General features: G+C 70.4%; 50 protein-coding genes and 2 pseudogenes (1 of these 52 only partly in view). 19 read left to right on the plus strand and 33 right to left on the minus strand.

The genetic code is table 11. The features are described from left to right. Positions 1-246 precede the first annotated feature (246 nt). Positions 247-867, plus strand: a complete 621-nt coding sequence (locus ACZ5Y0_RS33280) for a TetR/AcrR family transcriptional regulator (protein ID WP_469132384.1) — start codon at positions 247-249, stop codon at positions 865-867. A gap of 129 nt (positions 868-996) precedes the next feature. Here ACZ5Y0_RS33280 and ACZ5Y0_RS33285 read toward each other — a convergent pair whose 3' ends face one another. Further along, the gene (locus ACZ5Y0_RS33285; protein ID WP_469132385.1) at positions 997-1,716 is read right to left on the minus strand and encodes a hypothetical protein; all 720 of its coding nucleotides are present in this window, start codon (positions 1,714-1,716) and stop codon (positions 997-999) included. 189 nt (positions 1,717-1,905) lie between these two features. On the opposite strand from ACZ5Y0_RS33285, the gene ACZ5Y0_RS33290 reads away from it, so the two are divergent. Next, positions 1,906-2,478, plus strand: a complete 573-nt coding sequence (locus ACZ5Y0_RS33290; RefSeq protein ID WP_469132386.1) for a TetR/AcrR family transcriptional regulator — start codon at positions 1,906-1,908, stop codon at positions 2,476-2,478. A gap of 397 nt (positions 2,479-2,875) precedes the next feature. Here ACZ5Y0_RS33290 and ACZ5Y0_RS33295 read toward each other — a convergent pair whose 3' ends face one another. Further along, complete coding sequence (locus ACZ5Y0_RS33295; RefSeq protein ID WP_469132387.1) at positions 2,876-3,496, minus strand: TetR/AcrR family transcriptional regulator; 621 nt, start codon at positions 3,494-3,496, stop codon at positions 2,876-2,878. A gap of 109 nt (positions 3,497-3,605) precedes the next feature. Here ACZ5Y0_RS33295 and ACZ5Y0_RS33300 point away from each other — a divergent pair, with 109 nt between their 5' ends. Next, positions 3,606-4,172, plus strand: coding sequence for an ester cyclase (locus tag ACZ5Y0_RS33300; RefSeq protein ID WP_469132388.1), 567 nt, complete (start codon positions 3,606-3,608; stop codon positions 4,170-4,172). A gap of 236 nt (positions 4,173-4,408) precedes the next feature. On the opposite strand, the pseudogene ACZ5Y0_RS33305 reads toward ACZ5Y0_RS33300, so the two are convergent. Beyond that, a pseudogene (locus tag ACZ5Y0_RS33305) lies at positions 4,409-4,759 on the minus strand (hypothetical protein); the annotation flags it as partial. Positions 4,760-4,810: 51 nt separating this feature from the next. Between ACZ5Y0_RS33305 and ACZ5Y0_RS33310 the strand changes: the two are divergent. Continuing rightward, the gene (locus tag ACZ5Y0_RS33310) at positions 4,811-4,987 is read left to right on the plus strand and encodes a hypothetical protein (protein ID WP_469132389.1); all 177 of its coding nucleotides are present in this window, start codon (positions 4,811-4,813) and stop codon (positions 4,985-4,987) included. 444 nt (positions 4,988-5,431) lie between these two features. On the opposite strand, the gene ACZ5Y0_RS33315 is transcribed toward ACZ5Y0_RS33310, so the two are convergent. From ACZ5Y0_RS33315 to ACZ5Y0_RS33325, 3 genes are all read right to left on the minus strand, one after another. Then, positions 5,432-7,669 (minus strand): SpoIIE family protein phosphatase, encoded by a 2,238-nt coding sequence (locus tag ACZ5Y0_RS33315; protein ID WP_469132390.1) that lies wholly within the window; start codon positions 7,667-7,669, stop codon positions 5,432-5,434. A 197-nt stretch (positions 7,670-7,866) separates the two neighbouring features. Further along, positions 7,867-8,862, minus strand: coding sequence for a D-cysteine desulfhydrase family protein (locus tag ACZ5Y0_RS33320; RefSeq protein WP_469132391.1), 996 nt, complete (start codon positions 8,860-8,862; stop codon positions 7,867-7,869). A gap of 482 nt (positions 8,863-9,344) precedes the next feature. Continuing rightward, positions 9,345-9,815: a MarR family winged helix-turn-helix transcriptional regulator gene (locus ACZ5Y0_RS33325; RefSeq protein WP_469132392.1), complete on the minus strand. Its 471-nt coding sequence runs from the start codon at positions 9,813-9,815 to the stop codon at positions 9,345-9,347. Positions 9,816-10,262: 447 nt separating this feature from the next. Here ACZ5Y0_RS33325 and ACZ5Y0_RS33330 point away from each other — a divergent pair, with 447 nt between their 5' ends. Continuing rightward, positions 10,263-10,736, plus strand: a complete 474-nt coding sequence (locus ACZ5Y0_RS33330) for an SsgA family sporulation/cell division regulator (protein ID WP_469132393.1) — start codon at positions 10,263-10,265, stop codon at positions 10,734-10,736. Positions 10,737-10,867: 131 nt separating this feature from the next. Here ACZ5Y0_RS33330 and ACZ5Y0_RS33335 read toward each other — a convergent pair whose 3' ends face one another. Continuing rightward, a complete protein-coding gene (locus ACZ5Y0_RS33335) occupies positions 10,868-11,047 on the minus strand; it encodes a hypothetical protein (RefSeq protein ID WP_469132394.1) in 180 nt (59 codons plus the stop codon). Positions 11,048-11,284: 237 nt separating this feature from the next. Here ACZ5Y0_RS33335 and ACZ5Y0_RS33340 point away from each other — a divergent pair, with 237 nt between their 5' ends. Beyond that, positions 11,285-11,836 (plus strand): CGNR zinc finger domain-containing protein, encoded by a 552-nt coding sequence (locus tag ACZ5Y0_RS33340; RefSeq protein WP_469132395.1) that lies wholly within the window; start codon positions 11,285-11,287, stop codon positions 11,834-11,836. A 518-nt stretch (positions 11,837-12,354) separates the two neighbouring features. On the opposite strand, the gene ACZ5Y0_RS33345 is transcribed toward ACZ5Y0_RS33340, so the two are convergent. From ACZ5Y0_RS33345 to ACZ5Y0_RS33360, 4 genes are all read right to left on the minus strand, one after another. Beyond that, on the minus strand, positions 12,355-13,383 hold the full coding sequence (locus ACZ5Y0_RS33345; RefSeq protein WP_469132396.1) for an alcohol dehydrogenase catalytic domain-containing protein: 1,029 nt from the start codon (positions 13,381-13,383) through the stop codon (positions 12,355-12,357). Then, positions 13,383-13,541, minus strand: a complete 159-nt coding sequence (locus tag ACZ5Y0_RS33350) for a hypothetical protein (protein WP_469132397.1) — start codon at positions 13,539-13,541, stop codon at positions 13,383-13,385. Before ACZ5Y0_RS33350 ends, ACZ5Y0_RS33345 begins: the two co-directional genes overlap by 1 nt. Positions 13,542-14,173: 632 nt before the next feature. Then, positions 14,174-14,338, minus strand: coding sequence for a hypothetical protein (locus ACZ5Y0_RS33355; RefSeq protein ID WP_469132398.1), 165 nt, complete (start codon positions 14,336-14,338; stop codon positions 14,174-14,176). Positions 14,339-14,544: 206 nt separating this feature from the next. Further along, positions 14,545-15,048, minus strand: coding sequence for a hypothetical protein (locus tag ACZ5Y0_RS33360; RefSeq protein ID WP_469132399.1), 504 nt, complete (start codon positions 15,046-15,048; stop codon positions 14,545-14,547). A 631-nt stretch (positions 15,049-15,679) separates the two neighbouring features. On the opposite strand from ACZ5Y0_RS33360, the gene ACZ5Y0_RS33365 reads away from it, so the two are divergent. After that, positions 15,680-16,171 (plus strand): sigma-70 family RNA polymerase sigma factor, encoded by a 492-nt coding sequence (locus ACZ5Y0_RS33365; RefSeq protein ID WP_469132400.1) that lies wholly within the window; start codon positions 15,680-15,682, stop codon positions 16,169-16,171. A gap of 23 nt (positions 16,172-16,194) precedes the next feature. Here the strand turns inward: ACZ5Y0_RS33365 and ACZ5Y0_RS33370 are convergent, their stop codons facing one another. Together ACZ5Y0_RS33370 and ACZ5Y0_RS33375 are read right to left on the minus strand one after the other, a co-directional pair. Then, positions 16,195-18,330 carry an AfsR/SARP family transcriptional regulator gene (locus ACZ5Y0_RS33370; RefSeq protein WP_469132401.1) on the minus strand — a complete coding sequence of 712 codons (2,136 nt, stop codon included), beginning with the start codon at positions 18,328-18,330 and terminating at the stop codon, positions 16,195-16,197. 166 nt (positions 18,331-18,496) lie between these two features. After that, positions 18,497-19,303: an MBL fold metallo-hydrolase gene (locus ACZ5Y0_RS33375; RefSeq protein WP_469132402.1), complete on the minus strand. Its 807-nt coding sequence runs from the start codon at positions 19,301-19,303 to the stop codon at positions 18,497-18,499. Between the two features lie 156 nt (positions 19,304-19,459). Here ACZ5Y0_RS33375 and ACZ5Y0_RS33380 point away from each other — a divergent pair, with 156 nt between their 5' ends. Next, a complete protein-coding gene (locus ACZ5Y0_RS33380) occupies positions 19,460-20,491 on the plus strand; it encodes an NAD(P)H-dependent flavin oxidoreductase (protein WP_469132403.1) in 1,032 nt (343 codons plus the stop codon). 628 nt (positions 20,492-21,119) lie between these two features. Here the strand turns inward: ACZ5Y0_RS33380 and ACZ5Y0_RS33385 are convergent. Next, positions 21,120-22,187: an alpha/beta fold hydrolase gene (locus ACZ5Y0_RS33385; RefSeq protein WP_469132404.1), complete on the minus strand. Its 1,068-nt coding sequence runs from the start codon at positions 22,185-22,187 to the stop codon at positions 21,120-21,122. Between the two features lie 254 nt (positions 22,188-22,441). Here ACZ5Y0_RS33385 and msrA point away from each other — a divergent pair, with 254 nt between their 5' ends. Then, positions 22,442-22,954, plus strand: a complete 513-nt coding sequence (gene msrA, locus ACZ5Y0_RS33390) for a peptide-methionine (S)-S-oxide reductase MsrA (RefSeq protein WP_469132405.1) — start codon at positions 22,442-22,444, stop codon at positions 22,952-22,954. Positions 22,955-23,251: 297 nt separating this feature from the next. On the opposite strand, the gene ACZ5Y0_RS33395 is transcribed toward msrA, so the two are convergent. From ACZ5Y0_RS33395 to ACZ5Y0_RS33405, 3 genes are all read right to left on the minus strand, one after another. Further along, positions 23,252-24,715, minus strand: a complete 1,464-nt coding sequence (locus tag ACZ5Y0_RS33395; RefSeq protein ID WP_469132406.1) for a dihydrolipoyl dehydrogenase family protein — start codon at positions 24,713-24,715, stop codon at positions 23,252-23,254. A gap of 741 nt (positions 24,716-25,456) precedes the next feature. Continuing rightward, complete coding sequence (locus ACZ5Y0_RS33400; protein ID WP_469132407.1) at positions 25,457-26,917, minus strand: dihydrolipoyl dehydrogenase family protein; 1,461 nt, start codon at positions 26,915-26,917, stop codon at positions 25,457-25,459. 75 nt (positions 26,918-26,992) lie between these two features. Further along, positions 26,993-27,436 carry a VOC family protein gene (locus ACZ5Y0_RS33405; protein WP_469132408.1) on the minus strand — a complete coding sequence of 148 codons (444 nt, stop codon included), beginning with the start codon at positions 27,434-27,436 and terminating at the stop codon, positions 26,993-26,995. Between the two features lie 241 nt (positions 27,437-27,677). Between ACZ5Y0_RS33405 and ACZ5Y0_RS33410 the strand changes: the two genes are divergently transcribed. Then, positions 27,678-28,298, plus strand: coding sequence for an ester cyclase (locus ACZ5Y0_RS33410; RefSeq protein WP_469132409.1), 621 nt, complete (start codon positions 27,678-27,680; stop codon positions 28,296-28,298). 111 nt (positions 28,299-28,409) lie between these two features. Beyond that, on the plus strand, positions 28,410-29,174 hold the full coding sequence (locus ACZ5Y0_RS33415; RefSeq protein ID WP_469132410.1) for an SDR family NAD(P)-dependent oxidoreductase: 765 nt from the start codon (positions 28,410-28,412) through the stop codon (positions 29,172-29,174). 405 nt (positions 29,175-29,579) lie between these two features. Here ACZ5Y0_RS33415 and ACZ5Y0_RS33420 read toward each other — a convergent pair whose 3' ends face one another. After that, a complete protein-coding gene (locus tag ACZ5Y0_RS33420; RefSeq protein ID WP_469132411.1) occupies positions 29,580-30,149 on the minus strand; it encodes a TetR/AcrR family transcriptional regulator in 570 nt (189 codons plus the stop codon). Positions 30,150-30,237: 88 nt separating this feature from the next. On the opposite strand from ACZ5Y0_RS33420, the gene ACZ5Y0_RS33425 reads away from it, so the two are divergent. Continuing rightward, positions 30,238-30,798: an SDR family oxidoreductase gene (locus ACZ5Y0_RS33425; RefSeq protein WP_469132412.1), complete on the plus strand. Its 561-nt coding sequence runs from the start codon at positions 30,238-30,240 to the stop codon at positions 30,796-30,798. A 306-nt stretch (positions 30,799-31,104) separates the two neighbouring features. On the opposite strand, the gene ACZ5Y0_RS33430 is transcribed toward ACZ5Y0_RS33425, so the two are convergent. After that, complete coding sequence (locus tag ACZ5Y0_RS33430) at positions 31,105-31,365, minus strand: hypothetical protein (RefSeq protein WP_469132413.1); 261 nt, start codon at positions 31,363-31,365, stop codon at positions 31,105-31,107. Continuing rightward, complete coding sequence (locus ACZ5Y0_RS33435) at positions 31,362-31,925, minus strand: hypothetical protein (protein WP_469132414.1); 564 nt, start codon at positions 31,923-31,925, stop codon at positions 31,362-31,364. The genes ACZ5Y0_RS33430 and ACZ5Y0_RS33435 overlap by 4 nt, the downstream gene beginning before the upstream one ends. Before the next feature lie 839 nt (positions 31,926-32,764). On the opposite strand from ACZ5Y0_RS33435, the gene ACZ5Y0_RS33440 reads away from it, so the two are divergent. Next, entirely contained in the window at positions 32,765-34,696 is a 1,932-nt protein-coding gene (locus ACZ5Y0_RS33440; RefSeq protein WP_469132415.1) for an N-acetylmuramoyl-L-alanine amidase, read from the plus strand. A 366-nt stretch (positions 34,697-35,062) separates the two neighbouring features. On the opposite strand, the pseudogene ACZ5Y0_RS33445 reads toward ACZ5Y0_RS33440, so the two are convergent. Together ACZ5Y0_RS33445 and ACZ5Y0_RS33450 are read right to left on the minus strand one after the other, a co-directional pair. Continuing rightward, positions 35,063-35,211 (minus strand): annotated as a pseudogene (locus ACZ5Y0_RS33445) (Bax inhibitor-1/YccA family membrane protein); the annotation flags it as partial. A 97-nt stretch (positions 35,212-35,308) separates the two neighbouring features. Continuing rightward, positions 35,309-35,926 (minus strand): TetR/AcrR family transcriptional regulator, encoded by a 618-nt coding sequence (locus ACZ5Y0_RS33450; protein ID WP_469132416.1) that lies wholly within the window; start codon positions 35,924-35,926, stop codon positions 35,309-35,311. A 332-nt stretch (positions 35,927-36,258) separates the two neighbouring features. Here ACZ5Y0_RS33450 and ACZ5Y0_RS33455 point away from each other — a divergent pair, with 332 nt between their 5' ends. Beyond that, a complete protein-coding gene (locus ACZ5Y0_RS33455; protein WP_469132417.1) occupies positions 36,259-36,954 on the plus strand; it encodes a type 1 glutamine amidotransferase domain-containing protein in 696 nt (231 codons plus the stop codon). 220 nt (positions 36,955-37,174) lie between these two features. After that, positions 37,175-37,714: a YbhB/YbcL family Raf kinase inhibitor-like protein gene (locus tag ACZ5Y0_RS33460; protein ID WP_469132418.1), complete on the plus strand. Its 540-nt coding sequence runs from the start codon at positions 37,175-37,177 to the stop codon at positions 37,712-37,714. A 174-nt stretch (positions 37,715-37,888) separates the two neighbouring features. Here the strand turns inward: ACZ5Y0_RS33460 and ACZ5Y0_RS33465 are convergent, their stop codons facing one another. From ACZ5Y0_RS33465 to ACZ5Y0_RS33505, 9 genes are all read right to left on the minus strand, one after another. Continuing rightward, positions 37,889-38,401, minus strand: coding sequence for a cupin domain-containing protein (locus ACZ5Y0_RS33465; RefSeq protein ID WP_469132419.1), 513 nt, complete (start codon positions 38,399-38,401; stop codon positions 37,889-37,891). 557 nt (positions 38,402-38,958) lie between these two features. Continuing rightward, the gene (locus tag ACZ5Y0_RS33470) at positions 38,959-40,125 is read right to left on the minus strand and encodes an enoyl-CoA hydratase/isomerase family protein (RefSeq protein WP_469132420.1); all 1,167 of its coding nucleotides are present in this window, start codon (positions 40,123-40,125) and stop codon (positions 38,959-38,961) included. An 85-nt stretch (positions 40,126-40,210) separates the two neighbouring features. Continuing rightward, the gene (locus tag ACZ5Y0_RS33475) at positions 40,211-40,804 is read right to left on the minus strand and encodes a TetR/AcrR family transcriptional regulator (RefSeq protein ID WP_469132421.1); all 594 of its coding nucleotides are present in this window, start codon (positions 40,802-40,804) and stop codon (positions 40,211-40,213) included. Between the two features lie 50 nt (positions 40,805-40,854). After that, positions 40,855-42,201 carry an MFS transporter gene (locus ACZ5Y0_RS33480; protein WP_469132422.1) on the minus strand — a complete coding sequence of 449 codons (1,347 nt, stop codon included), beginning with the start codon at positions 42,199-42,201 and terminating at the stop codon, positions 40,855-40,857. 141 nt (positions 42,202-42,342) lie between these two features. After that, complete coding sequence (locus ACZ5Y0_RS33485; protein WP_469132423.1) at positions 42,343-42,957, minus strand: FMN reductase; 615 nt, start codon at positions 42,955-42,957, stop codon at positions 42,343-42,345. After that, positions 42,954-44,054 (minus strand): CE1758 family FMN-dependent luciferase-like monooxygenase, encoded by a 1,101-nt coding sequence (locus ACZ5Y0_RS33490; protein WP_469132424.1) that lies wholly within the window; start codon positions 44,052-44,054, stop codon positions 42,954-42,956. Before ACZ5Y0_RS33490 ends, ACZ5Y0_RS33485 begins: the two co-directional genes overlap by 4 nt. A gap of 165 nt (positions 44,055-44,219) precedes the next feature. After that, positions 44,220-44,456: a hypothetical protein gene (locus ACZ5Y0_RS33495; RefSeq protein WP_469132425.1), complete on the minus strand. Its 237-nt coding sequence runs from the start codon at positions 44,454-44,456 to the stop codon at positions 44,220-44,222. Between the two features lie 618 nt (positions 44,457-45,074). Then, on the minus strand, positions 45,075-46,565 hold the full coding sequence (locus ACZ5Y0_RS33500) for a flavin-containing monooxygenase (protein WP_469132426.1): 1,491 nt from the start codon (positions 46,563-46,565) through the stop codon (positions 45,075-45,077). Beyond that, the gene (locus tag ACZ5Y0_RS33505; protein WP_469132427.1) at positions 46,549-48,138 is read right to left on the minus strand and encodes a class I adenylate-forming enzyme family protein; all 1,590 of its coding nucleotides are present in this window, start codon (positions 48,136-48,138) and stop codon (positions 46,549-46,551) included. The genes ACZ5Y0_RS33500 and ACZ5Y0_RS33505 overlap by 17 nt, the downstream gene beginning before the upstream one ends. A 432-nt stretch (positions 48,139-48,570) precedes the next feature. Here ACZ5Y0_RS33505 and ACZ5Y0_RS33510 point away from each other — a divergent pair, with 432 nt between their 5' ends. The 3 genes from ACZ5Y0_RS33510 to ACZ5Y0_RS33520 are packed head-to-tail and all read left to right on the plus strand — an operon-like array spanning position 48,571 to position 51,379. Continuing rightward, entirely contained in the window at positions 48,571-49,620 is a 1,050-nt protein-coding gene (locus tag ACZ5Y0_RS33510) for an LLM class flavin-dependent oxidoreductase (protein WP_469132428.1), read from the plus strand. After that, entirely contained in the window at positions 49,613-50,644 is a 1,032-nt protein-coding gene (locus tag ACZ5Y0_RS33515; protein WP_469132429.1) for an LLM class flavin-dependent oxidoreductase, read from the plus strand. Before ACZ5Y0_RS33510 ends, ACZ5Y0_RS33515 begins: the two co-directional genes overlap by 8 nt. A gap of 18 nt (positions 50,645-50,662) precedes the next feature. Further along, complete coding sequence (locus tag ACZ5Y0_RS33520; RefSeq protein WP_469132430.1) at positions 50,663-51,379, plus strand: NADPH-dependent F420 reductase; 717 nt, start codon at positions 50,663-50,665, stop codon at positions 51,377-51,379. Positions 51,380-51,677: 298 nt separating this feature from the next. Here the strand turns inward: ACZ5Y0_RS33520 and ACZ5Y0_RS33525 are convergent, their stop codons facing one another. Further along, positions 51,678-52,469 carry a TetR/AcrR family transcriptional regulator gene (locus tag ACZ5Y0_RS33525; protein ID WP_469132431.1) on the minus strand — a complete coding sequence of 264 codons (792 nt, stop codon included), beginning with the start codon at positions 52,467-52,469 and terminating at the stop codon, positions 51,678-51,680. Between the two features lie 90 nt (positions 52,470-52,559). Here ACZ5Y0_RS33525 and ACZ5Y0_RS33530 point away from each other — a divergent pair, with 90 nt between their 5' ends. After that, complete coding sequence (locus ACZ5Y0_RS33530; protein ID WP_469132432.1) at positions 52,560-54,074, plus strand: GMC family oxidoreductase; 1,515 nt, start codon at positions 52,560-52,562, stop codon at positions 54,072-54,074. Positions 54,075-54,364: 290 nt separating this feature from the next. On the opposite strand, the gene ACZ5Y0_RS33535 is transcribed toward ACZ5Y0_RS33530, so the two are convergent. After that, positions 54,365-55,551 carry the 3' portion of an AI-2E family transporter gene (locus ACZ5Y0_RS33535; RefSeq protein ID WP_469132433.1) on the minus strand. The gene runs 34 nt beyond the window's last position, so the window shows 1,187 of its 1,221 coding nt (coding positions 35-1,221); the start codon falls outside the window, past its right edge; its stop codon occupies positions 54,365-54,367.

Consider the following 55,551-nt stretch of genomic DNA (forward strand, 5'->3'; position numbering starts at 1 on the left):
CGGGGGGGGGGGGGGGGGGGTGGGGTTTTTGTTCCCCCTCCCCCCCCCCCCCCCCCCCTCCTCCCCCCCCCCCCCCCCTCCCCCCCCCCCCCCCCCCCCCCCTCCCCCTCCCCCCCCCCCACCCCCCCCCCCCCCACCCCCCCCCCCCCCCCCCCCCCCCCCCCCCCCCCGACCTGCTTCTTCTGTCTGCGCAAGCGCTGGATTCGGCTTCAGCCCGCACTAGTCGAATGGTCGTATACTGAAGTCATGGGACGGACGAGCGATGCCAGGAGCAAGATCCTCAATGCCGCGCGGTCTCTCATCGAACTGCGGGGCTACTCCGCGCTGGGTGTGGCGGAGATCTGTAAGACGGCCGGTGTGCCGAAGGGCAGCTTCTACTACTTCTTCGAGTCCAAGGAAGCCCTGGCGCTGACGGTCCTCGATGAGCAGTGGGCTGTTCAGCGACGCGACTGGGAGCGTGCTCTGCGAGGTGACCAGGTTCCTCTGCTGCGACTTCGGCAGCTTTTCGAGGAGGCCGCGGCCGCCCAGCGCGCCGGCCAGGCCACGTGCGGAACCGTGTCCGGGTGCATGTTCGGCAACCTCACCCTGGAGCTGAGCAACCAGACGGCGCCCATCCGCGAGCGTCTACAGGAGATCTTCGACGCCCAGGTCGGCATGGTCGAAGAGGTGATCTCCGCCGCCCACGAGCGCGGTGACGTGACGGTCACCGACACGCGTGACGCTGCCCGTTCGGTCGTCGCGCAGCTGGAGGGGCAGGTGTTGTTCGCGAAGCTCTACAACAGCACCGCCCAGCTCGATGCCCTCTGGCTGAACTGTCTCGCTCTGCTGGGAGCGCGCGCCCCCGAACTGGGTGTGGCCGCGGTCTGACCAGGGCGCTCGGCACCGGCTCGGCGACCCTTGGGGGAGGGGAAGCGCCGGGCCGGGGCACGACACTCACCCCTTGGCCTTCTCGGAGGCCAAGGGGTGAGTCTTTGAGTCGCTCGGGTCAGGACGGTGTCACGCGAACTTGACGTCCTCGATGTCGATGGTGACGAGTTCGATGTCGCGCACCACCACACCCCCTTCTCCGAGCGGGTAGACGCGGCGCCTGGTGGGGAGCACGATCCCGCCGAACTCCGCGTGGTCGAAGGTGTAGTGCGCGGCCGGACCGGCGTTGAGGACCTCCGCGGTGTAGTCGTGCCTGCGAAGCAGTCCGTCCTCGTCGAAGTAGAAGACCTGCTCCCGGCTGTGCGTCGCGATGTGCTCGGGGAACGTGACCTTGAGCCGGCTCCACGTCTGGCCGTCCTCGGTCACGGCAGGCAGTTCCTCGGTCCGGAAACCGGGGGAGGCGAAGGTGAAGGGGGACGTCAGGTACGTCCACATCGCGTATCCGGCGAAGTAGGCGACGTGCAGGTCGTCCCAGGGGGTTTCGAGGGTGTGACCCGCGAACGCGTCCCGGGGCGACAGGCGCTCGGCCCTTACCTCGCCGGAGTCGCTCTCCACCGCCACACGCTCGGCGGTGAAGGAGGTGCGCAGGTCCGGGGCGGTGAAGGGGTAGTGGCTGGCGCGCTGCCGATGCAGGTCGACCTGTACGGCAGCACGGTCGAAGACGCCCTCCTGGCCCTTCATCGCCCACAACGCTCCTCCGGAGCGGAAGTCGACCGTGGCGGACTCGTACCGCGAGTAGCGGTCCTGGCCGCCGTGCGCCTTGACGACCTTGGCCGTGAGATCACTCATGGTGCTGTTCTCCTGTGTGCTGGTCCGGGATGAGCTGCTTTCTATGATGACCGGTCGTCTTAAAAGGGGCAAGCAAGTAGCCTGTGTCTCCGCCCACGTGAAAGCCGTCATCGACAAGATCTCAGGGGCCGTCTGATACCGTCGAATGCGACCGATCGTCTTAAAGGGTGGGAACAAGGAGGTCAGCGCGTGCCCAGAGTGAGTCTGCGGGAGAACCTCATCGTTGCGGCGGTCGAGCAGTTCCATGCTCGCGGCTACGCGGCCACGGGGGTGAAGGACATCACCGACGCCGCCGGCGCGCCCAAGGGGTCCTTCTACAACCACTTCCCGAGCAAGGAAGCGCTGGCCGTCGTCGCGTTGGACCGGTACGGCGCCAGTCGGGGGCTGGAGAAGCTGCATGACCGGTCGGTCGCTCCGCTGACCCGGCTGCGTGAGCACTTCGAGTTCCTGCGCGACGAGAACCTCGAGGCAGAGTTCACCCGGGGCTGCCTGGTCGGGGACCTCGCTGTCGAGGTCGCCGATCACAGCGATGTGGTGCGCGCGACGGTGCACGACGGTTTCCAGGCCTGGACCGACGCCCTCGCCTTCGCCATCACGGACGCCCAGCAGGCGGGCGAGGTGGCGAAAGCGCTCGATGCCTCCACCCTGGCGCGCTTCGTGCTGAGCGCGTGGGAAGGCGTACTGATCAGCGCCCGGGCCGACCGTTCGGCTCGGGCGTTCGAAGCGTTCTTCACGGTGGTCTTCGGCGTGCTGCTGCGGTGAGTCGCCCGGCAGGCGGCCGAGGCCGCCTGCCCGCTCCTCGGCTCGCGCCGGTCGCCTGCCGTCGAGCAGCGCTCCAACGGCTCGGGGCGGTCGTGGGGACGGGGGAAACCGGTGTTTCCCGGCGCCTGGCTCGTGGGCCAGACCTGAGCTGCTTGGACGCGCTCGCGGAGGGGCTCGTGGCCCGCGGTCGGCGCGCCAGTCGTTCAGGGCGACGAACGGCTGCGGCGGGGAGCGGCGTACCGCCGGGTGAAGGCCGGTCGCCGTGCATGGTCGAGGGCTTACCGGGTGCGGTCCGGTGCCGCCGAGGCGGCGAACAGGCCGGATCTGCCCTCTGGCGCCGTGTCCTCGAGGCGCTCGAAGAACCGCTCAGGAGGCGCGCTGGCAGGCGGTCGAAGGCTTACGGGTGCGAGTACAGCGTGGCGGTGGCCGTGTGGCGCAGGAATTCCTCGGCGCGATCCCATGGCCAGTCGTTGTCGACCACGAGCGAGCGCCAGCCGGACGGGCCGAACCAGAACCACAGCGCGTCCGCCGTCTCCTGTTCCGCGTAGAGGGGCACGGGGTCCAGGGTGTGGAGGTGGCCGGCGGCCGTCGTCAGGGCGTTCCGGTAGGCCGCCGTGGCTCGCTCCCACAGGGCGGCACCGTTCTCGTGGACCGGCAAGGCCTTGTGGATCGCCTCGTGAACGAGGAAGCGCCCCTCGTTGCCCGCTCGGGTGCCTCGGGCGAGTGTGTCCAGGACCGCCTCGGGCGCCCGCAGGCCGAGCAGGTGCCGTACTGCCCGCTCGTGACCCGACGTGGCCACGCCCTGGTCCACGATCCGGTCCAGGATGTCGCCCTTGCTGCCGACGCTCGCGAACACCGTCTTGGGAGAGACGCCGGCGGCGGACGCGATGTCCGTGACGGTCACCAGCCCGTAGCCGCGGTCCGCGAACAGCTCGGTGGCGCACTGGAGGATCTGCTCACGGGTTCGCGCAGCGGCCTGTTCGCGCAAGGGGGAGACGTAGGAGCGCTTGGAGGGCATCGCCCCATCTTAGGTTTTCCATACCGACCTAATGATTAGGTATGCTGTTACCTTAATTCTGAGCGGTCCGCGCCGCGTGGGTCGCAGCTGCCGAGAGGTGTGACCGATCATGGGAATGACCGCTGCCGAACTTGCCCAGGGGCTCTTCCGCGTTCTCGAGACCGGAGACGCGGATCTGGCCGCCGACGTGGTCTCGGTGGACTTCCGCAACCGTGAGGCGGCCGTGGCACCCTCGCCCTGCTCGATCCCGGGCCCAGCGGGTGTGCTCGCCTCGGGGGCCTGGATGCGTTCCGCCTTCGACGAGTTGCGCTTCCCGATCATGGACATCGCCACCAACGACCGGCAGGTCTGGGTCCGGCTGCGCATGCAGGGGCGCCACACGGGCCCCTTCGTGCGCTTCCGTGAGGGCGCGCTCGAACAGGCGGTTCCCGCGACAGGACGTGAGATCGACTTCGAGCAGATCCATGTGCTGGACCTGCGCGAGGGCAAGGTGGTCGGCCATGAGGCCGTGCGCGACGACATCACCATGCTGGGTCAACTCGGCGTCTTCCCGCCCGCTCCCGCGACCGCCCTGCGTATGGTCGCCTGGAAGCTGGGCGGGCGTGCCGCTCGCGCCGCCACCCGTGTGACGGCCGAGGCGGCAGAGGCGGCCGCCCTCGCGGAACGAAACCGCTGAGCCGGGCCCCTGCTCCGCAGGGAAGAGCGCGGAACGTGCCCGCCCCTGGCTCGTGGGCTGCCTGACCTGCGGCCGTCACCGGTCGGGCCCCGACGTCCGTCGGAAGCCTCGGGGGGCGTCCTCCTCCTGTGCGGCGTCAGGAAGGTGAGGATCTCCACGTAGGCCACGTAGGCGCCGTACAGCCACGCGAGGGGCACCGGGAAGCCGAAGGTGGCGAGCCAGGCGTTTCGGGGCGCCCCGTAGGCGATGCCGTCCTCACCCTGCTCCAAGGGCAGGGCGAGGAAGGACGTCCCCAGGGCGACGAGGCCGAAGGCGAGGTCGAGGTCGTCGCCGCGGAAGCTGAGCCCCTCGCCGTCGCTGAGGGTGGAGAACAGCACATTCGACACGGTGAGCAGCAGATGGCCCGGTCCGGCCGCGATCAGGAAGCCGTGGAAACGGCGGCGACGCGCATCCAGCGCCTTTCGCACGTCACCGCCTTGACAGGTGACGTCGCTGGTGTGACTATCGACCACGTCGAGTCGTCGGGCTCTCCGTGCGAGTCCCTGGCACCGGCCGACTTCCCGTCGGTCGGGCACCGTCGACCACATGAAACGGCTGCCGCGCACCGTGGTACCTCAGCGCGTGGAGGAGATGTCGAAGTGGGACACGAACCCGAGACCGGGGGCCCGGCTCAGGAAGTCGGGCGCCTGCGGTTCGGCACCTTGCCGGAACGCGTCCGTCCGGAAGACATGACCGAAGAGCGGCGGGCGGTCGTGCACGATCCGACGAGAGAGGCGTACGACGCCGACGAGTGGCTGGTGCGCGTCTGCCTCTGACGCCCGTGCCGCGATCCGTCCGACCCTCGATGGGTCACGGCCGAGGGCACGGAGCACCGCACGATCCCTCTCCCTCACCCCCAAAGGAGCCACAGTGAGAATTCGCAAAGCCCTGACCGTCCTCGTGTCGGTGTCGGCCGCAGTGGTGATCGCCTGCGGCTGCTCCCTCCAGGTGTTCTGACGGCCGAACGGCCGGCGAGCGCCGAACCGCCGCCCCGTGGCAGGCGGCGGCCGGACACGACGGCGGCACAGCACGGCCCGCTTCCCGGCCCCTGTACGCGCAAGGGCGTGTCTGACAACTGCCGCCGCGTGCACGACGCCTGGCACGGCACTTCGCCGCGTTGTCGGATCACCCGTGGACAGCCGGCACGCGGACGGTCCTCCGTCTTGCGACGCACCGCACCGGACGCCGCGCACCGATCCGACGCGCGCTGTCAGACATGCCTAGAGGGGCATGTCGACGACGACGTTCTTGCCCCGGCCGTTCGGGAAGCTGTTCCACACTCCGCCCAATGCGTCGACGATCAGCAGACCACGGCCGTGCTCGGCCTCGGCGTTGTCCTCCTCCGAGAGTGCGAGAGGCGACGGCACCGGCGGATTGCTCCGCGAATCCCGCACCTCCAGCCGGACATGGTCGTCGAACGCCCGAATACGGACGTCGACGTCGCTGCCCGCATGGATGAGTGCGTTGGTCACCACTTCGGAGGCGATGAGCTGGAGCGAGTCCGAGAGATCCGGCAGCCCCCAGGTGTGCAGCCGGTCGTCGACGAAGGCCCGTGCCGCCCCGGCGCCCTGCAAGTCGCCACGCTGGATGACCATGCCTCCGGCCCGCGGGGCCGCCTGGCTGGAGGCCCCCTCGTACCGGGCCACGAGCAGCACGGCGTCGTCCCGCCGCCGCTGCGGGTGCGAGACGTCGGCGGAGATGTGGTCGGCCAGCTGCTCCAGGTCCGATCCGGTCGTGACGCTGCCGGAACCGAGCAGAGCCCGCGCGCGTGCCTCCGGGGTGGTCGCGTTCCAGTCGACCAGGCCGTTGGAGTAGAGCATGAGGATGCTCCCGGCCTCCAGTCTGTGCTCCCGCCCCTGACAGGCGCCGTTCACCGCCACACCCAGCGGCACGTTCGCGGGTGCCTCCAGCGCGTCGATCCTCCCGTCGGCATGCCGGACCAGCGGATTCGGGTGACCCGCCAAGGCCACCTCCGCGGTGCCGTCGCCGGTGTCCAGGACGACGACGCAGCAGGTCACGGTCAGCTCCGTACCCGACGTGGTGAGCAGCCGGCCGACACGGTCGATCACCGTGGTGGGCGGATGGTCCTCGCTCGCGTAGGCGGCCACCGCGGTGCGCACCTGCCCCATGACCGCGGCGCTCTCCATGGAATGGCCCTCGACGTCCCCGACGACGAGGGCCATGCGTTCGCCCGGAAGCGGGATGACCTCGTACCAGTCCCCGCCCACCTTCGACGTCGCCGTGGCGGGCCAGTAGCGTGCCGCGGTGGTCAGGCGGGGCAACTCGGGGAGACTGGAGGGCAGAAGCGTTCTCTGTAGGCACTCGGCGACCTCGCGTTGCCGGGAGCCGAGTTCCACCCGCTCGACGGCCGCCCCCAGCGACTGTGCCATCATGCCGAGGATCGCCCGCTCCTCGGTCGAGAACGTGCGCAAGTCCGGGAACGTCAGACAGCACACGCCGATGACCGTCTGCTGCTCCCCGGCGCCGAGACCGCCGAACCGGGTGGTTCCGGGCAGTGGCAGATGGGCTTCGGCATGGGGCCCGCCGTCGGGTCGATCGGAGTCGACGGCCGGTGGACCGGATGCGGCCAGGAACTGCGGGAGCCCGCGGAGCGCCTCCGTGACCGGGGACTCGGCGTCCGTCCTGGCGCCGTGCAGATGGCGGACCATGCCGGACGACGTGCCGCTGTGCCCGAGCACCCACAGGTGCCCCTGGTCGGCCGTCACCAGGGCGAGGGCGCGCGCGCCGAAGGGAGCCATGATGCACCCCTGGGCGGCTTCGACGATGTCGTCGGGCGTCGTGGCCCGATTGAGCAGCTCCGTCAGACGGCGCACCGGGTACATCATGCTGGTGCCAGCGGAGCCGGGCGCGCCGGGCACCCCCCAGCCGGGTGTGTGCCCACCCATGTCCGATTCCGGCCAGATCGGTACGAGCGCGGGCACGGGGCCGGCCGTGACGGCGGTGCCCCGTCCGGCGAGTACGGCGAGAGCGGTGGCGAGCCGGTCCCCGGCACGCCGCAACCGCCCCCGGTCTGCCGGCCCGAAGGGTTCGGAACCCTCCCCGCGGAGCACGCTCATGGTGCCGAAACGTCGGTCTTCCGCCGTGATCGGGACGGACAGTGCGGCATAGGGGTGGGGGAGTGCCTGCCCGCGTGCCGTACCGGCGGCGTCGACCTGGGCCGAGACCGCGGCATCACCGGAGGCGAAGGCGCGTGCGCAGCTGCCGGTCGAGTCCAGGCGGACCCTTCCGGGCACCATGAACAGGGACGGGGGGCCGCCGCCTGTCAGTGCCAGTTCGAGCCGGGTGCCATCACCGCTCAGCAGGTGGATGGCTGCGGCAGCGGCGCCGAGGGCGCCCATGGCCTCGCGCGCGGCCCCGTGCAGGACTTTCGCGAGATCCTCGTCCTGGATTCCCGCGAACTGACCGGGCTGGGCACTGTGCGAACGGCTGGTGTCCACAGATCGTCGCCTCCAGCAGCAGGATAGGCCCGGCGCCCGCGGATGGCCTGCGGTGCGGTCACGGCGCTGTGGGAACGGTGAGTCCCGCTCGCCGGTCGCGGCGTGGACACCTCGGGTGCCGCTGTGGCCGACGCCGCCCCACGCGCTCCCACCGGCCCGTACGGCAGACGGAGCCCGAGCCCGCGAACCCTGCGACGTCAGAGCGCGTGGCTTCTCGCGGCAAGGTCCGACGCGGTCACCTCCATCGCGGCCCGGTGCCCGAAGAGGCCGGGAAGGCCGCCTGTGTGGAGGAAGACCGTGCGTCGGCCACGAACGATGTGCCCGTCCTCCACCGCTGCGATCAGGCCGGCCATGGCCCGGCCGGTGTAGACCGGGTCGAGCACGACGCCCTCCGCGCGGGCCGTACGGTTCAGGGCGGCCACGACGGGTTCGGTGAGCGCGCCGTACCCTTCGCCGACCTGGTCCAGTCGCAGCCGAAGCGAACTCGGCGGGTGTGCCGTGCCGGACAGATCGGAGACGAACGCGGCCACGATGTCCGCCGGATCGGTCACGGCGCCGCAGTGGACGCCCAGAACCCGCTGGGTGCCGAGCGCGTGCACCAGACCGGCCATGGTGCCGCCGGAACCCAGGGCCACCACGACGGTGTCCAGATCCGGGGCCTGGGCGAGCAGCTCGCGGCCGCACACGGCGTAACCGCGGGCGCCGAGCGTGCTGGAGCCACCGAAGGGGATCAGCGCCGGTACGGCACCGTCGGCTCGTAGCCGGGCGGCCACTGTCGCGGCAACGGCGCCGAGGGCGTCGCCGTCGACGTCACCGGCCCAGACGACGGTGGCGCCGAACAGGGCGTCCAGGACGAGATTGCCGTGCACCGGCCCACCGGGCGCGCCCGCCAGGACCAGTACGGTCCGAAGCCCCAGGCGGGCGCCCGCGGCGGCGGTCAGGCGGGCGTGGTTGCTCTGCGGGGCGCCGGTCGTCACGAGGTGGGTCGCCCCCTCGGCGAGGGCTGCTCCGCAGAGCCACTCAAGCTTGCGCACCTTGTTGCCGCCGCCGCCCAGACCGGTGAGGTCGTCACGCTTGATCCACAGATCGTCCGCGCCGAGCCCCAGTTCCCGGGCGAGTCGGGGCATGGGCTCCAGCGGAGTGGGCCGGGTGCCGAGCGTGACGGGCTGGGGGCCGTCGCTTGGGGAGGTCATGAGGACATGATCGCACTCGGCGGCTGCCACGTGCCGCTTGGTCGGCGAGCCACCGTTTCCCCTCTTGGTGGACCTGGGGGACATCTCGCCACCGCTATGACGGGTGATGTGTCGCGTGTGTGCTTGCCGCGGTACGACTGCGGGGCGGGCGCCCGGGGCCACAGCAGGGCAGGTGCTGGGGACCGTGCTGGTGCGTGAGGGCCGTTCCGTTCGCGCCGGCGGACGGCACCGTTCGTCACGAGACGGCGGAGGCGGCGCGTCGACGACTCGTAGCCGGGGTCCGCACGTCGGGAGCGCCTACGGGCAAGGCCGTACGGCGGGTCCGTCTTCAGGGTCTCCGAGGCCGCGGGCGCCGGTGACGACCATGCAGGAGGCAGGCCGGTGGGCGTCGGATCGAGGTCGTCCACCACGACATCGGGGGCGTGGGCCAGGGCCCGCCGACACGGAACGAGCAGTGCGGTCGGTCGCCTGCGGGAGCAGGCTCAGGTCGCCACGTTCTGGAGGGCCGCGGCCAGCTCCTTGAGGTCGAGACCGGCCAGATGATCGAGGAAATGCCGGCGGAGGGCGGCCAGATTGGTCGGCCACGCTTCTTGCAACCGCCGGAAGCCGGTGTCCGTGAGAGCGGCGTTCCAGCCGCGGGCGTCCTCCGCGCACCGGACCCGCTCGACGAAACCCTGACTCTCCAGTCGGCACACGACACGAGTGGTGCCGCTGAGCGACATCTCACAGACTCCGGCGAGATCACTCATGCGCAGTTGTCGACCCGGCGCCTCGGAGAGGTGCATGAGGGCCAGGTACTCGGTGTTGGGCAGACGCTGTTCCCGCATCATGTCGGCGTCGATGGCGCGCGGCAGCGCGTGAATGAGACGCGGAAGGGCCCGGACGACCGCTTCCTCCTCCGGGGTGAGGGCCTTCGGTGCGGAGGGGGCCGGTGCTGGCTTCGCGGTCGACATGGCATCAATGCTTGCACAGCGAAGTAAACCAGGCAAAGTCACGTGCTGAGCGATCGCGGCGTCCACAGCCGACTCGACACCGCGGTGGCCCGCCGCGCCCCCTGGAGGGGAACGGCGTCGCCGGCGCAAAGCGGGATGATGTTCGTCATACGGGGTCGGGTTCCGGTGGGGCCGGTGGGTGACCGTTTGACAATCTGGATGATGCTCATAATCCTGAGTTGGTGGGCCGGTCTCCCGTTCCGGTCGGGTCCGCGAGTCTCGGCCGTCGCACCTGAAGGCCGGGACCGTCGTCGCCGAGCCCGGACCCGGCCGGCCCACCGCCCCGGCGGCTCGGCGAGGTGTGACCACGATGACGTAGGCCGACGGAACGTCAGGTGACGGATCAGGCAGACGTCGTCGTGCAGAACAGTTCGGGCAAGAACGTTGCTCCAGGAAGGGAAGCGTGTCATGAACAGCGATCAATCAGGTCTGTGGGTACGCGAGACGATGCCGCAGGGGGCGTCCTCGCTCTCTCTGGAGATCGGCCGCGTACTGGACGAGCAGACGTCGCGGCCCATCCGGGCGGACTTCCGGTTCGACCCCGGCACCCCCATGATCGTCTCCGTTACGTTCAAACCCGCGGCGGGATCCGCCGTGACCTGGCGCATCGGCCGGGAACTGTTGTACCGCGGCCTCTTCGAGGACAGCGGCGAGTGGGACGTGAAGGTGTGGCCGGCTCTCCGCGAGACGCCGGGCATGGCCTGGCTGCTGCTCGACTCCGGCCGCTTCGACGCCCTGTTCAGCCTTCCCGTGCCGCCGCTCGCCGAGTGGCTGGAAGCCACGTACCGGACCGTTCCGGCGGAGGCGGAGAGCGACGCACTGGACTGGGACGGTTTCATCGCGGAGCTGCTCGATCGCCCCGGCCCGCCGTCGACCGAATGACGGATACGTGCGGCGGCCGGCGCCTCTGACGCACTCGGCCGACACGCGGGAACAGGTCCCCGGCGCTCGGCCCGACGCCCTACGCGTCCCGTGCCGGCCAAGTGGGCGAGCGCGCTGATCCGCAGGTGGTTCTACGGTGCCTCGGAGAGATGAACCAACACCATGTATTCGCTGCCGTTGATCGGCTGATCGGCAGCCATGTCGGCGTCGACGACGCGGGGCAGGTATGCCATGACCCGGCCGAGAGCGCGGAGGAATGCCTCCTCCTCCTCCTCCTGATCGAGGGGCTCGATCGCCGTCGCGTCCGCCATGAGCACAGTGCATTGGCACCACCGGCCCCCTGGCCGGTGCCTCGGGGGTGTTGCCCAGGGGGGCGCCGGGCAGGCTACCGGCTCGCCCTCAGTGCGCTGACCGGCCGGCCGGCCGAGAGGCGGGTGCCGGTCGTCCGGCGGGTCGGGGGTGTGCGCGGCAGGTGAAGCCTGGATCTCGCGTGACGCTCTCCGACCTGGGCCTTTGCATTTTCGCTTGTCACCAGTCAGAATGGTGACGTGAATCATGCATTTCCCTGTGGGACGCTCTTCCTCGACTTCGTCGGAACGCTGCGCGCACGCCGCAATGAGGCGCCGACGGAAATGCTCTCACGCCCCGAGTCGCTCGACGACTGGTTCGTGGAGTCCGGCATCCTCGACGAGGCTCCCGGCGCCGACGAGGCGGACGTCGCGACGGCCCTGGACCTGCGGGAGGCCATCTACTCGGTGGTCGCGTCGCATCTGGCCGGCGAGCCTTTGCCCGGCGCGGCGCTCGCCGAGGTCAACCGGCAGGCGGCCGGCCTGCCGGTTCGGGTGCAGCTCGGCGCCGACGGCAGGCGTCGCCGCACAGGTTCCGTGGCCCAGGGACTCGTGGTTCTGGCCCGGGAGACCGTGGAGATCCTCGGGGGAGTGGAGGGCGCGTTGCTGCGCGAGTGCTCCCGTCCCGAGTGCACCCAGGTCTACCTCGACCGCTCGCGCGGCCCGCGACGGGAATGGTGCTCGATGAAGACCTGCGGCAACCGAGTCAAGGCGGCCGCCTACCGGTCCCGCCAGCACAGCAAGAAGAGCTGAGCGTTCCCGCGCGGACCCCCATGGTTCCTGACCCCCCTGGTGAGGCGCTTGGTGGTTCCGGGCCCCCTGGGGTGGCGGCCGCCGCGGCGACGCCGACGACGCCCGTCATCTCGTCACGCGGCCCTGTACCGGTCTCCGAAGGCCGGGCCGCGGGAGGATCTTCGTCGTCACCTCTCGCGGATGCCCCGGCCTCGGGCGGGCGAGGACCAGGCGTGCGAGCAGCGGCCCTGCGTTCGTTTTCCACGGTGTGCGCGGCGTGGTCGAGCACGCCCCGCCCACCAGCTCGGCCTCCAGCACGGCCATCCGCAGGCCGCCGTCGGACCGACACACCGGCCCGGTGCCCGCCAGGCGATCCCCTGTCGATCGCGCGGTGACGTTGCGGTCGTGGTCCCGGTCCGCCCGCGCCCGCTCCCTCGCGCCCGTCCCGAACGGATGCCTGCGTGGGGTGGTATCCCGTCGCCTGCTCCGGTGACGAGGACGAGGGCTCGGGCTCGGGCGACGGCTCGGCCAGGACGGTGTCACCTCGTCGCGTCGAGTACCACACGGAACCGGGCCTCGCCGGAGAGCATCCGTTCGTAGGCCCTGGGAGCGTCGCTGAGGGGGAGCACCTCGTTGAGGGAACGGATCGCGTGGGCGAGCGTGAAGTGCACGTTGTCCTCGTTCTCGACGGACGAGCCGGTGAGACTTCCGCGGACGACGCGGCTGCCGAAGATGAGGTCGGTCGTGCTCACTTCGAAGGGGTCCGGAGCCGCTCCGACGACGACCAGCTCGCCCCGCCTGCCGAGGCCCCGCACCAGCGGCGACATCGAGGCGCCCGACGCGGCGGTGGCGACGACGACCGCCGCCCCGCCGAGCTGTTGGAGCGCCTCGCCGGGGTCCGTCGCCGTACTGTCGATGTACTCGTGGGCGCCGAGCTCCGCGGCGAGCCCGCTTTTCGCCGTGCCCCGGGCAATGGCGGCGACGCGGTACCCCAGCGCCCGGGCGTACTGGATGCCGAGATGGCCGAGGCCGCCGATGCCCTGGATCGCGACGAGCGAGCCGGGGCGCGCAGCCGACGACGACACCAGCGCGGTGTAGACGGTCAACCCCGCGCACAGCAGCGGTGCACCGGCCAGCGCGTCCAGTGCGTCCGGGATCCGCACGAGACCGGTCGCCCGGGCATAGGCCACCTCCGCGTAACCGCCGTCGACGGCGGTACCCGTCTGCGGCTGTTCCTCGCAGTTGACGAAGTCGCCGCGGCGGCACGGCTCGCACACGGTGCAGTGGCCGCTGAGGAAGCCGACGCCCACGCGCTCGCCGACCCGCCATGCCGGTTCGACGCCGGGTCCCACGGCCTCGATCACACCGATGATCTCGTGGCCCGGCACGATCGGCGTTGCCGGGTCCGGTCGCAGTCCCTCGACCGCCAGGACATCGGTGTGGCAGACCCCGCACGCCTCGACACGGATCCGCACCTGGCCGCGGGCCGGTTCCTGGCGCTCCCGTTCGACCGCGGCGAACTGCCGCTGGCCGGTGACGGTGAAGGCTCGGTAGGTGGACTCGCTCATCACAGCTCCTCGGCGCCGGTCTGCTCACCCACCAGGTGGCGGGCGAACCACTCCGGCCAATCGGGATCTTCCATGCCGGTGCCCGGCCCCTGCGCGCGGTGGGCGGCCGCTGCGCGGTGGAGGGCGCCCGCCAGTTCGTCCGCGGAGGCGAACGTCATGGCCGCGGGGTCCACCCGTCCCGGCAGTCGCCTGGTGACCTCCTGGAGGAGCCAGCCGTTGCCGTCCGGGTCGTTGAAGGACAGGAACGAGCCGTAGTCCAGTACGAGGCTCCGGTCATCACGAACAGTAGCTTCGCCGTCATGTTCGCTCCTGCCATCCTGCGATCGGTGAGGTGTGCGTCCGCCCCTGCGGACTCCCGCCTCGCCCCATGCTGCTCCTGTTGGCCGCGTGTCGCACCCGTGGGAGACCCTGGTCGGTCACGGGCATCCGGAGACGCAACACATCCGACTACTGAGGGCACACGTATGTGCGGGGAGAGCACACGGGATGTGACGCGTGCGGCGGGACCGCTTCCGGCGCGCCCTGCGACGTGCGGGCGGTACCGGCCGCGGGACGAGGTGCCGCAGGCCAGGGGCTTCACTCGGGTGGGGATCGCTCTGGCGTCGCAGGGGGTGAGGGCTTCCTCGGCTTTCGATGCGACGGTGCTCGCCCGCGGCCACCCGGCGGCTACGAGGCGTGGCGCGGGTGCGGAGCCAAGGGCTGGTCGTACGGGCGGCCGCTGCCGTACTTCCAGCGGACCGCGACAGTGCCGAGGCGTCAGCGGCCACCCCCGGCCGCGTAGGCCTTCGGATCACCGCCGCGGACCCCTACGTGACGTCGGCGAAGGGCTGCCGAACTCCCGCTCCGCTCCCTTCACCGTCTTCTTGGCGCCGCGCTCGACGGTGATGCCGCCGCTGGCCCGCACCGAGTCGGTGTTGAAGTCCTGACCTCGGGCGTCCGGTCGGCGAGCGAACATTTTTCACGGCTCACTCGTGAACCCCGGCCACCACCGGATCCGTTCTGTCATTGAAGGCTCCCGCCGCGCATGTTGACTGGCTGACACCGCGGCGGGGCGCGGGCAGTCGCCTCCTGGCTTCCCCCGGCAGGGAGGCGACTGCCCCGCTCGTGCCGCTCCGCTCACCCCCTGAGCGGAGCGGCGCGGTCGCGGTGCCCTGCCCCACGTCATGCGAGTGTGTACCTCACCGACCGCTGGTCCTTGTGGCGGCGGATACGACCCTTGGCCACGAGTGACTCCAACGTGTTGCGCACCACCTGTGGCGTCGGCGTCCGGTCGGGGTGCTTGGCGAGAAGCTCGTCCCGCAGCTCCTTGGCGAAGCGCGGCTGTTCCTGCGCACGGAGCAGATCCAGCAGGAGGTCCGCGAGAAGAGGTTGCTGCGACTTGCCCGTGCCGGGACTCCTCCTGGGAGTCTTCGGGCGGGCTGCGGGCCGACCCGACCGCGGGAGTGTGGGTTCCTCCTGCGCCTGCTCGGGCAGCGGCGGCGGTTCGCTCACGCCGCCCTCGTGCCGCTCCGCGAGGGCCAGGATGTCAGCGAGGAGGGCTTCTTCCCGCTTCAACATCTTGACGGTTTCGAGGAGTTCCTGTTGTCGGCGGCGGTTTTCCTTGAGATCCGATGCGGCCTGCTCGACGTACCGCGATCGGAGCGTCGCGGCTGACTGGCTGGTCACAACCGTTCACTCCCTCGAAAATAGATGATGCTGGGCATGGTACCCATGCATGGGTGCACACGCAGCGACGTGTCGAGGCAGCGGCGCCTCGGACATACCCCTCAGGTGGTGTCGGCTGCCGAAGGATCCGCGGTGTGGGTTGCACGGCCGTCGGCCGTCCGCGCCAGTGACGTGTGCACCGCGGGGCCGACGGTTTCACACTCAGCCTCGCGCCCCCTGCAAGACGGCAGCCCACACCTTCGCGGGTCAGCTGCATCGACGTGGGTGCCGTGGCGGCCGTCACCGCCCGGACCATGGTCAGCACTGCGGGCCACCGCGGGCGGACTCCGCCCCGGACCGGACCTCTCCTCGCACCGGTGGCCGGTGAGGCGGACGGCTGAGGTACGCCCGCCGGCGCCGGACCGCCGGGCAGCCACCCCCGGTCCTCGTACTCGATGCGGCGGGCCAGGTGCAGGGCACCGTGTCGCGACGCGGGTCGGCATCGCCGCGTCACAAGTGCAGCAGTTTTCCGGCACTCGTCCGTGCCTAGGGTGCGGATGCCTCGGAGGACGTATGTGCACCCTCCGGCCGCAGAACCACGGAGCACCGGAACGGCTCGGAAACTATGACTACCCTCCCCACGCCAACGACCATGGCGGAACTGCTGGTCACCATCATGCGGGAGTACCGGGACGGGCTCGTCTCGTACGCCGAGAACGCGCTGGGCGACCGGGCACTCGCCGAAGACATCGTGCAGGAGGCGGTCATCCGTGCCTGGCGCAACCTGGACCGCCTCGTCGACATGGAGGGCTCGGTCAAGCGATGGCTGTTCACCGTCACCCGCAACCTGGTCATCGACTGGGTGCGCAAGCCGCACGCGCGCAGGGAGGTGTTCGGAGCCGTCCACAACGAGCCGTTGTCGGGGACGGACAGTGTCGAGGCCGTGCACGACGCCATGACGGTCAAGCTCCTCCTCCACGGGCTGTCACCGGAGCACCGCGCGGTCCTGGCCCACATCTACCTGTGTGATCGCACCATCAAGGAGACCGCGGGGATTCTGGGTGTACCGGCGGGAACGGTCAAGTCCCGCCACCACAACGCTCTGCGCAACCTCCGTTCCGTGGTGCACCGCGACGCCTCCTGAGTTCCGGTGGGGGAGCGATGCGCTCAGCGGTCGGCAGGAGGAAGGATCGTCTCCAGCGCGGAGCTGAGCTGTCGGTACAACGGCTCGCCCCGTGGGTGCAGGCCCATGTCCCGGACCAGCGACGGCAGCAGATGCCTCTCGGCGGTGATCCACTCGGCGGCCTCCGCGCTTCCGCCGAAGTGCTGCGGTCGCACACCGGGCCGCGGCGGCGGCAGGATCAGGGTTCTGCGGTGCGGCGCCATCAGCGCGGTCGCCGCGTCGGCGCTGTAGAGATAGTGCTCGACCATCCTGGCCCGTGCCGCGGACCGCGCGCTGGGCAGGTCCCGCTCGGAGCTGAGTTCCGCGGCCAGGCCGCGCAGCAGCTCATGAAAGGTGTACCGGCCGGGCGCCGGCTCGGTGAGCAAATGGTGATCGACCAGTTCCGCCAGATCCGTGTGCGTGGTGCGCAGGTCGGTGCCGGTCAGGCTGGCGGCGGCTCGCGAGCTGATCTCCCGTGCGGGATGCAGGCTGAGCAGTCGGAACAGCGACGCGGCGCTGGGGCGTAGCGCCGCGTAGGAGGTCATGAAGGCGCTTCTGACATCGGTGCGGTCATCGTGTGTGGACAGGGCGGCGAGTCTGCCCCGGTCGTCCTGTAGCCGCGATGCGAGCGAGGCGAGGGAGAAGGCCGGTTGCAGCCGCGCCCGGGTGCTCGCGACGGCCAGCGTCAGCGGCAGTCCTCCGCACGCGTCGACGATGTCCCCCACCGCGGCGTGCTCGCCCCTGATCCGGTCCGCGCCCAGGCGGTGTTCCACGAGTTCCAGGCTCTCCTGGCGGTTCATGGGATGGAGGGTGACGATCCGGGCGTCGTCCGTCACGACCAGTCCCTCCAGCCGCCGGCGGCTGGTGACGATCGTGAGTGAGCCGGCGGTGCTGGGCAGCAGGGGACGGACCTGTTCACTGTCGCGGGCGTCGTCCAGGACGAGGAGCAGCCGGCGCCCCGCCAGGGTCCTGCGATACGCGGAGCCGAGCGCGGCGGTGCCGGCGTCCGAGACCGAGTCCGCCGGAACCGGATCGGCACCCAGCGCTGCGAGCACCGTGCGCATGGCCTCGTGGGACGCGAGAGGCGGCCGCGAGGTGTGGTGCCCCTGGAGATCCACGAAGATCTGTCCGTCGGGGTAGCGTGCGGCCGCCAGGTGGGCGAAGCGGACGGCCAGAGTCGTCTTGCCCACTCCCGCCATGCCGCAGAGGGCAGCGGTGAGCGCGGGATGCCGTTGATCCCCTCTCGGCGGCAGGAGTTCGAGGCATTGGTCGAGCTCGGCCTGGCGACCGGCGAACGACGGGCAGTCGACGGGAAGTTGGGCCGGTACCGAAGCGCCGGGGACGGGGCACACCGACGTGCGCGAGGGACTGGTGATCTCGTGCTGGAGCAGGCGCTGCTGGGCAGCCCGCAGCTCGGGGCCGGGTTCGACACCGAGTTCGTCGGCCAGACTGCGGCGGATGCGGTCGAACTGCCGCAGGGCCTCGGCCTGGCGGCCGGTGGCGGCGAGGGCGGTGATGACCCGGGCGTGCACGGCCTCGTCGAAGGGGTGTCCGACCAGGGCGTGGCGCAGTGCCGTCAGGACGTCGTCCGTCAATGCGGGGGCCTCGGCCAGGACGACGTCGGCGGCTTCCTTCACCGCCGCGACGAACTCCTGCCCTACCGCGGTGAACACCGGGTGCCGGCACACGTAGCTGCCCTCGGCCACCACGGGACCGCGCCAGAGCCGCAGGGCCTCGACGAAGAGGTGGGCGGCCCGGGCGCGGTCCGAGGTCCTGGCCTCGAGCCGTGCCTGCGCGCACTTGTCACGGAAGTGCAGGAGATCGAAGTCCGAGGTGTCGACGAGCAGGCGGTACCCGTCGGCGGCACGTACCAGGTGCTGGGCGTCGGACCGGCTGCGCAGATGAGGTTCCAACGTCCTGCGCAGGGCGCCGATGTGCCGGTGCACCACGTTGACCGCGCTGGCCGGCGGCTCCTCGTCCCAGAGCACGTCGACGGCTTCGCTGAGCGTCAGCGGGCCGGGCGCGCGCAGCAGGAGCAGGGCGAACAGGGCGAGTCTCCTGGGCGGGCCGAGAGGGAGTTCGGTGTCCCCGCGCATCGCCCGCACGGTGCCCAGGATCGAGTAGCGCACTGCCGCGTCCATGCCCCTTCCGCCCCCTCCGGCGTCGAACGTCATGCACTGCTCGAACGCCGTACTCGCACCGGGAAGTGGACGACCGCTGACGTTTGCCATGTCAAGTAAAAAGGCCGACTGATTGACCTGTCAAGGAGATGTCGGTGGGACGGCAAGCCGGCACGGCCCCCGACCCTCAGGGACGCAGGCCCACCCAGGAGCCGTGCGGCGCGGTCCGCAGCAGCGAGGACAGGCCGGCTTCGTGGAAGGCGAGCTCCAGATCGTCACCTCCCTCGGAGAAGTGGGCCCAGCCGTCGTAGTGGGCCGGCACCACGACGTCCGCACGCAGGACGGCCGCCGCCGCCGCGGCCCGCCGGCTGTCGAGGGACAGCGGGCGCCCGTCGAACTTCGCCGGCACGCGTGCCGCTCCGGCGTGCAGCAGCGCCGCGGTGATGTCCGGGACACGTCGGGAGATCTCCGCCACGACACGCAGCGAGGCGTTGTCACCACTGACGTACACCGTCGGAAGTCCCCGGCCGGACAGCACGAAGCCGGTGACCTCGCAGTTGACATGACCGTCGGCGTCGCGGTCGCCGTCCTCGGGACCGTGCACCGCCGGCACCGCGAGCACGGTGAGGTCACCCTCGCCGTCCCCGCGTGCCACGGAGTGACTCGTCCAAGGGGCGAGACCGACCGCCGGTGAGCCGAGCCGCGCCGCCGTGAGCGGCCCGGTCAGGACCAGCGGCGCGGCCTTCGCGAACGCGCGGCCCCGCTCGTCGAGGTTGTCGGGATGCACGTCGTGGCTGACCAGCACGACATCCACCGGGCCCACGGCGTCCTCGGTCCGGGCCGGCCCCGTCGTCTTGGTGAGATACCCGTGCGGGCCCGCCTCGTCGAAGGTCGGATCGCTGACGATCCGTAGACCGCCCAGGTCGATGACGGCCGTGGGGCCGCCCAGAACCGTGGCTGCGCATTCCTGACGCAGGAGTTTCGTGGTCGTCACTGCCGACTCCGTCCGACGATCGTGCTCGTGAGGTACAAGAAATGTACGCCACCATCGGTGCCACGGCGCATCATGGTGACGCGATCGGCATTTCACCACGTGTCTCGATTGTCCAGAGTCACGTGTGCCACCCCCGGTCCAAGGAGGAGAAACCACATGAGCCCACTACTGGACGACCTGGGGGTCTCGCTGCCGGTCCTGGCGGCCCCGATGGCCGGCGGGGCCGGCGGTCCCGCACTGGTGACGGCGGCTGCCCGGGCGGGAAGCGTGGGTTTCCTCGCCGCCGGCTACAAGACCGCGCAGGCGCTCGCCGAGCAGATCGACACCGTCCGGGCCGAAGGTGTCTCCTTCGGCGTCAACCTCTTCGCCCCCGCCCCGGTCCCCGTCGCGCCGGCGGAGTACCGCCGCTACGCCCAGGCCATCCAGCCCGAGGCCGACCGCTACGACGTGCGACTGAATGCCCTGGAACCGGTCGAGGACGACGACGACTGGGAGAACAAGCTCGATCTGCTCCTCGCGTCGGCCGTTCCCCTCGTCTCGTTCACCTTCGGCATTCCGGACCGCTCCGTCATCACGGCTCTGCGCCGGGCGGGGACCACCGTCCTTCAGAGCGTCACCTCCGCCGACGAGGCCCGGCGGGCGTCGGAGGCCGGGGTGGACGGGCTGGTCGTGCAGGCATTCGCCGCGGGAGGGCACTCCGCGACGCTCACCCCCGAGCGGCCGCTCGCTTCCGTGCCGCTGCCCGACCTGGTCGCCGACGTGCGTCGAAGCACCGGACTGCCGATCATCGCCGGCGGCGGCATCGCCACCCCCGCCGACGTGACGGCCACGCTGCGCGCCGGCGCGGACGCCGCCGTGGTCGGCACCCTGTTGCTGCGCACGGACGAGAGCGGGGCCGCCGCCGCGTACCAGGACGCCCTGGTCGACCCGGCTTTCACGGAGACCGTGCTGACCCGGGCATTCACCGGACGTCCCGCACGTGGCCTGCGCAACCATTTCATCGAGCGCTACGAAGCGGTCGCCCCGGCCGGCTATCCGGCCGTGCACCACCTCACCGCTCCGCTGCGCAAGGCCGCCACGGCGGCCGGGGACACCCGTCTCATCCACCTGTGGGCAGGCACGGGCCACCGGGAGGCGAGAGCCGAGAGCGCCACCCGCACGCTGCGGCGGCTCGCCGGTCACCTGTGACCTGACCGCACCGGCGGTCCGCGGCGCGACGGCGCGGCACACGGCATCGACCCTGTGCCGCGGCGTGGTGGCCGTGAGCAGCGCCAGCGCCGCGGCCGGCCCAGGAGGGTGGCTTCCGAGCAGGTGGTGTCGCGAGCCCGGGGACCGGGGCGGGCGGCAGCCGTGCAGCCGACGGCACGCCTGTCGGTGGACGGCCCGCCGCCTGGGGCGTGGCGGGGACGGGTGGAGGGGCGGGCCGGCCGCGGTGTCGGTCGCGATCAGCAGCCGGACGGGCGGCGCGGACCGGGTGCCGCGGGGAGCCTGAAGCCCACCGGGCGTCACCCTGTTGACCGGTGGGCATCGTGGTGTGAGCGCATGTGCGCGCAGGGGTGTCAAAGGACATGACGGAGCGGTCGCCCACACAACGGGGGTGTGTCCGGGCGACCGCTCCTCGCCTGCTGCTCAGGGCGATCGATCAACGCCTCGGCAGCAGGAGCCTCTCCACTTGGTCAACGGAAACGCGGGGTGTCGGGGTTCACGGCTTCGGAAGAATCGCGGCTGTCCCGCAGCCCAGGCCGGTCCCGCCACGGGCCAGGCAGGCCGTCCAGGACCCGGGGACGGCACCGGTGTCTCCGCGGGGGACGTGGGGTCAGAACCGGTCGACGTCCACGACGGCCTGGGCGAAGGCGGACGGGGCCTCCTGCGGCACGTTGTGACCGATGCCGTACAACGTGCGGTGCTCGTAGGCGCCGACGAAACGGTCGCGGTACGCAGCGCCGTTGCCGGGAGCGGTGAACGGGTCGCGCTCGGGATCGAGGGTGATGGTGGGCACCTCGATGACGGGTCGCGTGGCGAGCACCTGCTCGTAACGGTCGTAGCGCCGTTCGCCGTCGGCGAGGCCGAGCCGCCAGCGGTAGTTGTGGATCACGATGGCCGCGTTGTCGGGATTCTCGAACGCGGTGGCGGTGCGTTCGAAGGTGGCGTCGTCGAACTGCCAGGTGGGGGAGACTGTCTGCCAGACGAACCGGCACAGATCGTGCCTGTTCTGCTTGTCCGCCATGGCGAGGCGACCCCGCTCGGTGGAGAAGTAGTACTGGTACCACCAGTTGTGCTCGGCCGCGGGCGGCAGCGGCTTCTTCTGCGCCGCGACGTTGGTGATGAGGTATCCGCTCACGGACACCAGACCCTTGACGCGTTCGGGCCACAGGGCCGCGATGATGTCGGCGGTCCGCGAGCCCCAGTCGAAACCGGCGAGGACGGCCTGCTCGATCTTCAGGGCGTCCATCAGGGCGATGATGTCGAGCGCGACCACCGACTGCTGCGCGTTGCGGAACGTGCGGGCGGACAGGAAGGTCGTCGTGCCGTGGCCGCGGAGATAGGGGACGATCACCCGGTAGCCCTGCTCCGCCAGCAACGGCGCGACGTCGACGAAGCTGTGGATGTCGTAGGGCCAGCCGTGCAGGCAGATGACTGCCGGACCGTGCGCGGGGCCCGCCTCGGCGTACCCGATGTCCAGCACACCGGCGCGGATCTGCTTCAGCTCGGCGAACGAGGTGTGGGTGCCGGGGGGCACCGTGGGAACAGTCGGCGCGGGGCCGCCGCCGGCCCCGCGCGGGGCGGCGGAGGCGTTCGGGATGCCCTGGAGGGCGGTGAGTGAAACCGCGGCCGCGCCTGTGCCCAGGCCGGCGGCCTTGTTGAATGTGCGCCTGCTGATCATGTGAACCCTCCGTGGGGCTGGGTGTGGAGCTGGGTGACTGGTGGCAGTCGCGGCGCTGGAGGTCGCCGCCGCCGGGCGGGTCGAGGTGACTGTTTCACGGCGTCAGTAACCTGTCGAGACGGTTACTTAGTGAAATGGCCTGGCGGATCGTTGTCAAATCGCGGTGAGATCGTCACTTGTTTGGCAGGTGATGATTCGTGCGGCATAGTGGCGTCGAGATCTCCCCCGTCGCCGGGGGAGAAGAAGGGCGACGAATGATGACTGAGGAAACGGCGCTGCTGGCCGGCGGCTGCTTCTGGGGTATGCAGGACCTGATCCGCAAGCTTCCCGGCGTGACCGGTACCCGGGTGGGCTACAGCGGCGACGACGACCTGCCCCGGCCGACCTATCGCCGGCACGGGAACCACGCCGAGTCGATCGAGATCGTCTTCGACCCCACCGTCACCGACTACCGCACGATCCTGGAGTACTTCTTCCAGATCCACGACCCGACCACCGCGAACCGGCAGGGCAACGACATCGGGGCCGACTACCGCTCCGCTGTCTTCTACCTCGACGACGAGCAGCGGCGCATCGCACTGGACACCATCGCCGACGTCGAGGCATCGGGGCTGTGGCCCGGGCCGGTGGTGACCGAGGTGGCACCGGCCGGGCCGTTCTGGGAAGCCGAGCCGGAGCACCAGGACTACCTCCAGCGCTACCCGGACGGCTACACCTGTCACTTCCCACGCCCGAACTGGCGGCTGCCGAGGCGAGGGCAGTCCTGACCGCCGTCCGGCGGTGAAGCGGTCCGCCACGGGCCGTGGCCCGTGGCGGACCAGCACGGGTTCGCCCGGCCGTCGGCTTCGTCGGCCGTGGCTCGGTCGGCGCCCCCCCACGCCCGTGGAGCACCTGCGGGCGTCGCGCGAGGTTCGGCACCCGGTGCCGGCCGCCCGGTGAGGCGACCGGCGCGCCTACCGCGCACGGCCGGTCCGCACGCGGGGGGACCGACCCCGGCGACCGTGCGCCGGAGCGACCGTTGAGCCGACGTCGGCGCAGCAGGCCGCCCGCCCGTCACCGAGGTGTCAGCCGGGCTCCGCGTTGCCCCGGCTGCGGTGCGTCTCCAGCAGCCTCAGCCAGACCTCGCTGATCGTCGGGAAGGCCGGCACGGCGTGCCAGAGCCTGTCGACGGTCACCTCTGCCGTCACCGCGACGGTCGCCGAGTACAGCAGTTCCCCGACACCGGGCCCGACGAAGGTGACGCCGAGGACGACGCCGGTGTCCGGGTCGAGCAGCATGCGCGCTTTGCCGCGATAGCCCTCGGCGTACTGACGTGCCCCCGCGACCAGGCCGATGTCGTAGTCCACGACGTCGACCCGGACCCCGGTGCGTGCGGCCTCGTGGGTGGTGAGGCCCACGGACGCGACCTCGGGGTCCGTGAAGACGACCTGGGGGACGGCCACGCTGTCCGCGGTCGTCGTGTGTGCTCCCCACTTGGCCTCGTCGAGGCTCTCGGCGCGGGCGCGGGCGCCGATGACCGCGCCGGCGATGCGGGCCTGGTACTTGCCCTGATGCGTCATCAACGCCCGGTGGTTCACATCACCCACGGCGTAGAGCCAGCCGTCGGGGACGGCGGTCACCCGACAGGTGTCATCCACGTGCAGCCAGTCACCGGGCGTCAGTCCCACGCTCTCCAGACCAAGATCCGACGTCTGGGGAGTACGGCCGATGGCGAAGAGGATCTCGTCCGCGGTCACCTCGCCACCGCCCTTCAGCTCGACCTCGACCTCGCCGGCCGTGGGCCCCTCGCGGGTCACGGATATCACCGCGGCGCCGAGGCGCACATCCACCCCGGCTTCCCGCAGGCCCTGGGCGACCATGTCACCGGCGAACGGTTCCATGCGGGGGAGCAGCCCGGCCTCGCTGCGGACCAGCATGGTCACCCGGGAGCCGAGCGCCTGCCAGGCAGTGGCCATCTCCACGGCCACGACACCGCCGCCCACCACCACGAGACGACCGGGCACCTCGGAGGAACTCGTCGCGTGGCGGCTGGTCCACGGACGCACCGAGTCGAGGCCCGGAAGGTCCGGCAGAGCCGCGCCGGTGCCGGTGGCGACGACGACGGTGTGCCGGGCCGCGAGCCGGACCGTTTCGCCCTCGGCGGTCTCCACCGTCACCTGCTTCGGCCCGGTGAGCCGGCCGTGACCTCGGATCAGGTCCACCGAGACCGAGTTCAGCCAGTCGACCTGGTCGTCGTCATGCCAGTGCTCTGCCATCGTGTCCCGGTGCGCCAGCACCGCGGGAACGTCCAGGGGGCCGTCCGCCGCGTGACGGAAACCGGGTATGCGCCCGGCGTCGGCCCGCGCCAGCACCGGCCGCAGCAGCGCCTTGCTGGGTTCGCAGGCCCAGAACGAGCACTCGCCACCGAGCAGTTCGCGTTCGATGATGACCGTACTGAGCCCGGCGGACCGGGTGCGTTCGGCCACGTTCTCACCAGCCGGTCCGGCCCCGACGACGATCACGTCATACGTGCGGGGGACGTCGTTCATCGCTGCTCCTGTGACTCGGGTGTCTGGCTCGGTCGTTCCCGCGGCCCGCCTCTGCGACGGCCGGACCTGTGCGGGGAACCGTGCCTCGTCGACCACGGCCGCGCGCTCCCGACCGGAGCGAGGAGTGCGCGCTTCGGCGCGCTCAGGCATGGGCAGGCGCCGCACTCGTGAGCGGAGCACTCGAGAGGGGAACAGCGCACCCGCACGGGAGCGGAGGCGTCCTGGCCATGCGATGTCTCCTCGCCGGGCTGTCGACCGAGACACGGGCAAACGGGTGATTCACACCTTATGCCTTGATTCGCGCGAGCGCATCGTTTCCTCGCCGGGGCGCTGCGGCCCGGGCGAGCGGCCAAGGATCTTCGCCCGGCGGCCGGGCGCGGTGGCGCTCCCTGGTACGTAGGGCAGCGGCCCCGCGTCCCCCGGTGGGCATGCGGGTGCGCCGGTCGGGTCGGCGACCGGCGCGTCGAAGGGCGGCCGAGGGGCGAAGCCCGGCGCTCGACGACGCCTGCTCCCCAGATGAGGTGACGTCGGGGACAAGGACCTGCGTCCGCATCGGTCGCGACCTGTGGTCGATCGACTGCACCAGACCGGCGCAGACGTGGCGATCATGGGATCCAAGGCCGGAGCGGAGCAGTCGGCCGTTCTGCGTAGATCGTCACCGCCCCTGATCCCGGAGCCGCATCGCGGGCGTGGCGCCGACGCCCGCCCCTGCGATGCGGCTCCCCGTGGGTGCGGGTCCGGTCAGGGCCGCGCGGGTCGGCCGGCGTCACGGTAGGTCTCCAGCAGCCTCAGCCACACCTCGCCCAGCGTCGGGAAAGCCGGTACGGCGTGCCAGAGCCGATCGATCGGTACCTCGCCCGCGACGGCGATCGTCGCCGAGTGGACCAGTTCCGCGACGCCGGGGCCGACGAAGGTGACGCCGACGACGATGCCGCGGTCGGGGTCCACCAGCATGCGCGCCCGGCCGCGGTAGCCCTCGGCGTACTGGTGCGCCCCCGCGAGACGGGCGAGGTCGTAGTCCACCACGTCCACCCGGCGCCCGGACCGCCGCGCTTCCTGCGTGGTCAGACCGACGGAGGCGACTTCGGGGGTGCTGAAGACGACCTGGGGTACGGCCGTGTGGTCGGCGGTGGCGGCATGGGCACCGTACCGGGTGTCGTCGACGGGCTCGCCCTTCGCGCGGGCGCCGATGGCTGCGCCCGCGATCCGGGCCTGGTATTTGCCCTGATGGGTCAGCAGCGCGCGGCGGTTGACGTCACCCACGGCGTAGAGCCAGCCGTCGGCGACCGCCGTGACCCGGAAGGTGTCGTCGACCGTGAGCCACTCGCCGGGGGCCAGGCCGACCGAGGCGAGGCCGACGTCGGTGGTCCGCGGGGCTCGTCCGGTGGCGACCAGGATCTCGTCCGCGGACACCTCTCCGCCGTCGGCGAGGGTGATGCGTACCTCGCCGTCGGGACCGTCGTCGCGAGACACGGAGGTGACGGAGGTCTTCAGCCGTATGTCGACACCGGCCGCGCGCAGCTCCTCCGCGACCAGCTCGCCCGCGAAGGGCTCCATCTTCGCCAGCAGCCGGTCACCACGGACCAGCAGCGTCACCTGTGAGCCGAGCGCCTGCCAGGCGGTGGCCAGCTCGACCGCCACCACCCCGCCGCCCACCACCGCGAGCCGGTCGGGTGCCCGGTCGGCACTGGTGGCCTCTCGGTTCGTCCAGGGGCGGACGGTGTCGAGTCCGGGGATGTCCGGCCAGGCCGTGCCGGTGCCGGTGCTGAGGACGACGGCGTGCCGTGCCGTGAGGTGGACGACGCCGCCGGCACCGGTGTGCACCGACACCTGCCGGGGGCCGGTGAGCCGGCCGTGACCGCGGACGAGGTCGACGGAGACGGAGTCGAGCCAGTCGACCTGGTCGCCGTCCGTCCAGTGGGCGGCCAGCTCGTCACGGTGGGCGAGGACCGCGGCCACGTCCAGCGGCCCGTCCACCGCCCGGTTCAGCCCCGGGACACCGCGCGCGTCGGCCCGGGCGACCACGGGCCGCAGCAGCGCCTTGCTGGGCTCGCAGGCCCAGAAGGAGCACTCCCCGCCGAGCAGCTCACGCTCCACGATCACCGTGCTGAGCCCGGCGGCGCGGGTACGGTCGGCCACGTTCTCACCGACCGGGCCGGCGCCGATGACGACCACGTCGTAGGTGCGGGAAGTCTCCTGCATCACTGCTCCTGTCACTGGTTTCGTGTCCTCGCCCCCGAGCGCGGCCCGGTCCGCCGGCGGTGTGTCGAATCGCGGTCAGCGACCGGGAAGGCGGGTGGTCACTTCCTGGAGCACCCATCCGTTGCCGTCCGGGTCGCTGAACGCGGCGAACGAGCCGTAGCTGGCGCGCGTCGGGTGCGGACCGCTGACCCGGCCCTCCTCCGTGCCGCGGTGGAAGACCCCGCCCGCGTCGTGGAAGATCTCGCCCATGTCGACGCCGCGGGCGACGAGGGCGGCGTGGGCCTCCTCGATGTCGTCCACGATGAGGTGCAGCCCCTGTACCGAGCCCGGCGCGGCCGTGGTGACCCCGGTGCCGAAGAGGATCGAACTCTGCGAGCCGGGAGGGGTCAGGTGCACGACCCGGTAGCTGTCGTCGGCGATGTAGTCCACGTCCAGGCGGAAGCCCAGCGCCTCGTAGAACGCCTTGGCCCGGTCGACGTCGGACACAGGCAGCACCACGACTTCGAGTTTCAGATCCATTGTGCTTTTCACTCTCCTGGCCGGAGGTGTCGCCCTGGTGGGCGTCACCTGTTGAAGTGGTGACGAGTTTGGCATCGGTTTCATCACCTGTCAAGCCGGTTATGAAGGAGTTCGTCAATGCGGCCCAACTGGTGCGCCCTCCCGGGAATGGCTTGACGCCCGTCGGGGTTGAGGAACATGCTTGACTCGTCAAGGAAATCGACGAGGTCGGCACGCCCGACCCGTTCCTCAGGAGTGATCTGTGACTATCCGCAAGGATCTTGAAAGTGCGTCGAACCCCAACTCCACCTCCTCGCAGAAGCCCCGCAAGCGGCTGATCGGGGCCATGACCGGCCTGGCCGCCGCTGCGGCCCTGACCGCGGTGGCGGTCCCGGCATCGGCGCAGGGGCAGGCACCCCACCCCACCTCCTCGGCCTCCGCGGCCCACCGGCACCAGCTCTCGCCGCTTCAGGTCGCCTCGGCGTTCTACGCCAGCTACAACGGCGACCTGGCCGCCGGTTTCGACCGCTACATCTCGAAGGACCTGGTGCTGCACGGGTTCAACGGGCCCGAGGACCGCCAGGCCTGGCTCAACGGCGATCTGAACATCAAGGCGGGGCTCACCGGATTCAAAATGACGGTCCTGGACCAGATCGCGGAAGGCAGCAAGGTCGTCACGCGCTGGAGCTTCACGGGCGTCCACACCGGCACGGTCTTCGGGATACCCGCCTCCGGCCGGGAGGTCACGCTCAGCGGGATCTCCATCGACCGCGTGAGCCACGGCCAGTCGGTCGAGCACTGGTCGGAGGGGAACTTCGGCCGTTTCCTGGACGACCTCCGCGGTGACACGGCTCCCGGCACCGTCACTCCCAGCGCCGAGTAGCCCAGCGCGGGCCCCCGGCCCTGGCACAGCTCAGGGCCGGGGCCGACGCCGTCCCAGCACACCCGCGCGGTGCACACCGGCGCCGCGCACATCAGAACCAGGAGCAGTTCCATGGGAACACTCGAGGGCAAGGTAGCGCTCATCACCGGTACCGCCGGGGGCATGGGCCGCGTCGCGGCACTCATCTTCGCGCGAGAGGGTGCACAGGTCGTCGGCGCCGACATCCAGGTCGAGGCCAACAAGGAGACCGTCGAACTCGTACGGCGTGCGGGTGGCGAGATGACGGGCATCGCGCCGGTCGATCTCACCGACCCGGACGCGGTGCGGCAGTTGGCCGAAGACGCCGCCGCCGCTTACGGCGGTCTCGATGTGGTCTACAACAACGCGGCGATGCAGCGCTTCGGCCCCATGCCGGACTTCTCGGTGGAGGACTGGCGGGCGACCGAAGCCGGTGAACTCGACATCCCCTTCTTCGTGTCGAAGTTCACCTGGCCGCATCTGGTCCTTCGTGGTGGCGGCGTCATCATCAACGTCGCGTCGGAGGCCGGTCTGATCGCAGGTTCGACACCCCCGATGGTCGCGCACACAGCGGCCAACGCCGGCGTCATCGGCATGACGCGGCAGCTCGCGCTGGAAGGCGCCCCCCACGGCATCCGTGCGGTGGCGATCAGCCCCGGCCCGGTCCTGACCCCGGCCAGCGACCGTGATCTGGGGGACGACCAGGCCGCCCGGGACGCGATCATCAGCAAGACGCTTCTCAAGCGGTTCGCCCGCCCGGAGGAGATCGTCGAGCTGGCCGCGTTCCTCGCGTCGGATCGGGCGGGTTACATCACGGGCGCCAACTACGCGGTGGACGGCGGTGCGAGCGCCTGGTGACGAGACTGCTCCTCGTGCTGGGACACAGCGGCGTCCTGTCCCGGCGAGGTCGGCTGTGCCGAACCACCACCGGGACAGATACGTGTGGCGGTCGTGCGCGTAGGCCCAGGCGCACATCGCGCCCGAGGCAGGAGCAGACGCTGGTACTCGCCGACCCGCGCGCATCCAGACGGTTCCGGTGTGGGTGTCGGCGCCGGTGAGCGTGACCGACCGTTACGGTCTCTCGATCCGAGCCCGCCACCGCACCTGCCCGTTCCGGGGCCTCCGGCACGGGCAGGCGGAGAAGCCGGGGGGATCGCGTATGGCCGAATGCGACGACCACGGCATCCGCCCCGGCCGTGAACTCCGCGGACTCCTGCCCGCTCGGGGCCGGACGACCCCCCTCGGATCGAGCAGCGAAGTTCCTCAGGCCGACTTCTTGAGCTGCTCGGCGACGGTGTGCAGGAGTTCGTCGGAGAAGCCTTCGTCGGCCACGGCGCGGGACATGAGGACGGCGCCGACCAGGGCGCTGAGGGTGAGCATCGCCTGGGCTCGGGCGTCGTCGGTGGTGCCGTCCCCGAGGCCGGCGATCAGGTCCAGGTACGTGTGGACCTGCTTCTGGTAGGCCTTCTTGAGGTCCTCGTCGCCGCGTCCGGCGGCGGCTCCGAGAGTGACCAGCGCACACCCGGTGGCCGGCGCGTCGCGGTGCTGGGAGGCGAGGTAGGCGTCGATGAGCCCGGCGCGGGGGTCCTGGCCGTTCTCGCGGGCGGAACGTTCCATCTTCGCCTCGCCCTCGGCCAGTGCGGTGGCGGCGGCCTGGGCGATGAGGTCGTCGCGTGAGGTGAAGTGCTTGTAGAAGCCGCCGTGGGTGAGACCGGCCTCGTTCATGAGGTCCGCGATGCCCGGCCGGGTGAGCCCCTCGGTGCGGACCTTGCGGGAGGCGATGCGAAGGACCCGTTCGCGGGTCGCCGCCTTCTCCGCCTGCGAGTGGCCCATACCTGGCCCTGCCTTTCGTCGGGCGGCGCACCAAGATCACGGTGCAACTGGATGATTCGCATCATACATCCGCTCGCGGGTGCCCCTCATGAACCGCCGAGCGAGGACGCAGCCCCGTCTGGAGCAGTTCTTCCGCGATCTGGCCGGGCCGATCGACCATGTTGTCCTCACGGCGGGCAGCCCGTTCTACATGCCCCTGGCCGACATGGACCTGGCGGAGGCCCGCCGGCACTTCGCCGAGCGCCTGGCCATGAACCTCGCCGTCGCCCTGTACACCCGCGACAAGGTCCGCCCGGCAGGCACGCTGTTGTTCATCGGTGGCACGGGTGCCCGACGCCCCGGCGTGGGCCTCGCCATAGCGTCCACGCTGACCGCGGCCCTTCCGGCCCTCACCGCCAACCTGGCGCTGGAACTCGCGCCGATCCGGGTGAATCTCATCGCCGCCGGCTTCGTCGACACACCTCTGTCCGCCTCGCTCCTGGGCGACCGGATCGAAGCCCGCCGCGAGGAACTGCGCGCCGCGCTGCCCATCCGCCGGGTCGTCGGCCCGGAGGACGTCGCCGCTCTGGCGACGCACATCATGTGCAACGACGCACTCACGGGCGCGACGTACGACATCGACGGCGGGCAGCAGCTCCTCGCGCACTGAGCGAGCGCGCGCTCTCCGTGTCATCCGGGAGTCGAACGCCGTACGGCCGGGCGCGGCTCAGGCGTCGTCAGGGCGTGGACGCGGGTGAAGCCGCAGGCGATATCCGCGGCTTCGATGGCCACGCCGGCGCCAGGGCTGATGACTGCGCCGGCGGGTGCCGTCGGTGCGGTCGACGGCACCCGAGCCGCGGTCACGGCCACGTGGATGCCCTCGGCCCGGCGAGGACCACCCACCGGGAGGCCGGCGGCCGACGGCTGCACCGGCCGGCCGACAGAGCTGCTCACCGGGGGGGTCGGCCGCCGCCGCTCACAAGCGTGTCCGGCGGCGGACGGAGAGGAAGCGCAGCGTCAGTGCGACAGCCAGGAGGATCCACGCCACGACGCCGTGCGCCCAGGCCCCCTCGTCCCGCAGGGCACCGACGGAGCCCCAGATCGCCCAGATCGCCAGGACGATGCAGAGAGCGCTCCACGCGATGTCGGCGATACGGGCCTGTAGCTGAGATCGTTGCTTGGTGCCGGGCCCCAGATCGCCGAGTTCGGATGCGCCGGGTACCTTCTGCGGGATCATGCGTTGCCTCCGTGCCTGTTTCCGGTGGGGTGAGCGGGAGCCGGGATGTCGTCGCCGTCGAGGGCGGCTTGCATGGTGCGTAGACGTCGATGCTGGAGGTTGCCGTTGCCGACACTCCAAGCGAGGAAGACCACTGTGAGCAGAGCGAGTCCAATGGTCTGCCGGGAGCCCGAGGTGAGGGCCGTCAGTATCGTCACGGAGCAGAAGAGGACCGCGAGGAACACCAAGGCCACCACGCGGTGGCGTGTGCGGTGCAGGCGCTGTGCGACCAGAGCGCGCATCGCCTCGCGCTCACTCGGGTCGACGGGTACCTCACCCTTGCGCAGCTTCCTGTCCAGCGAGACGAGGCCGTCAGTGCTGCCGCCGGCCGCCCGCCTCTCCCTGCTCCGCCCGATGAGCACGATGACGATGCCCCCGATGGAGGTGACGGCGATGCGCAGGACGACCGAGAGCGCCGAGTGCCCCGGGTACAGGAGCATGATGAGGGCACTGGCGCAGAGGATCGACAGCACGAACTGTAGCCACAGGTGTTTGCCTAGATAGGCGTTGACACGTTCCACGGTTGTCGGCCCTTCCGTGTGGAGTCACACGTCCGCGTACCCCGGCCAGGTGGGCACAGTCCATCAAGTCGTCATGTACAAACGGAAGTTGACGGTCCACTAGTGCGTGTCCGGAATCGCGATCAGTACGGTTTGTCGCCCCACGCCCGGACAGGCCGCCGACAGCGCCGATCATGGGCTGTCGGAGAAGGCCGGGGTGCGCGGGCCGGCGGGCCGTGCGCGTACCGAGCGGACGCGGTCGCTGCCGACGGTGCCTGTGCGGAAGGGCACTTGCGTGTCGGCACGGACTTCTCGAGTACCGGGCCTTGAAGACGTAAGTCGGGCAGGCAGGCCGTATGCGTTTCGGCTCTTCGGTATTTTTCGCACCAGCCCCGCTCCACGTCTCCCTCGGCGGACCCGTCGACCCGTACGAGCGGCCCGTTGCCCGGCGACACCTGAGCCGAGTTCGGCGACGGCGCGAGACACCCACCCTGGCGACGACGATGACGCGTGACTCACGTAAGGTACGTGTGACATCGGAACTCGCGTGCAGTTCGCCGGGACCGGCTTCGGAGGCGGATCACCTCAGGCCTTGGTCGCGGTCGAGGCACCGGGTGTGGAACACACCGTGTACGACGCTGATCGACGAACCGGCGAGGCCGGGCTCGCTCGGATCACGAGCGGGGGATCGGCACACGTGTGCATCCGTACGCCGATACCCGCTGCCCGAGCAGTCCTGAACGACCGGTCGTCGAGCCTTCCTCGTACCGGACCCGTGACGTCCACTGCTCGCTCGGAAAGCGGGTGGTGGTGTACCCGACGACCGTTCATCCCCAGTCCGTTCGCGTAAGGATCAGCTCTTGCACAAGAGAAGGAAGCGGCTGCGACTTCGCACCGCGATTGCCGTGGGCGCGTTGGCCGCGGGCGCTCTGGCCGCGGTGCAGTTCACCGCCCTCGCCGACACCGGAGCCGGTGCTCCCAGTACCTCACGACAGCAGGACTTCGCCGCGGCAGCCGCGGAGTATCACATTCCGCTCAGCGTTCTGCTGGGTGTCGCGTATCAGGAGTCGGGGTGGGATGCGCACGGCGCGCTGCCCAGCTCCGACGGTGGTTACGGGCCCATGCACCTCACCGACGTCACCCCGGAGATGATGGCCGGCGGTGACGCGGGTGCTGCCGGCCGTGGTGACCTCGAGTCCCTGGCCGCGGATCCGGCTCTGCACACGCTGCGGGCCGCCGCCAAGCTGACCGGCCTGTCCGAGGAAAGCCTCCGCAAGGACCCGGCCGCGAACATCCGCGGTGGCGCGGCACTCCTCGCCTCGTACCAGACAGCGGTGGCCGGTGGCACGTCGGCCGACGCTTCACAGTGGTACGGCGCCGTGGCCCGCTACAGCCAGTCGACGCGTGAGCGGGGCGCGGTAATCTTCGCCGACCGTGTCTTCAGGACCATCCGTACCGGCGCCACGAGCGTGACGCACGACGGCCAGCGCATCCGCGTGGAGGCCGTGCCCTCGGTGCGTCCCGTCACCTCGCAGGTGGACCGGCTGCACCTGAAGGCGTCGGACAACGCCGCCACCGAATGCCCGTCGACCGTGCAGTGCACGTTCGTACCCGGCTCGCCGGCGGGCGTCCAGGTGTCCAACCGGCCCGCCAACGGCATCCGGATCGACACCATCGTCATCCACGACCTGGAAACCTCCTACGATGCCGGGGTCAGCGGCCTGGCCCAGCCGACCACCTCCGCGGCGACCCACTATGTGATGCGGTCGTCCGACGGTGCGGTGACCCAGATGGTGCCGACGAAGGACATCGCCTTCCACGCCGGCAACTACTCCACGAACCTGCACTCCATCGGCATCGAGCACGAGGGATACGCCGTACAGGGCGCCAAGTGGTACACCGAGGCGCAGTACCAGGCCACGGCGGATCTCGTGCAGTACCTGTCGGCGCGGTTCAACATACCTCTGGACCGTCAGCACGTCCTGGGTCATGACAACGTTGCCGGACCTGCGGACTCCTACGTTTCCGGCATGCACTGGGACCCGGGCAACGGGTGGGACTGGGACCACTTCATGCGGCTGCTCGGCCACCCGATCAGCGGGCTGCACGAAGTCCCCCCCGTGGGTTCGGTCGTGACGATCGCTCCGGCGTTCGCCGACAACCTGCAAACCGTGCAGATCTGCCCTGTCGACGACCCGACCGGCGCCACGACCGCCTGCACGGACCAGCAGCAGGCGTCCAACTTCGTCTATCTGCGCACCGCGCCGAGCGAGACGGCCCCGCTCTTCGGGGATCAGGCGATCCACGGCACCGGCGCCGGCACGAATCGCATCAACGACTGGGGCAGCACCGCCCAGTCCGGCCAGCAGTTCGTCGTCGCCGAGGTCCAGGGCGAATGGACCGCGGTCTGGTACAGCGGCGCGAAGGTGTGGTTCCACAACCCTGATGGCAAGAACGCCAAGCGGACGTTCGGTGTGAAGATCGTCCGGCCCGCCGGCGCCACTCCGGTCGCCGTCTACGGCCAGAGCTACCCGGACGCGTCGGAGTACCCGGCCGGCCTGAGCCCTTCCAAGCAGGCCCCGCTGAGCATGTATTCCGTCCCGGTGGGCCAGGCATACGTCGCCACCCAGCCCGCGGCCGTCACCGACGACTACTTCAAGAGCAGCGGAACGGTCGTCCTCGGCGCCAGGAAGATGTACACCGTCCAGTACAACCACCGTGTGGCGTTGGTCTACGCGAATGACGTCACGGCGACCAACGTGACCCAGCACTGGGAGGACGGCGGCATCTGAGGCCCCGTCCCCATGGTGAGGGAGCCGCTTCGGGGAGCCCCCGGATCGGCTCCCTCAACCCTGCGGGCGCGGGCTCCCGCGGTACGGTTGATCCTGGGTCATGGATCCTCGCGCTCCGGCTCCACGTCCGGGCGACGCCGGCTGACGGTGCGGGCGACGACGGACGGCAGACGCTCCTACGCGGCCGACCGCGTCACGGCGACCGGGCGCGACGACGCCTGAGCCGGGCCCGCGCGGAACGCTGTGGGAGGGCCGAAGCTCCCGGAGCCCACACCCCCGACCCGGGCCTCCGCCTCCGGGCGGAGCAGTCGCCGGGCCCTGCTCAAGGCCACCTCGGTGAAGGTCACGGTCGGCGCCTGCCTCGGCTCAGGCGTCGTCCCGCAGAAGAGTGGGCACGCGCAGCACCTCCAGATGGATCCACACCAGGGTGGTGGTGAGGCCGAACGCCGCCAGCCACGATCCTCGCGCGGCGCGCCGTACGCGAGCGCGTCCTCGACCTGCTTGTGGCGCAATGCCCGTGCCGGGGGCGCCTTCCTGTGGTCGGGCAGGGGAGGGCGCCGTCGGGTGTGGTGCGGCCGAAGCAACGGTTCTCACCCCTCCAGGGGGAGGCTTTCAGGAGCGGGTCGCGGTCGCGGTGTCGCGAACACCCAGCAGGGCCTGACAGCTCGGCCAGAGCGCGGTCAGCTGGGAAGGGCTGTTGTACAGCTTGGCGAAGAGCACCTGCCCCTCAAGCTGTGCCACCACGGACCGGGCGGCATCCCGGGCGTCGGTCACCGTCACCAGGTCACGTCCGAGGGCTTCGGTGATGACCCCCTCGACGAGGTCGACCTCGGCTTCGAAGATCTCCTGGAGGCGCAGGCGTATGGCGTCGGCTTGGTTGCTCATCTCCAGGGAGAGGTTCCCGAACATGCAGCCCATCACCGTCCCGTAGCTGCCCTGACCGGCCCGCTGGCGTGCCTCGGTGGCCTCGACGAGGCGCCGCATCCGCTGTAGGGGATCGACGTCGTCATGGAGGATGTGCTCCCAGTCGCGCCGCTCGGCGGCCCAGTGCTCGTCGATCACCGCGAGCGCGAGGGCCTCCTTGGACTCGAAGAAGTAGTAGAAACTGCCCTTCGGAACCCCCGCCGCCCTGCAGATCTCGGCGACGCTCAGAGCGGAGTAGCCCAACTGCTCGAACAGTGACTGAGCGGCGTTGAGGATCTTGTCTTTGGCATCGCTTGTTCGTCCCATACACCAAGTATACGACCGACCGTCTACTATGGCCGGATGCTGCGTCAGAGGCCACGCCGCCCGTGAACTCCGGGAAGCGTGAGACTGGATCCTCTGGGGCGATCCACGTCTCGAGGGGCTCGACCCCGTCGAAGGCGCGGGTGGCGGTGCCAGGTGGGCGGCGGCCAGAACCCGTGCCACTTGCGCCGGGCTCCTCCCGTCACGATGCGGGTTGGCGCGACGGAGCCTGGGTGCCCGGATGCATCCGTTCGGAGTAACAAATAGTGTGTACCTGTTCGAAACGGACGATCGAACCATTCGCTTGCCCGTAAGGGCAGGAAGGCGCTACTCACATGGCGAAGGTACTTTTCGTGGTGACCGGTGCGACGTACTGGGTCCTGAAGGACGGCAGCAGGTACGCCACCGGCTATTGGGCCGAGGAATTCGCGCTGCCGTACAAGAAGGTCACCGAGGCGGGACACGAGGTAGTGGTCGCCACACCGAACGGCGTGACGCCGAACGTCGACATGATGAGCCTGCGGCCCTCCATGGCCGGCGGCGAGGACAGCGCCCTCGAGCTGGAGTCCATCATCCGCTCCGCCGAGGTGATGCGACGGCCGATCAAGCTTTCGGACGTCCGCCTGGAGGACTACGACGCGGTGTACTTGCCCGGAGGCCACGGCCCCATGGCCGACCTGTGGGAGGACGCCGACGCCGGCAGGCTCCTGACGGCGCAGCTCGCGTCGGGCAAGCCGCTCGCCATCGTCTGTCACGCTCCCGCGGCGTTGCTGTCCACCAGGATCCACGGTGAGTCGCCCTTCAGGGGTTACCGGGTCACGGGCTTTTCCAACGCAGAGGAAGAGGCCGTCGGACTGGCTTCCAAGGCGACCTGGCTGCTGGAGGACGAGCTGAAGGAGAAGATCGGCGTCGAGTACAGCCGCGGCGATCTGTGGGAGCCCTACTTGGTCGAGGACCGCAATCTCATCACGGGGCAGAATCCGCAGTCGGCCGTCGTCGTCGCGGACCGGCTGCTCGAACTGCTTTCCTGACGGGCTGCCATCGCGCCTCCCGTGCGGTCGGAGGCAGGGGCGCGGTGCCGGAGGCCGCCCGGGGAAGGGAGCGCGCCTCCCGAGAGCCAGGTGACGAGGTGCATGTTCCGCATGAGGCGGCGGACAGGTGTGCGGGGCCTCACGACCGGAATCCGCGCGACCGTGCATCATGACCGGAATCCACCCGACCGCGCATCAGCATCAGCAGCGGGGAGACGCGATGCCCGGACGTTTTGATCCTTACAGCGTGCTCCCGCCGGTGCCCGCGTTCGCTCTGCGCAGCACAGACATCGCCGACGGCGAGACACTGGCCGTGGCCCAGACCAGCGGCATCTTCGGCGGCCCGGGCCAGGACCGCTCCCCGCACCTGGTGTGGGAAGGCCATCCGCCGGGGACGGCCGGCTTCGCCGTCACATGCTTCGACCCGGACGCTCTGACGGTCAGCGGCTTCTGGCACTGGGTCGTTCACGACATACCCGCGTCGGTGACGGAACTGCCCGCCGGCGCAGGCGGCGCCGAAGGGGACGGGCTCCCCTCCGGGGCGAAGACGCTCATCAATGACGCCGGCCGGCGCGGCTACCTGGGTGCCGCGCCGGCGCCGGGGGAGGCTCCGCATCGCTACATGTTTGTCGTGCATGCGCTGGACGCTCCCGTCCTCGACGTCACCGCGGAGGCGACCCCTGCCTGGTTGGGTTTCCGGCTCGTCGCCCATGCGCTGGCGCGAGCCACGCTCACGCCGGTGTTCGGCCTCCCGGGCTGATCAGGACGACTGCTGGAGGCGTTTGCCCGAGGTGCGGCGGAGAGCTCGCTGCTTCGCGGCGGTCACCTGACTCCGCAGACGCTCCGACCGGGGGACGCGCAGCCACGAGACCGATCCCTCACCCGGAGAAGCGGGCACGTACGAACACGTGCGTGGAGCGGCCCGGCCGTTGGTTCACGGAAGCATGACGGTCTTCGACCGTCGAATCACCTGTTCCGCACGGGCGGTCATGTCGTCGTCGACAGGCGGTGGCCTCTCGCCGGGCCGGGCGGGCGTGCTGTGGTCGAGCATCAGCTGCTCAAGGCCCGCCGGCGTATAGATGAAGAGCAGCCTGGCGGCGTGGATGCGCCGGTTCTTGAAGCCGTGCCGGATTCCCTTGGGCACGTGGATGAAGTCACCGGCCACAGCCGTGAAGGTGTGGTCACCGTCCACGAACTCCAGTTCACCGTCGAGAACGTAGAAGGTCTCGTCCTCTTCTGTGTGGGCGTGCGGGACAGGGCCGCCCCCAGCCGGAACCGTGGCCTCTATGAAGCCGATGTTGCCGCTCGTCTGGGCACCCGTCGCCTTGACCGTGTAGATGTCGTCCGCGGCCCACACGGTCGGGCCCTCCCCGGACGGCACATAGAGAGCGCCGCGTTTGTTCCACGTCGGATCGTCGGGTGCAACCTCATTCAGCGGAAAACTCATGAGCGTCTCCGGATGGGTGGTTGAGCTGACAGGCCGCGCTTGAACCGGCCACGGGAGGGAGGTAGAAGTATGGAAACCTAAAGTAATTGCTGTGTCAAGTATTGTTGTCGGCTTTTCGTCGTGTGGTGGCTCGGCGTCGCCGCGCCGTCCATCCGACGTGCGCCGGCCGACGCCCGCGTCGCGTCCGGGGGAGTCGCATCGGCGTCCCGGACCGTCCTCGCCCTCGATCGAGCTGCCGGGCCGCCGCGACATGTCGAACGGCCACTCGTTCTGGTTCCGCGACTGCTCCGCAACGCGCCGGAACAGGGCATTACTGCCTCTCCCCCCGGCACGACGGTCGCGTCAACCGACTGTTTGACGCCGACTTCACGCGCCGAGAGGGTCCACCGACGTCGCCGGTGAACCCTCTCGAAGGCGTCGCGACCGGTGCCTGAACGGCGGGTCTGCGGTCACTCTGGCGCGTTGTGCGACGATCTTGGTCTCGACCGCCCTCGGGCTGACCGAGGCGGCGATGCCGACCCCGTCACCGCTCCTGCCGGCCGGCACCACGCTGGTGGTCAGTCACTGTCGGCGAGGCGTTCTCCCAGGTGGTACTCGAGTTCTCCCCGCTGTTGCATGCCCCGTTGCAGAAGCCTGCGAATGCGCTCGTGCGCCTCCGGCCACGTCAGGGATGTGCGAAAAGTGTCCTGACCGGCCGTCAAGTCGGCCTGGGCGGGGAGAGTCGAACGGTTGATGAGAGCCTTGACCTCGGCCAGCGGCTTGCGGTCGAACGAGGCGATCCTGGTCGCGACGCGTTCCACGTGAGCGTCCAGTTCGGCATCCGGAAGCGCCCGGTTGATCCAGCCGTACCGCTCAGCCGTCTCGGCGTCGAAGTCGTCGGCCCCTGCGATGATCTCCAACGCGCGTCCTCGCCCCACCAGGAGCGGAAGCCTTTCGGTCGCTCCCCCTCCCGGCGTGATGCCCGCCCCCACCTCCGGCTGTCCCAGGACGGCCTTCTCCTTGCTCGCGAAGCGCATGTCGCAGGCAAGGGTGAATTCGGAGCCGACCCCCCGTGCCCGGCCACGGATGGAGGCGATGCTGATGACACGGGAACGGGCCAGGCGAGCCGCGACGTCCAGCCACGTGGGTCCCGTGTACGGCTCCTTCGGGGGCATCAGATCGAAATGCGCGAGAAAGAAGTCGGGATCCGCGCTGTCGAAGACGACCACTTTCAGTTCGTCGTCCGATTCCATCTGATCGACGAGGTCTCCCAATGCCGCGAAGACCTGGTAGTCGACGAGGTTGATGGGTGGCATGTCGAAGGTGACGCGCCAGTAGGAGGGAGACCTTTTGGACAACCGGAACGGCGAAAGAGCATTCATGTACAGCAGCTTACGACGCCCTTTCCGCCGAGCTGCGTCCCTCTCATGGCGAGAATGACGTGCCCCTTGTCTTGACGCTGCAAGCATCCGTGCGTCGTGGCGCACCGCCGCCCGTGCCGCCCGATGGAGGTTGCCGGAAGATGCGGCGCGGTCGTGCGGGGAAGGGACGCCGCCGCGCGACGCGGTGGTCGTCGACCGGTCCCGTGCGAGCCCCGAGCAGAACCGGTCTCGTCCGAGCCGCGGGCAGAACCGGTCCTGGCCGAACCCTGAGCAGGAAGCGATGATGCGGACGATCCGCCCGACCGGGCGCGCGGCCCGGCCACGTCGCAGGTGCGTACGCCGGTGCTCGCTGCCGCGTGACACGGTCGAGGTGTCACCGCGCGCACCCGCGGACGTCGGAGGCGGCGTACGGCCCCTGCGCGCGCTCCGCGCCGGCCCGCTGGAGCGGTCAGCGCGGTGACTGGGCCAGGGGAGCCGTCTCGAGGAGGGCGGCGGCGGCGTTGCGGGCGGTCGTGGCGGCGGACGGGTCGCGGTCCATCCGTGCCGCCTGCTCCGCGCCGTCGTACAGCAGGTGCAACCGGCGGGCCAGTTCCTCCGGCTCGGCAAAGCCGGAAGCGGCGGCCAGTTCGGTGAACAGGCCGCGAACCCAGGCGCGGTAGTTCTCGGCGGCGCGACGCACCGTGCTGTCCGCCGGTGCCTCTGCGGTGGCCCGCACGAAGGCGCAGCCGTTGTACGCGGGGTCGGTAAACACCTCGCCCTGTGCGTCGAAGACACCGAGCAGTTGCTCACGTGGGGTGCGAAAGCGGGTCAGGGCTCGCATGATCCGCTCGCGGCTGCGCTCGTGACGGAAGTCCAGGTAGGCGCAGACGAGGCCTTCCTTGCTGCCGAAGGTGTTGTACAAGGAGGCCTTGGCCACCCCGGCGTGCTCGATGACACGGTCGATGCCGACGGTCTGCACGCCCTCGCCGTAGAACAGCTCGTTGGCCGCCTGGAGCAGTCGCTCCCGCGCCGGCGTCCGGGTCCCGGCCCTGCTGGTCGCCATCTCGACACCTCACTCAGACAGATTTGTCTACTGTAGCGCCTCGGATGAGGTCACCGCTGGGCCATCTCCGCCGTGGGCCCGGGTACGGTCTCGGCGGCCAGGTCGGCCGGTCGCACCACGGACAGGCGCTCCGCGCGGCGGCCGCTCAGCAGCAGCCCGGTCAGTGCCACCAGGGCCAGCAGGACGACGGCCCCGCCGTACTCCCGGGTGGTCGACACCAGGCCACCGCCGTGTACCACCAGGAAGCCGCCGATCACGGCCGGCACGCCCAGGCCCACGTAGCAGATGACGTACAGCAGGGACAGCACGCCGGCTCGCTCGTGCGGCTCGACCAGCGGGACGACGAGCCTGATGCCGCCCTGGAAGCCGCCGCCGAAGCCGAAGCCTGAGATCGCCGCGCCCACGAAGAACCCGGTCACGGAGAGGGCGCCGCCGCCGCCGGAGGCCACGGACAGCAGGGTGATCAGCACGCCGACGACCAGCGCGCCGATACCGATCAGCATGACCTTGCGTGTGGCCGTCCGCCGCAGCAGCACGACGGCCAGCCCGGCGGAGGAGGCGAGGACGAACAGGGGCAGGCCGCCCCACACCACGGAGGAGGAGTGCACCAGGGTCCGCACGATGGCCGGACCCAGTGCCGCGTACAGGCCCGTCAGTGCCCACACCGCGAACATGACGGGCGCGGCGATGGCCACCGCCGCACGCGCGGATCGCGGCAGCTTGAACTCGGGGGCCATGCTGGCCAGTGCGCCCGGTTTGCGGGAGACCGTCTCGCCCATCGCGAGCACCGCCAGCGCCTGGAGCACGAACACGCCCAGCAGCACCAGGTAGACCAGACGGGTGGGAGCGGGCAAGTACTGCACGACCAGCCCGGAGACCATGGCGCCGCCCGCCGTGCCCACCGTCGGCGCGAGGGAGTTCAGGAAGCCGCCCCTGCGCGCATCGATGTCGAGCATCCCGGCGCCCAGTGCGCCGACCGCGGCGCCGGTGCTGATCCCCTGGAGGACACGGGCGGCGAGCAGCGCGTCCACTCCGCCGGCGTCGACGAACACCACCATCGCCAGTGCCTGCCCGAGCAGCGCGACCACCAGCACGGGGCGGCGGCCTACATGGTCGGAGATCTTCCCGAAGACCAGCAGCGAGAGGAGAACGGCCACCGCGTAGACGCCGAAGACGACCGTGACCGTGATGGGTGAGAAGCCCCAGTGCTGCTGATAGATCGCGTAGAGCGGCGTCGGCGCGCTCGACGCCGCCAGCAGCGAGACGAGGATCGACGCCAGCACGCCTATGGAGGCGACGGGGCCGAGCCGCCCGCGTCGCGGAGCCGCGTGTGCTCCGGACCGACCTCCGGGCGTGCCCGGCGAGACGGACTGAGGTGTGGAAGGTAGGGAGCTCATGCGATCACTCTCAGGGTCGGCGCGGGGGACCACCTCATAGTAGACAGGTCTGTCTGGTTGTGGACCGGGCCGGACCGTGAGACATGTCGCAGCGGGTTCTCCGCCCGCCGGGAATACGGCGACCTCACCGGCGGACGCGTCTCAGTGCCCGTCCAGCAACTGTTCGAACGGCACCGGATCGCTGTAGGGATCCGGGATGTCCGGGGACTCCCGCCGTCGCATCTCGTCGGCGAACTCGCCCGCGGCCCGCGCGATCCGCGGTAGGAGCGTGCCCGGGGAATCGCCGCCACCGCCCCACTCCTCCGTGGCGGCGAACACGGAGGTGGGCACCACCACGGCACGCAGGTAGGCGAACATCGGCCGGAGGGCGTGTTCCAGAACGAGGGAGTGCCGCCCCGTGCCGCCGGTGGCGGCGATCAGGACCGGCTTGTCCACCAGCGCGGTGTCGTCGAGGCAGTCGAAGAACATCTTGAACAGGCCGCTGTACGAGGCGGTGAAGGCCGGCGTGACGGCGATCAGGCCGTCCGCCTTCGCGACCGCCTCGGACGCCTGCCGCAGTGCGTCCGACGGGAAGCCCGACGTCAGATAGCTGACCATGTCGTGCCCGTGGTCACGCACCTCCACGATGTCGATGTCGACCTCTGCCCCCCGTCCCTCCAGATCCCGCCGGGTGGCTTCGGCGAGCCGGTCGGCCAGCATGCGGGTGGACGAAGGCAGTCGCAGGCCCGCCGAGACGACGGCGAGAGTGCGCTTCATCGCCGGCCACCCGCGTCGGCCGCCCGCTCCCGGTCGGCGGCGACGAGGGAGGCGTGCGTGGGGGCGTCGGGCACGTGCGCCGGGCGGACGTCGGCGAACTCCTTGCGCAGTACCGGCACGATCTCGCCCAGCAACTCGATCTGTTCGAGCACGGTCTTGTGCGGAACCCCGATGCCGTCCACGTTGAACAACTGCCGCTGGTAGTCGCCCCCCGCGTGCTCGCGGTAGGCCAACACCCGCTCGATCATCTCCTGCGGGCTGCCGGCGATCACCGCGGTCTGCGCCATGGTCTCCTCCAGGGACCCGCTGTTGCCGTACAGGGAGTGGTCGAAGTACGGGCGGAATTCGCGTACCGCGTCCTGGGAGTTCGGCCGTACGAAGATGTGGGCGGCGAGGCCGACGATCGCCTGGTCGGCCCTGCCGTGACCGTAGTGCTCGAAGCGGCCCCTGTAGAGGTCCACCAGGCGGCGGACGTGTTCCTTGGGCCAGAAGAGGTTGTTGTGGAAGAAGCCGTCGCCGTAATAGGCGGCCTGCTCCGCGATTTCCGGACTGCGGATGGAGGCGTGCCAGACGAACGGCGGGACGCCGTCCAGCGGGCGCGGGGTGGCGGTGAAACCCTGGAGCGCCGTACGGAACTTCCCCTCCCAGTCGACGACGTCCTCGCGCCACAGGCGTCGCAGCAGGGCGTAGTTCTCCACCGCGAGCGGGATGCCGTTGCGGATGTCCTGCCCGAACCAGGGGTAGACCGGGCCGGTGTTGCCCCGGCCCATCATCAGGTCGACCCGGCCGTCCGCGAGGTGCTGGAGCATCGCGTAGTCCTCGGCGATCTTCACCGGGTCGTTGGTGGTGATGAGGGTCGTCGAGGTGGACAGCAGTATGCGTTCGGTGCGGGCCGCGATGTGGCCGAGAAGCGTGGTGGGCGAGGACGGCACGAAGGGCCGGTTGTGGTGCTCGCCCAGGGCGAAGACGTCCAGGCCCACCTCCTCGGCCAGCTTGGCGTACTCCACGAGGGCCTTGATCCGCGTGTGCTCCGTGGGCGTCTGTCCGGACACCGGGTCACGCGCTATGTCCCCCACGCCGAAGATCCCGAATTGCATCGTGTACTTCCTGTCTGTCGTGTCGGTCGTTCGTTCAGTCGACGCACCGCTGCGGGGCGGTCCGCGGCCCCGCGGGTCCGGTCGGGACGCGTCCCAGCTCTCCGGGCGGTGACGTGCACCGGCTGCCGGTGGCGGACGCGGCTTCCGTCGCGGCGAGCCGGCGCCTCAGCTCCGGACGAACTGACCGGCCGGATCACTGTCCAAGAAGCCGGGCGTCGCGGCCGGCCGGGCGGGAACGACGTGCGCGGGTGCGCGGTGACGGCCGCGGCCCGCGGCGTCGGTCCCGGGGGTGCACATGTCTTCGTCGGCCTGCCGGCCCCGGTGGCGGCCGGCGCCCGCGACGTCCGGGACACCTCCGGTCCATGAGCGGTCGGACTGGATGTCGATCACGATGGGGGACACGTGTGTTTCCTTTCCCCGGTTGTTTGTCGGTCTGCGAGCGTCGACGCGGGGTTTCCGGGCCGGAGTGACTCGAAGCTCTACTTGCTGTGCGAAGCAAATATAACCGCTCCCGAGGGCGGTCGGACACCCGGGCGCCATGCTCCACGTCACATCGACGAGGGCGCGGGGACGACCGGCTCCTTGCCGAGAGACCGTCGAGCGCCCGGTGGGTCGGGGGAGGCGGGGGAGTGGGCGCGGCTGGGCTGGGGGCGCCGCGGGTCGTGCGCGGGGTGGGCGACCACGCGGACAGGACACGCAGCGCACCGAACCCGCCCGGGACACCGACGAACGCACCGTGCGCGAAGGCTGGCTGGACTACCACTGTCAGACTCTCCAAGGCGGGCACCGTCGTCATCCTGGGCGTACTCGCGGGCGCGGGCGCTGCTTCCGCGTCCTTCGTCATGACCGAGATGAGTGATGACCGCGATGAGTCTCGAGAGGCCGAGCCGCTGAGGGTGTCGGGGTCAGGGAGCCCGGCCGGGGTGCGTCGCGGACGAGCGCGGCCAGGGCGTGAGCGACGCCCTCGGTCGCGGAGGAGGGGCGACATGCCGGTGCCGGGCCGTCGCGGCCGTGCCGGGCTCAGGAACGGCCGAAAGCGTAGTCCCCCCTGCGGACCCCTCGGGTCCGGCGCCGGAACGCGACCGTGGTGTCGGGCCACAAGACGGTGTTGCGGCCCGATCGCGGATCCTGGTACCAGCTGCGGCACCCGCCGGACTGCCAGACGGTGCCGGCCATGCGGTCATCGATCCAGTCGTTGAACTCCCGCTGCACATCCGGGCGCACCTCGACCGTGTCCGCGCCGTGCCGGCGCGCACGGCGAAGGACGGCGACGATGTGCCGTGCCTGCGCCTCGATCATGCCGATCTGGGAGTTGTGCCCCAGCCCGGTGTTGGGGCCCACCATGAGAAACATGTTCGGGAAGCCGGACACGGTGGTACCGAGGTACGCCTGGTTGCCATCGCTCCAGGCGTCGGCGAGGGTCTGGCCGTCGCGTCCGACGACGTCGAACCGGATGGTGTGCTGCGTGTCGAAACCGGTGCCGTAGACGAGTACGTCGGCACGGAACTCATGGTCGTCGTCCCCGACGACGACACCGGGCCGCACCTCCTTGACCCCGCCTCGGCGCACCTCCACATGGGGCTTCGCCAGGCTCGGGTACCAGTCGCTGGAGATCAGGACGCGCTTGCAGCCGATCGAGTAGTCGGGTGTGACGACGGCGCGCAGTTCCGGGTCGGAGACCTGTTTCGCGATCAGCCGGCGCGCGAGGGCTCCGGTCGCTGCCATCTTCCGGGGGTCACTGACGAAGGCGGCGGCCCGTGCCTCGTGGATCCGGAACAGCCGCTCGCGCACCCACCACCGGTACGGCGGGAACCAGCGGGCCAGACGCCGGTGCCGGTTGTCGAAGGCCCGGTCGACCTTGGGCAGGATCCACGGCGCGGTGCGCTGGTAGATGGTCAGTGCCGCGACGCAGTCGACGATGGCGGGAACGAACTGGATGGCGCTTGCACCCGTGCCGATGACCGCGACCCGCTTGCCTGTCAGATCCACGTCGTGCCGCCAGGCCGCGGAGTGGAAGGCGGGCCCGCCGAAGGAGGTGCTTCCGGGCAGCTCGGGGAGCACAGGGTGGTGCAGGGGCCCCACCGCGGAGATCAGGAACCGGGCGCGGCAGCGCGCCCCCGTCGCGGTCACCACCTCCCAGCGGGCGTCCGCCGCGATCCAGCGGGCGCCCGTGACCCGCTGCCCGAACCGGATACGGTCGACGAGCCCGCGCCGGTGGGCCACGTCGCGCAGGTAGTCCATGATCTCCGGCTGACCCGCGAACAACCGGCTCCAGTCGGCGTTCTGGTCGAACGAGTACGAGTACAGCGGTGACGGAATGTCGCAACTGCATCCCGGGTAGTCGTTGTCGCGCCACGTCCCGCCCAGGTCGTCGGCGGCCTCCAGGATCACGTACGACCGGACACCCGCCCTGCCGAGCCGGGCAGCCACTCCGAGACCGCTGAACCCGGCGCCGACGATCACGGCGTCGACGTCACCCGGCACGGGGGCGGCGTCAGTCGAGGGCGTCATGCGAGACTCCCGTGGCGGGGGTCGCCGCGTCGCCGGACGCCAGGTCCACGTCGGTGTCCGCCACGACGCCGGCGAGCCGGCGTTTGAGGACCTTGCCGGACGCGTTGCGGGGCAGTTCTCCGGTGAAGACGTACTCGGCGGGCACCTTGTAGTCGGCCAGGCGCACCGCCGCGTGGGCACGCAGCGACTCCTCGGTGGGGGCATGGCCCGGCCGGGGCACGACCACCGCGCGCACCCGCTCGTCGAGGACCGGGTCGGGCACGCCGACGACCGCCACGTCGGCGACACCGGGGTGGTCCGCCAGCACGTTCTCGACCTCAAGGCTGTAGATGTTCTCCCCGCCGCGGATGATCATGTCCTTGAGGCGGTCGAGAACCCGGACGAATCCGTCGGCGTCGACGCTGCCGACGTCGCCGGTGTGCAGCCATCCGTCCACGAAGGTGGACGCCGTGGAGTCCGGGTCGTTCCAGTAGCCGGCGGTCACCACGGGGCCGCGCACGCACAGTTCGCCGACGGTGTCCCGCAGGTCGCGAGGAGGCGCACCGCCGAGGGAGACGGCGACTTCGAGCCCGGCGACGGGCCGGCCGACGGTGCCGGGGTGGGCGAGGTACTCGTCGCCCTCGGTGTACGTCACGATCGAGGTGCCCTCGGTCAGTCCCCACACGTTGCCGAGGCGGAGGCCGGGCAGGCGTCCGGTGACCTCGGCGGGAAAGCCCTCCGGTACCGGTGATCCGCCCATGACGAACAGGCGCAGGGCGGACAGGTCGTGGGCGGTGCCCCGCGCCTTGAGCAGGATCAGCCTGAGCATGGCCGCGACGCCGGCGAAGAAGGTGACGCGCTCGCGCACCATCAGCTCGACGACCGTCTCCGCCCTGAACTCCGGCACCATGACGCAGCAGGCGCCGCCGCTGAGGAATCCGACGAACTGCGAGACCACACCGGTGGCGTGGAACATCGGAGCGGCGATCAGTGTCCGCTCGTCCGGGCCCGCGCCGAGGCGCTCGCGGACCGTACGCGCGTTGGACAGCAGGTTCGCGTGGGTGTGCATCGAGCCCTTGGGCCTGCCCGTGGTGCCCGACGTGTAGAGCAGATGCGCCACGTCGTCGGGGGAGCGGCGGCAACCGGGCAGGGTGTGCGGATCGACGTCCACCACAACGGCGTCGTCCGGCTCGGCGACGAGCTGGTCGGCCGGAACGACACGCGTGATGTGGCGGGGCGGGATCCGGGACCCGAGGGGCCCGTCGGCGGCGTCGGTGAGGATCACCGTCGGGGCGCTGTCACCGAGGACGTGGTCGAGTTCCGGTGCGGTGAGACGGGTGTTCACCAGGACGGCGATGGCACCGGCCAGCTGGGCACCGATGTAACCGACGGCGTACTGCCAGCAGTTGGGCAGCAGGATGGCGACGCGGTCGCCTGGCGCGACACCATGGTCGCGAAGCCGGACAGCGACGGCCACGGCACGCCGCAGGATCTCCGAGTGCGTGAACCGGATCCTTCCGTCCACCACGGCTTCGCGGGCTCCGTACTGGGCCCCGACCTCGATGAACATGTGGGGCAGGATTTCCCCGTGCATCGCAACTCCGTAAACGTGAGAACGCCGGTGTGTCGGTGCCTGCGAGGGGATGCTCCGAATCGGTCGACGAGGTCCTTGACCTCACACACGGAAGCCGGGTCCGTACACATCCGGCGGCACCGTCCGAGACACCTTACCTGCACACAGGTTTCACCGGGCGTGTCAGTTGACCGGGCGTCACCTCACCCGGCCGCGCTGTGTGCGCCGAAGGTGGTGTGACGGTCCGCCGCATCGCGACTCGATGACACGGACCGGGCGTCGGATGGACACAGCCGTATCCTCTCTCCCCCTCGGTGGGCACGACCTTCGCCGTGGCGACGACGGGAGTTATCTACTTGACTCGTCAAACATCGAGAGGCATGCTTGCCAGGTCAAGTACATCGCTTGCTCAGGTGGTCATCCGGCCCGGGAGCGGCGGAGGAAGGGAAGGCCATGCCCACCAATGCCTTCGAGGTCGGGCTCGACTCCTTCGGGGAGGTCGCCACGGACGGCGGCCGAACGCTCGACGACGCCGAGACCGTCCGACTTCTCGTGGAGGAGGCGAAACTCGCCGAAGCCGCGGGAATCGATGTCTTCAGCGTCGGGGAGCACTACAGGCCGGGCCACGTCGACAGCGCCACACCCGTTCTGCTCTCCGCCATGGCCACGGCTACGGAAAGCATTCGCCTGGGAACCTCCGTGACGGTGCTGAGCACCAATGACCCCGTGCGGCTGTACCACGAGTTCTCCACGCTCGACGCCGTGTCGAACGGCCGGGCCCAGCTGGTGCTGGGGCGCGCCTCCGCCACGGAGTCGTTCCCCCTGTTCGGCTACGACATCGCCGACTACGAGCAGCTCTTCGAGGAGAAGCTCGAGCTTTTCATGCGCCTTCAGAGGGAAGAGAAGGTGACGTGGAGCGGCGTGACCCGGACCTCGATCGTCGATCAGCGCCTGCGTCCGCGGATGCGCCCCGGAGGAATACCCACCTGGATCGGTGTGGGCGGCAGCCCCAGCTCCGTCGTCCGTGCCGCCCGCCACGGCTTGCCCGTGATGCTGGCCGTCGTCGGCGGCCGCCCCCAACGCTTCTCCCGACACATCACCCTGTACCACGAGGCGCTCCAGCGGGCAGGCCACGACGCGCTGCCGGTCGGCCAGCATTCCCTGGGGCTGGTCGCCGACACCGATGAAGAGGCGATCGAGACCTGGTGGCAGTACTGGGAGCCGGTCGTGACCCAGCTCGCGGAGGAGCGCGGTTTCTACCAGCCCAGCCGAGAGCGCTACGAGGCCGAACTGGACCACGGCGCACTCTTCGTCGGGTCCCCGGAAACGGTTGCTCGCAAGATCGCCACCGTCGCCCGTGACCTGCGCCTGAGCCGCTTCGACCTGAAATATGACGTCATGCACCTGCCACGCCAGGCTCGCGCCCGCACCATCGAGCTGCTGGGTCGTGAAGTCGCGCCGCGTGTGCGGGAGATACTGAGCAAGGAACCCATACATGTCTGATCTCGTTCTCGGCCTGGACACGTTCGGCGACGTACCCGAAGACGATTCGGGTGCACTCGTCTCCCATGCCCGGTCCATACGCCAGACCGTCGCCGAGGCCATCCTCGCGGACGAGATCGGCGTCGACGTGCTCGCACTCGGCGAGCACCACCGTCCGGAGTACTCGGTGAGCACCCCCGAGACGGTGCTCGCCGGCATCGCCACCCGCACCAAGCGCATCCGCCTGTCCTCCGGCGTCACCGTGCTGAGTTCCGACGACCCGGTCCGGGTCTTCCAGCGGTTCGCGACACTCGACGCCCTGAGCGACGGACGGGCCGAGGTCATCCTCGGCCGCGGTTCCTTCACGGAGTCGTTCCCCCTGTTCGGCTACGATCTCGCCGACTACGACGTCCTCTTCGAGGAAAAGCTCGAACTCTTCGTGCAGTTGCTCAAGGAGGAGCCCGTCACCTGGCGGGGCACCGTGCGGCCGCCGCTCGACCGTGCGGAGGTCTACCCTCCGACGGAGTCCGGTCATCTGACGACCTGGGTCGGCGTCGGTGGTTCTCCCCAGTCAGTGGTGCGTACCGCCCGTCACGGCCTCCCCCTGATGATCGCCATCATCGGCGGTTCCCCGACGCGCTTCGCGCCCTACATCGATCTGTACGAGCGCGCCACGGCGCAGTTCGGCACCACCGCCCATCCGGTCGCCATGCACTCGCCCGGCTTTGTCGCCGACACCGACGAGGAGGCCCGCGAGGCGCACTGGCCGGGTTACCGGGAGATCCGGGACCGCATCGGCGCCCTGCGAGGATGGCCGCCGATCCGCCGGGAAGAGTACGAGGCCGAGATCGCGCACGGCTCCTTGTACATCGGTTCGCCCGAGACGGTCGCGCGCAAGATCGCTCGAGCCGTCGGCGAGCTCGGCGTCGGCAGGTTCGACCTCATCTACACGGCGGGCTCGCAGGCGATCAGCGCTCGCCTTCGTTCGGTCGAGCTGTACGGCACGAAGGTGATCCCCATGGTCCGCGACCTTCTCGCCGGCTGACCCGTGGAAGGAGACGGTATGGACGTCGAGGACGTGCGCACGATCGGCATTCTGGGCGCCGGGAAGGTGGGAACGGTGCTGGCCCGGCTGGCGGTCGCCGCCGGCCATCGGGTACTTGTCGCAGGGTCGGGCGCACCGGACAGCATCGCGCTCACCGTCGAGGTCCTCGCCCCTGGTGCGGTCGCTGTCACCGCGGCCGAGGCGGCGGACCAGGCGGACGTCGCCATCCTGGCGCTTCCCTTGGGCAAGTACCGCAGCGTCCCCGTGGAGGCGCTGCGGGGCAAGCTCGTCATCGATGCGATGAACTACTGGTGGGAGGTCGACGGAGCGCGGGACGACCTCACCGACCCACGTACCTCCACCAGCGAGATCGTCCAGGCGTTCCTGCCGGGATCGAGGGTCGTCAAGGCGTTCAACCACATGGGCTACCACGACCTCGAGGACGGCGCGTCGCCGCGAGGCGCGGTCGGGCGCAAGGCGATCGCCATCGCCGGTGACGACCCGGGAGACCGGACCGTGGTCGCTGTCCTGGTCGACGCCCTCGGCTTCGACCCGGTCGACGCCGGCTCGCTCGCGGAAGGCGTGCGACTGGGACCGGGAACCGAGCCCTTCGGGGCCAACGTCAGCGCCGGTGAGCTGCGCGCGATGCTCGATCGGTTCCCCACGTCGGAGCGCGGACGTGTGATCGCTCAGGCTCGCTCCGCCGCATCCAGCTCGGTCGCAGACCCGGACTGAGTCCGGCTGCCCTCCAGCGGACGCGCGATGACGCGCGGCCGCGGACTGCTCAGCGGCGGGAGCCGTTCGACGCGCGGCGCGTCGTAGCAGGAGGGCCGCCGTGAAACCGGGCGAAGGGGCGCCCTGGTCCGTCGGCCGGCCCGTGACCCGGGTGGGGGCGTGCTGTCGCTCTCGTTGAGGAGGCCGACGCCGGAACCGCGACGCGTCCGCCTCGTCGGACGTCGCCGCAGCCGGCTCGTCCTGACTCGGGTCATGTACCAGGTGGCGTGTCCGCCGGTCCGCGTGACGTGGTTCCCGGTCAGGCGCTTCGGTCCCGGCCCTGGTTTCCTCTCGGAAGCGGTTCGCGGGCGCCTCGCCCGGAAGCGGTCCGCGTGTCAGCAAGGCGGTTCAGCAGCTCCAGGAGCAGCATCTGTTCGCCGGGGCTGAGGGGGAGGTCCTCTTCGTCGCCTAGGGCGGCGCGCAGTGCCATGGCCGGTCCGGCGGGGCCGTCCTCCGGGGACGCCGGTCCGGTCGTGGCGGGGGAACGCAGCAGGGCGGCGAACACGGCATCTCGTGTCACCTCGGACACCGCCACGTCACGCGAAGGGGCACTGAGCATGGTCGTGACCACGCCCACACCGCCGGCGTGCATGACGGCGGTGGCTCGCTCGACGCTCATCCGCAGGCGCCCGACCGCGGCGACACGGGTGACCATCCGCTCCAGCTGGGACACCGCTTTCTGGCCGGCGCGCGAGAGCAGGCCCGAGCGTGATCGCCCGAAGACGAGGGTGTAGTAGGAGGGCTGGCTGAGCCCGAAGTTGATGTGCAGATCCCAGGCGGCGTGCAGATCCGCGACCGGATCGTCGCTCTGCGGCAACCGGCTCTTGGCGAGGAGGTAGGTCTCGAAGCCGTGTTCGCCCACGGCCTCCAGCAGGCCGTCCTTGTCCCCGAACAGCCGAAAGATCGTCGGCGGGAAGACCCCGGCCCGGGCTGCCACCGCGCGGACGGACATGGCGTCCAGCCCCTCGTCCCCCAGCAGGTCGGCGGCAGCGAGAACGATCCTGGTGTGCAGAGCCCCCGCGGTCTGGGCGTCCGCCCCGTCGGCTGTCATGACTCGACGATATCGCAGTGACCGAACCACTGTTTCGAACCGGTGTTACTCTCGAAAGGAGATCATTGGTTCACACGGAGGGGAGTCGGTATGTCTTCGCGATCTGCCTACGACTTCATACTCGTCGGCGGTGGCACGGCCGGCTGCGTGCTGGCTGCCCGACTCACCGAGGACGCGGACGTCAACGTCCTCCTGCTGGAGGCGGGAGACTCCCAACTCCCCACCGCCGTGGCGCATCCACCGTCCTGGCCCCTGTTGGCCGCGTCGAAGGCGGGATGGGGGGATTTCACCGTGGCCCAGAAGTTCTCCGGCGCCCGCGTCGCGCTGCCACGCGGCAGGGGCCTGGGCGGCTCCTCCTCCATCAACGCGCTCGTCTTCACCCGTGGCCATCGCTCCAGCTACGACAGCTGGGGCGATCACGGTGCCAAGGGCTGGACCTTCGACGACCTGCTCCCCTATTTCCAGCGCAGCGAGAGGGCGGCCGACCCGACGGCTCCCGGCCGGGGAAGCGGCGGGCCTCTCGTCGTCGGCCCGGCCGCCGAGCCCAACGAAGTGCTGCTCGCGTGCCTGGCGGGGGCGGTCGAGGCCGGACAGCGCAGAGCCCATGACATCAGCGGCGGCCTGGAGGAGGGGTTCGCCCCGGTCGACCTGAACATCGTCGCCGGTCGTCGCCAGAGTGCGGCCGACGCCTACCTCACGCCCGCACTGGGCCGCCCCAACCTGGACGTCATCACCGGGGCGACCGCCCACCGGCTGATCTTCGAGGGAACGCGCTGCGTCGGTGTCGAGTACGGCATCGATGGCCAGGTGCGCACCGCGACGACGGTCGGCGAAGTGGTTCTCGCGGCCGGCACGATCGGCTCCGCCGAACTGCTACAGCGTTCCGGCATCGGTCCCGTGGACGTGCTCAAGCAGGCTCATGTCGGCGTCTTCCACGGGCTTTCCGGCGTGGGACGGAATCTGCACGATCATCCGCGGGCCAACCTCGTCTATCGCGCCCAGCGCACGGTCCCGGCGGCTCGCAACAACCACGGTGAGATCCTGGGACTCCTGCGGAGCCACCCTGCGGCTACCGGCCCCGACCTCCAGATCATCTTCATCGACATCCCCGTGCCCAACCCCGTGGCTGCCGTGGACAACGGCTTCACCATCGGGGTCTCACCCATGCGCCCGGTGAGCCGCGGCTCACTCGAGATCGCGTCGGCCGATCCGTACACCCCCTCCCTGATCGACCCCAACTACTTCGCCGAGGAGCAGGACGTCCGGGCGGTTGTGTCGGGGGTCGAGACCGCGCGCAGGATCGCGTGGTCGTCGGCGCTCGCCGACTGGGGGATCGAGGAGGTGAGCCCCGGCCTCACCGCCGTGGACGAGCCGTCCATCAGCGACTACGTCCGCAAGCACTTCAGTTCCTATTGCCATCCGGTCGGCACCTGCATGATGGGAGAGGACGAGATGTCCGTGGTCGACTCGGAACTGCGCGTCCACGGCCTCGACGGCCTGCGCGTGGCCGACGCCTCGGTCATCCCGGCCATCCCCTCCAGCAACACGAACGCGACCGTCTTCGCGATCGCCGAGCGGGCGGCCGACCTTCTCCGCGGCGTCTGACCTGTCGCGCCGCGCCCGCCCCTTCCGCGCGGTGCCGACCGTGAGCGGTGCGTCTGTCAGCCGTCGCCGGGCGGGCGGAGAGCCTGCATCGGGTGTCCGGTCAGATCGTGAGCATCACAGGGCCCCCACTCGCCGCCCAAGGGAAAGTGCCACCGCCGTCGGGGCGATGATCGGCTGGTCCCGGAGGCGGGAAGGTGGCGGGCCTCGGGTGTCCGGCAGGCCGCACGAGGAGTGCCGGTCAGGAGCGCTCCGGGCGGGCACCCGCCCCGTCCCGCCGTCCGCGGCGACGCCTACGGACGGCGGTCCTGCTCGGCAGAACGTTCCGAGGCCGTGGCTGTGAGCGGTCGCTCGGGGTCTGGATGGAGCAGATCACCGATCATGGTGTTGAGCACCGCCACCAAGGGCACGGCGACCACCGCCCCACCGATACCGGCAACCAGACCTCCAGCGGCCACCGAGAAGATGATGGCCAGTGGATGGACACGCACGGCGCGGCCGAGAATGAAGGGCTGGAGGATGTGTCCCTCGAGCTGCTGCACACCGAGCACGATGAGCAGGACGAGCAACGCCATGAACACGCCCTGCGTGATGAACGCGACGACGACGGCCAGGGCGCCCGAAACGACCGCGCCCACCAGGGGAATGAAGGCACCGGCGAAAACGACTACGGCGAGCGGCAGGGCCAGGGGCACACCGAGGATGAAGATGCCCAGCCCGATACAGAGGGCGTCGATGAACGCGATGACGACGGTGCCGTGTACGTAGGCCGTGAGGGTGCGCCAGGCATGGTTTCCGGCTCCCGCGAGAGCGGGCCGCGCGGTGGCCGGCACCAATCTGAGACCCCAGCTCCAGATGCGTGGCCCGTCATAAAGCAGGAACAGCGTCGAGAACAGCGCCAACAAGGCGCCCGTGATGAGTTCCACCAGAACAGTGACACCGTGAAGTCCCGCGGCCGTCAGATTTTGTCTCCTGGAACCGATACCGTCACGAATCATCCGGTTGAATTCGTCGATCTGTGTTTCCGTGATATGGAACGGGCTGTTCAGCAGCCACCGCTTGAGATCCTCGGTGCCGTCCCGCAGGCGTTCGGACAGTTCGCCGATATTGCTCATCACCTGCCAGACGACGAACCATCCGACGAGGCCCAGAAGAATGAATCCGCACAGGGCCGTCAGGACCGTCGCCAACCCCTTCGGCACTTTGTGCCGTTGAAGGCGGGCCACAGTGGGCTGGAGCAGCGCGGTGATGAGGACGGACGCGACGAAGGCGAACAGGAGGACCCGCACCGCGCTGAGCACCCGCGTCAGTACCCAGAGGCCGGCTGCGATGACGAGGAGCCGCCACACGACCTCCGCGGCGACGCGGAGGCCCCACGGGACCGTGGTGACCGGGTCCGGCCTGCTGACGGCGACAACCTTCGCCGCCCCCGAAGACGCCGTGGACTCGGTCGGCAGGGCGGCTCGCTTCTGCTCCGTTG

It is taken from the genome of Streptomyces sp. NPDC033216 (assembly GCF_055577115.1).

What these genes read in the sequence shown, in the direction of transcription:
- ACZ5Y0_RS33280 (WP_469132384.1), top strand. Translation starts at nt 247, where the DNA reads ATGGGACGGACGAGCGATGCCAGGAGCAAGATCCTCAATGCCGCGCGG.
- ACZ5Y0_RS33285 (WP_469132385.1), bottom strand. Translation starts at nt 1,716, where the DNA reads ATGAGTGATCTCACGGCCAAGGTCGTCAAGGCGCACGGCGGCCAGGAC.
- ACZ5Y0_RS33295 (WP_469132387.1), bottom strand. Translation starts at nt 3,496, where the DNA reads ATGCCCTCCAAGCGCTCCTACGTCTCCCCCTTGCGCGAACAGGCCGCT.
- ACZ5Y0_RS33300 (WP_469132388.1), top strand. Translation starts at nt 3,606, where the DNA reads ATGGGAATGACCGCTGCCGAACTTGCCCAGGGGCTCTTCCGCGTTCTC.
- ACZ5Y0_RS33320 (WP_469132391.1), bottom strand. Translation starts at nt 8,862, where the DNA reads ATGACCTCCCCAAGCGACGGCCCCCAGCCCGTCACGCTCGGCACCCGG.
- ACZ5Y0_RS33325 (WP_469132392.1), bottom strand. Translation starts at nt 9,815, where the DNA reads ATGTCGACCGCGAAGCCAGCACCGGCCCCCTCCGCACCGAAGGCCCTC.
- ACZ5Y0_RS33330 (WP_469132393.1), top strand. Translation starts at nt 10,263, where the DNA reads ATGAACAGCGATCAATCAGGTCTGTGGGTACGCGAGACGATGCCGCAG.
- ACZ5Y0_RS33335 (WP_469132394.1), bottom strand. Translation starts at nt 11,047, where the DNA reads ATGGCGGACGCGACGGCGATCGAGCCCCTCGATCAGGAGGAGGAGGAG.
- ACZ5Y0_RS33345 (WP_469132396.1), bottom strand. Translation starts at nt 13,383, where the DNA reads ATGAGCGAGTCCACCTACCGAGCCTTCACCGTCACCGGCCAGCGGCAG.
- ACZ5Y0_RS33350 (WP_469132397.1), bottom strand. Translation starts at nt 13,541, where the DNA reads ATGACGTTCGCCTCCGCGGACGAACTGGCGGGCGCCCTCCACCGCGCA.
- ACZ5Y0_RS33355 (WP_469132398.1), bottom strand. Translation starts at nt 14,338, where the DNA reads ATGTTCGCTCGCCGACCGGACGCCCGAGGTCAGGACTTCAACACCGAC.
- ACZ5Y0_RS33365 (WP_469132400.1), top strand. Translation starts at nt 15,680, where the DNA reads ATGGCGGAACTGCTGGTCACCATCATGCGGGAGTACCGGGACGGGCTC.
- ACZ5Y0_RS33370 (WP_469132401.1), bottom strand. Translation starts at nt 18,330, where the DNA reads ATGGACGCGGCAGTGCGCTACTCGATCCTGGGCACCGTGCGGGCGATG.
- ACZ5Y0_RS33380 (WP_469132403.1), top strand. Translation starts at nt 19,460, where the DNA reads ATGAGCCCACTACTGGACGACCTGGGGGTCTCGCTGCCGGTCCTGGCG.
- ACZ5Y0_RS33385 (WP_469132404.1), bottom strand. Translation starts at nt 22,187, where the DNA reads ATGATCAGCAGGCGCACATTCAACAAGGCCGCCGGCCTGGGCACAGGC.
- msrA (WP_469132405.1), top strand. Translation starts at nt 22,442, where the DNA reads ATGATGACTGAGGAAACGGCGCTGCTGGCCGGCGGCTGCTTCTGGGGT.
- ACZ5Y0_RS33395 (WP_469132406.1), bottom strand. Translation starts at nt 24,715, where the DNA reads ATGAACGACGTCCCCCGCACGTATGACGTGATCGTCGTCGGGGCCGGA.
- ACZ5Y0_RS33400 (WP_469132407.1), bottom strand. Translation starts at nt 26,917, where the DNA reads ATGCAGGAGACTTCCCGCACCTACGACGTGGTCGTCATCGGCGCCGGC.
- ACZ5Y0_RS33405 (WP_469132408.1), bottom strand. Translation starts at nt 27,436, where the DNA reads ATGGATCTGAAACTCGAAGTCGTGGTGCTGCCTGTGTCCGACGTCGAC.
- ACZ5Y0_RS33415 (WP_469132410.1), top strand. Translation starts at nt 28,410, where the DNA reads ATGGGAACACTCGAGGGCAAGGTAGCGCTCATCACCGGTACCGCCGGG.
- ACZ5Y0_RS33420 (WP_469132411.1), bottom strand. Translation starts at nt 30,149, where the DNA reads ATGGGCCACTCGCAGGCGGAGAAGGCGGCGACCCGCGAACGGGTCCTT.
- ACZ5Y0_RS33425 (WP_469132412.1), top strand. Translation starts at nt 30,238, where the DNA reads ATGAACCGCCGAGCGAGGACGCAGCCCCGTCTGGAGCAGTTCTTCCGC.
- ACZ5Y0_RS33430 (WP_469132413.1), bottom strand. Translation starts at nt 31,365, where the DNA reads ATGATCCCGCAGAAGGTACCCGGCGCATCCGAACTCGGCGATCTGGGG.
- ACZ5Y0_RS33450 (WP_469132416.1), bottom strand. Translation starts at nt 35,926, where the DNA reads ATGGGACGAACAAGCGATGCCAAAGACAAGATCCTCAACGCCGCTCAG.
- ACZ5Y0_RS33455 (WP_469132417.1), top strand. Translation starts at nt 36,259, where the DNA reads ATGGCGAAGGTACTTTTCGTGGTGACCGGTGCGACGTACTGGGTCCTG.
- ACZ5Y0_RS33460 (WP_469132418.1), top strand. Translation starts at nt 37,175, where the DNA reads ATGCCCGGACGTTTTGATCCTTACAGCGTGCTCCCGCCGGTGCCCGCG.
- ACZ5Y0_RS33465 (WP_469132419.1), bottom strand. Translation starts at nt 38,401, where the DNA reads ATGAGTTTTCCGCTGAATGAGGTTGCACCCGACGATCCGACGTGGAAC.
- ACZ5Y0_RS33475 (WP_469132421.1), bottom strand. Translation starts at nt 40,804, where the DNA reads ATGGCGACCAGCAGGGCCGGGACCCGGACGCCGGCGCGGGAGCGACTG.
- ACZ5Y0_RS33480 (WP_469132422.1), bottom strand. Translation starts at nt 42,201, where the DNA reads ATGAGCTCCCTACCTTCCACACCTCAGTCCGTCTCGCCGGGCACGCCC.
- ACZ5Y0_RS33485 (WP_469132423.1), bottom strand. Translation starts at nt 42,957, where the DNA reads ATGAAGCGCACTCTCGCCGTCGTCTCGGCGGGCCTGCGACTGCCTTCG.
- ACZ5Y0_RS33490 (WP_469132424.1), bottom strand. Translation starts at nt 44,054, where the DNA reads ATGCAATTCGGGATCTTCGGCGTGGGGGACATAGCGCGTGACCCGGTG.
- ACZ5Y0_RS33500 (WP_469132426.1), bottom strand. Translation starts at nt 46,565, where the DNA reads ATGACGCCCTCGACTGACGCCGCCCCCGTGCCGGGTGACGTCGACGCC.
- ACZ5Y0_RS33505 (WP_469132427.1), bottom strand. Translation starts at nt 48,138, where the DNA reads ATGCACGGGGAAATCCTGCCCCACATGTTCATCGAGGTCGGGGCCCAG.
- ACZ5Y0_RS33510 (WP_469132428.1), top strand. Translation starts at nt 48,571, where the DNA reads ATGCCCACCAATGCCTTCGAGGTCGGGCTCGACTCCTTCGGGGAGGTC.
- ACZ5Y0_RS33515 (WP_469132429.1), top strand. Translation starts at nt 49,613, where the DNA reads ATGTCTGATCTCGTTCTCGGCCTGGACACGTTCGGCGACGTACCCGAA.
- ACZ5Y0_RS33520 (WP_469132430.1), top strand. Translation starts at nt 50,663, where the DNA reads ATGGACGTCGAGGACGTGCGCACGATCGGCATTCTGGGCGCCGGGAAG.
- ACZ5Y0_RS33525 (WP_469132431.1), bottom strand. Translation starts at nt 52,469, where the DNA reads ATGACAGCCGACGGGGCGGACGCCCAGACCGCGGGGGCTCTGCACACC.
- ACZ5Y0_RS33530 (WP_469132432.1), top strand. Translation starts at nt 52,560, where the DNA reads ATGTCTTCGCGATCTGCCTACGACTTCATACTCGTCGGCGGTGGCACG.